We start from the raw sequence: 57,671 nt of genomic DNA on the forward strand, positions 1-57,671 counted from the left end.
TACTAAATCAATCCAATTCGAAATCGGTCGTACCTTCTAAGGTCGACCTTATTTAGCGCTGTAATATATATAAAGGATGTCATAATGAAAACATTAACAATGCTCATGTTAGGTTTGGGATTCACGGTTTCTGCGTCTGTAAATGCTGCAGGACTTGGTGTGGTTGATTTAGCGAAAGTTGTTGAAAGCAGTACTTATCTAAAACAACAAAATGCGAGCCTCACCCAGTCAGTTAAACCAACTTCGACTCGATTGGAGCAATTGGGTAAAGAATTAGAATCTTTGCAGCAAAAAGCACAGACTGATGGTCAAAAAATGAATCAGGCTGATATTCAGAAACTTACTGCTCAATATCAGGCAAAGTTAAGTGAATTTAATTCGACTCAACAGGGCTTACAGACTAAAGTTCAGTCAAGCTTACAGGCGATGAATACAACTTTTGAGTCACGTGTGAAGCAAGCTGCTGAACAATTGCGTAAAGAAAGTAATTTAGACTTTATTTTAAATAAAAATTCTACGATTGCCTCTGACGCACAGTATGATTTAACTGATAAAATGATCCAAAAGGTCAATGCTATTAAATAATCAATGAATAGACGTACTTATCGTTTAGAAGAAGTTGCTCACCTTGTCAAAGGTGAGCATTTTGGTGAGAAGAATTTCCAAATTTCTAATTTGGCAAGTTTAGAACACGCAGAAAAACAGCATATTTGCTTTGTAAATGGTGAAAAATATTTGGCGGCAGCTGAAGCAAGTCACGCTGGTGTATATATTGTTACCGCAGCACTTAAACAGCAGCTTGTAAACAAACAAAATTTTATTGTTGTTGATAATCCTTATTTGGCATTTGCCACACTTACACATTTATTTGAAAAAAAGATAACTCAATGCGGTATCGAGAGTACTGCTCGAATTCATCCATCTGCAATTATCGCTGATGATGCCTATATAGGGCACTATGTTGTGATCGGTGAAAACTGTGTCGTGGGTAATAATACCATTATTCAAGCTCACGCTTTTCTTGATGATGAAGTCGAAGTTGGTAAAGATTGCTTTATTGATGCGCATGTTACCATAACAGGTGCTGCAAAATTAAAAGACCGTGTTCGTATTCATGCCAATACGGTCATCGGCACTGAAGGTTTTGGTTTTGCTCCTTATCAAGGGAAGTGGCATCGCATCGCTCAACTTGGTTCAGTGCGTATTGGAAATGATGTTCGTATTGGTTCAAATTGTAGTATTGATCGTGGTGCACTCGATGACACAATTTTAGAAGATGGTGTCATTATTGATAACCTTGTGCAAATTGCTCACAATGTTCAAATTGGAGAGAATACTGCGATTGCCGCGAATTGCGGAATTGCAGGAAGCGCGAAAATTGGCAAAAACTGTATCATGGGCGGTGCTTCAGGTGTGGTTGGACACCTTGAAATTACAGATAACGTGACACTTACAGCAATGTCAATGGTCACAAAAAATATTTCTGAAGCTGGAACATATTCTTCTGGCATGGGACTTTTTGAAAATAGTCACTGGAAAAAGACGATTGTGCGCTTAAGACAATTAGCAGATGTGCCATTGACCCAAATCACTAAAAGACTTGATCATATGCAAGCTCAATTAGAGTCCCTTGAATCAACCTTTAAGTTGCGTAAATAATTTATTATGACTGAGTCTACTTCTCCAGCATTTACAATGCCTGAATTACCGATGGATATTCTTACGATTCGTGAATATTTACCCCATCGATATCCATTTTTATTAGTCGATCGTGTTACCGAAGTCACTGAAAATAGTATTGTCGGTTATAAAAACGTTTCGATTAATGAAGAGTTTTTACAAGGGCATTTTCCAACCTATCCAATTATGCCAGGTGTGCTGATCATTGAAGCTCTCGCACAAGTTTCTGGTATATTAGGTTTTGTACTTACAAATCAAAAGCCAAAAGCAGGTTCTTTGTTCCTGTTTGCGGGTGCTGAGAAAATCAGATTTAAAAAACAAGTTGTTGCGGGTGACCAGCTCATCTTAAAATCTGAACTTGTGATGCAAAAACGTGGCATTTACAAGTACAATTGTACCGCTAGTGTTGATGGCAAGGTTGCCGCGACAGCAGAGATTATTATTTCCCACCAGAAAATAGAGCAGACATGAGTAGTCAAAATTTAATACATCCTACAGCAATTATTGACCCGTCTGCAGAAATCGCTTCTGATGTACAAATTGGTCCATATTGTATTGTAGGTCCAAATGTAAGTATTGACTCTGGTACCAAATTACATTCACATGTTGTTATTGGTGGTTTTACGAGAATTGGTAAAAATAATGATATTTTCCAATTCTCGAGTATTGGGGAAATTTGCCAGGATTTGAAATATCAAGGCGAAGAAACTTGGCTAGAAATTGGTGATCATAATTCGATTCGTGAGCACTGTACGTTGCACCGCGGTACAGTTCAGGATCATAGTTTGACCAAGATTGGTAGCCATAACTTATTAATGGTGAATACGCATATTGCACATGACTGTGTCATTGGGGACCATAATATTTTTGCCAATAATGTGGGTGTCGCTGGGCATGTGCATGTTGGTGATCATGTAATTGTCGGCGGTAATGCGGGCATTCATCAATTCTGTAGAATTGACTCTTACAGCATGATCGGTGGAGCTGCTTTAATTCTTAAAGATGTTCCTGCCTATATCATGGCCTCTGGTAATCCTGCACGTGCCTTTGGTATGAATATCGAAGGAATGCGTCGTAAGGGCTGGTCTAGAGATACCATTCAAGGTTTAAGAGAAGCCTATAAATTAATCTATAAATCTGGTTTAACCACTGAACAAGCGATTGAACAGATTCGTAATGAAATTCTAGTGAAGACGCCTGAAGCGCAATTGTTTATTGACTCTTTAGAACAGTCAACTCGCGGTATTGTTCGCTAATTGCTAGATTAAAAAAAAGACACTGCGGTGTCTTTTTTTATGCTTAATTTTCCTGTTCTACAAACTGCTGACGATATTGTTTCGGAGAGTGTTCAAAAGTACGTTTAAAAGCCTGACTAAATGCAGTTTCTGATGAGTAACCCACTTTATTGGCAATTTGTTGAACTGAATAATTACTTTTACGCAGATATTGGCTGGCTAAGCGCATACGATGTTGCTGTAGATAAGCAAGAGGTGATTCACCAATCACTTCGTGGAATAGACTAGCAAACTTTGAACGTGACATACAACATTGTTCGGCAAGTAATTCAACCGTCCAAGCATCTTCTGGATGGTTGTGAATGGCTGCCAAACTGTTACTGAGCTCAGGATGATTTAAAGCGCTGAGCCAACCATGTTGACTTGAGATTTGTTGAATATGATCTCGAATACATTTGATTAATAAAATGTTGACCAAATGATCGATGATGATATCGCGGCCTGCTTGAATATTTTGTGTTTCTAAGGCAAGGAAATGTAAGCCAATTTGTAGCCATTCTGGTGCATTGGTATCTCCGTGTTGGAGATGAATAATGGGTGGTAAGGCCTGAATAAAAGGACGCGCCATAATAGTGTCAATTTGGCAGCGTACCGTCAGAATGAGATTTTTTTCGGATGACTGTGTGCCGAATTCGATGGCTTCTTCTTTATGACCATCGAACAGCTTTGAAATATCAACAGCATCGACCAGTTTAGTAATCGTATTATCTGCGCCTGTATGTGCTTTTCCTGATGGAATAACCACAATTTCACCCGCATGTGCAGTTAAACTATTTTGTGCGTCAATTTGAATAAAAAAAGAACCAACTAAAACAATATGAACAATTAAGGCGGTTTGATCTTGGCAGATAAAACTCCATTCTCCTTGAGTTTTCAAGTAGATATATTCAGTGTGATTTAAATGAATATCAGCAAATATTTTACTTAAAGCATCCATATGATTTTTTAACGATGTATTCATTTAAATTATAGAGAGCTGCGCCAATAACTCAATATGTGTTTATAGGACAAAAACAGGGTGGATGATGCCAAAGACTTTGACATAGCTTTTTTGGACGCTTGCAACTGTCATGAATTTCATAATTCCTCAAAATATACTTATATATACAAAGACATGGATTCGATGATGAATGCGCCAGTAAATGTTGAGCAAGAACTTACGCCAGTAAGCATTCCAAAGTCAAAAACTCAGTTGGATCGTAAACGTTATTTATGGGCCATTAGCCCAGCTTTGCCTGTAATCGGAATTGGTATTTTGGCAGGTTATCAATTTGCACCACGTCCATTGAAAAAAATCTTTGCTTTAGGTGGTCCAATTGTTTTACACATTGTGATTCCAACAATTGATACGATTATTGGGAAAGATGCCAATAATCCAACCGATGAAGATATTAAGCTGTTAGAAAAAGACCCATATTATTCTCGATTGGTTAAAAGCTTTATTCCACTACAATATGCAGCCAATGTTTATGCATGTTATTTATCAAGCCGTAAAGAAACCTCTTTCATTGATAAGATTTTTCTAGGTATTTCAATGGGCGCAATTAATGGGATTGCCATTAATACTGCACATGAGCTAAGTCATAAATCTGATCGTATTGACCATATTCTTTCGCATTTGGCGTTGGTACCAACAGGGTATAACCATTTCCGTGTTGAACATCCTTATGGTCACCATAAACGTGCTGCGACACCTGAAGATCCAGCATCTTCACAAATGGGTGAAACGTTCTATGAGTTTTGGCCACGTACGGTCATTGGCTCTTTCAAATCAGCAATTGAAATTGAAACGACGCGTTTAAAACGTAAAGGCAAAGAGTTCTGGTCAAGGGACAATGAATTGCTACAAGGTTGGGGCATGAGTGCCGCGTTTCATGGTTCAATGGTTGGTCTGTTTGGTAAAGGGGTCATTCCTTATTTAGCGACTCAAGCGTTCTATGGCATTAGTTTGTTTGAGATTATTAACTATATCGAACACTATGGTTTAAAACGTCAAAAGGATAAGAATGGTAAGTATGAGCGTACCATGCCAGAACATAGCTGGAACAATAATAATATTGTGACCAATTTATTCTTGTATCAGTTACAACGTCATTCGGATCATCACGCTTACCCAACGCGTCCATTCCAAGCTTTACGTCATTTTGATGAAGCACCTGAGTTGCCAAGTGGTTATGCAAGTATGTTATTACCAGCTTTGATTCCACCACTATGGTCAAAAATGATGGATAAGCGCGTCTTTGATCACTATAAAGGTGACTTGAATAAAGCCAATATTTTCCCGAAACGTCGTGCAAAAATCTTTAAGAAATTTGGTGTGGTTGATCAGTCGCTGACTGAAGTTTCTAGCGAGACAGCAACTACAGCATAATACGAACTGCTTTCCCAAAGCAGGGCACTGATGAGCAATCGTCAGTGCCTTTTTTATTTTCTTGTATAAAAAGCTTAACCAAGTACAGATTTTGAATATTCTTACTGTATATCTATGTATAACTTAAAAATAATCTTGTAATTGGTTTATGAGGCAAAGATGACAAAACATTATGATTATATTGCGATTGGTGGTGGGAGTGGCGGCATTGCATCAGTGAATCGTGCTGCGATGTATGGAAAAAAATGTGCCTTAATTGAAAAATCTGAAATAGGCGGGACTTGCGTCAATGTTGGTTGTGTTCCTAAAAAAGTGATGTGGTATGCCGCCCATGTCACTGAATCGATTCAGAAATATGGTCCTGATTATGGTTTTAATACTAAAGTTGAGTCATTTGATTGGCAGGTTTTAATCAAAAATCGGCAGGCCTATATTGATAGAATACATCAATCTTATCAAAATAGCCTAAGCAAAAATCAAGTCGATCTTATTCAAGGTGCAGCTTATTTCATTGATAAAAATACTATTGAGGTTAATGGTGATCGCTTTACGGCAGATCATATCCTGATTGCAACAGGTACACAGCCCTCACTACCTAAGATAGATGGAGTGGAATATGGCATAGATTCGAATGGCTTCTTTGAGTTAAGTGCTTTACCAAAAACCACCGCTGTGATTGGTTCGGGCTATATTGCAGTGGAATTGGCAGGTGTGCTGAATGCTTTGGGTTCTCAGGTTGGATTGTTCATTCGTAAGGATTTACCTGTAAGACGCTTTGATTCTTTTTTAAGTGAAACCTTAGTCGAAGTGATGCAAACAGATGGTATTGCTGTACATACCCAAGCTGTTCCTCAAAAAGTTACCCAAAATGCCGATGGCACAGTTGTGCTGCATTTGGAAAATGGTGAAACCCATAAAGTGGATTGTCTGATTTGGGCAACGGGTCGAGAGCCAAATACTGCGAGTTTGAATTTGGAGAAAGCCAATGTCCAGTTGGATGAGAGAGGCTATATTCAAGTTGATAAATTCCAGAATACCTCACAGCAAGGAGTTTATGCGGTAGGTGACATTACGGGGAAAATGGAGCTCACACCTGTCGCTGTTGCAGCAGGGCGAAGATTGTCCGAACGACTCTTTAATCATAAGTCAGATGAACATTTAGATTACAACAATATTCCAACTGTGGTCTTTAGCCACCCTCCAATCGGAACAGTGGGGATTACTGAAAAGGAAGCCATTGAGCAATATGGTCAAGAGGCGGTTAAAGTGTATAACTCATCTTTTACTGCGATGTATAGTGCGATTACTCAACATCGTCAGCCAACCAAGATGAAACTGGTCTGTGTGGGTGAAAATGAAAAAATTGTCGGTATTCACGGGATTGGTTTTGGCATGGATGAGATTTTACAAGGTTTTGCTGTTGCCTTGAAGATGGGAGCAACCAAGAAAGACTTTGATAATACTGTTGCGATTCACCCAACCTCGGCGGAAGAGTTCGTGACCATGCGCTAAGTGATGGTCTGGATATAAAAAGGACGTTATTGCAACGTCCTTTTTTTTGACTCATCAAATTCTTACTTCAATTCACTTGATGATTTACCTAATTCGCGACGGGCAATGATCAGTTGCTGAATTTGTTGGGTACCTTCAAAAATATCCAAAATTTTTGAGTCACGTGCCCATTTTTCCAGTAATTCATCCTCAGAATAACCAACACTGGCAGCAAGTTCGACACATTTCAGTGTGATCTCATTGCATACGCGACCCGCTTTTGCCTTCGCAATCGAAGCTTCTTTAGAGTTTGGCTTTTTATTGTCTGCCATCCACGTTGCTTTGATCGTTAACAAGCGGGCAGCTTCCCATTCAGCTTCCATGCGATAAATCTGTGCAGCAAGGTTTGAGGTCTGTAAATATGGTGTTTTATAGTCTGCATCAAGCTGATCTTTAAAGATTTCTTTGATACGTTCCAAAGATGCTTTGGCGCAACCAATGGCCATTGCCGCAACCAGTGGACGGGTATTATCAAAAGTTTCCATCACGCCTGCAAAGCCTTTGGCAACATCGATTTCTGCATTACCCAACAAATTGGCAGCAGGAACACGGCAGTCAATAAAGCTAATTACGGCAGTATCCGAGGCTTTAATCCCCAGTTTGTGCTCAAGACGTTCGACTTTCATTCCTGCTGTACCTTTTGGTACAACAAAAGATTTGATTGCAGCACGACCTAGTTTTTTATCCAAAGTTGCCCAAACCACCACAGAGTCAGCACGCTCACCTGAAGTGACAAAGATTTTCTCACCGTTGAGGATGTATTCATCACCATCTTTAGTGGCAGTGGTACGAATTGCCGCAGAATCAGAGCCACAGCCGGGTTCTGTAATAGCCATAGCCGCCCAAGTACCCTTGAAGCTTTCTAACTGCTCATCGTTGGCGACAGCGGCAATAGCAGAATTTCCAAGGCCTTGGCGTGGCATACTCAATAATAGGCCAGTATCGCCATAGCACATTTCAATTACACCCAGTGCGGTTGACATATTATTGCCATTTTTATTGCCTGATTCAGTTTCGCCTCGTTTGCCCACTGCTGCACCAGCATTAATACCTTCGCCGCCTTCGTTCATACCATCAATTAACGAAGCAAGCATATCGAGTTCTTTTGGATAGGCATGTTCGGCTTTATCATATTTGCGTGAGATTGGGCGTAGTACATTCAATGCAACTTCATGTGCCTGATCGACCATCATTTTGAATTTTTTAGGACTTTGTAAGTTCATTGTATTCTCCTTAGGTCGTCAATTAAGCATGTAAGCCAGAATGTAAAACTGCAGTTGCACGTAGATCGCGGTACCAGCGCTCAACAGGATGTTCTTTGGTAAAGCCATGACCACCTAAGATCTGCACACCATCTGTACCGATTTTCATTGATTTTTCTGCACAGAGCAGGCGGGCTAAATAGGCTTCTCGATGAAACGGTTTACCAACTTCTGCCAAACTTGCTGCATTGAGCACCAACATGCGCATGGCATCGATTTCAATGGCCATATCCGCAATCATAAAGGCGACACTTTGGCGGTGCGAGATCGGTTCACCAAAGGCAGTACGTTCATTGGCATATTTGATACAGTATGCTTTGATGGCTTCACAGGTCCCAACAGCCATGGCACACCACATCAGATTGCCAAGATCAACAAATGCGGTGTAATCAAAATCGCTATCACCTAAACGTAAGGCAGGAGTCTGATTGAATTGGAGTGTTGCTGTTTCTGCTGCTTTTAATCCCATTGCAGGGTTGGCTTTAATGGAGATACTTTCATTGGATTGCACCACGAATATATCAGGCTGACCATTAAACTCTGCACTCACAAGGAATACATCCGCAGTATCACCTAGAACCACCAAGGTTTTTTCACCAGTGATATAGAATTGTCCATTGGCTTCGGTTGCTGTGGTTTTTAACTGGAATGGATTGAAGGCTGGCGTTGCTTCTTGAAAAGCAAAGCTTGCGGTGACATCAGTATCTTCTGCAAACACAGGTAAATACATCGATTGGACTTGGGTTGAACCCCAACGCGTAATCGCATTAATTACACTGAAACGGCTCAGTAGGCCAGCGGTTAGACTAAAATCTCCCTTGGCAAGACTTTCAGCAATCAGGATATTACTGACAATATTTTGTTCAGCTGCCACACCACCTAAAGCTTCTGGTAAAGCATAGTAATTCAAGCCTAAATCGACTAGGTGCTGCCATAGTTGTTCTGGAAATTGGGCATTATGGTCCGCATCATGCGCCAAAGCATATAAAACTTCTTCAGCAAATTGTGACATCGCGTCAACGGTCATTTGCTGTTCTTCAGTCAGACTGAGATCAAACAAATTTTTATTGACCTGATTTGGGAGACGTTGTTTATCGATCGCTTGTGGCTTAAATGCTTTTTGTGTTTTTGTAAGCACTTTAAAGCCCGTTTTTGAACCTTGATATAATGATTTCTCTACAAATTTTCTTAATTTGAGTTGATCAAGTACTTCGCTTCCTGCGATTTTTGTGATCAAAGATAGCCCAAATCCCTGAGCTTTATTCATCATATTCGACATGGTTTTATCCTAGAGGATGGTTGTAAAATTATGCTGACATGCTCCAATGAAAAAGACTATGTCTTGTTTGACATGCCGATTGGAGAAAGATAAAGGGTAATCTGACCAACTATGATATTTTATCTATTTGTTTTTTAATGTTTTGTATAAAATAATAAAAAATGAAATTAAAAAAAATTGACCAAACTGACAGAGTGCTGATGGTATTGAATCGTTGTATGATCACTGGGTCATATCGGAATGGCTGCCAGTGATCATAATTTCTTCTTAGAAGCGTTTACTATAGTTCACGAATAAACGGTCCTCGCCAAAGTCATTACCGTGTTTCACATCATAGTCAATGCGGATGTATTGCAGTGCAAAGCCTTTGAGATAGGGTTGTTGAAAGGCGTAGTTCAGAATGAGATTGGATTCAGTCTCATGATTTTTCTCACCATTGGTTGCTTTAAAATCATGACCATAGACATATTTCACCATCGCATTTAGCCCAGGCACGTAGTCCTTAAAATCATAGCCATACATCAGATGATAAGACTTTTCATTCTTTTTAAAGAAGCCTGTGGCATTCCAGTTAATAAAATAGGTTTCAGGCAGAAAACCGTCAGGCAGTGGATAGGCGGACTCACCCATAATCTGCTGATAACCCAATCCAAAGGACTGATTTTTAACTTTGAGCATCTCAAGAATCCCAATATTTTGGGCATCAATATCAAAGTTATTGCCATCATTTTTGGCATTGAAATATTTAAACTTGGAATTTAGTGAGAGGTTGGATTGCTTCCATGTATGATCTAAGCCTAGATAGTGCTTGTTGTATAAGTCTTCTAAATTAGCAAAGTAATATTCTGCTTTAAGGGATGGGGTGAACTGATAGCGTAAATCCAGATAATTTAAATCATCGGAATATTCGGTTTTGCCATTGGCAGTAAAGGAGAACTTGCGAAAATCTTCTTCATTGCGAGGAGATACTTTGGTTACTCGGCCTATTTCGGCATAGAGTGGATCAGAGAGTTGTGATTTTAAGTTGGCTCCCCAATAGGAAGCGAGTAATTGGCGGCTGTTATCAACAGCAGTTACAGGCTGATCAAGCCACAGTTCACCAATACTTAATAAGGTTTTGTTATAACCGAGTTTAAACGTTGCTCCATATTTTAAAAAGTCAGATGCTTGTGACTGAGTTTGTGTATCAAATGGCAAGATGGTATCGGCTACATGCTTGTCTTTACTTAAACGTACCGCATATTGAACAGAAGCATCTGCACCAATTGTGACGGGCTTATCTGCGATTTGTAGCGGCGTGTCATGTAGTTGAGATGTATAAAATAGCGAGGCTGCCTGTGACCAACTGCCTGTATCTTTGAGGTTCTGATTGTCATAGTCGCGGTTGATATAGGCATTTTTCAGGGTGAATTTCCACTCTTCCTGAGTAGATTGGGCATTTTCAGCTGCAACAACTATCGGGCTGGAGAATCCAAGCATGACGAATAAAATTGCTGCTCTTAAGTATAGCGGGTTAAATTTATGTACGTGATTCATAATCCATATCCAATCTTGGTATGCCATCCCTAGGCGTTATTATTTTAAAATTCAGATTAATATCCTTCCTTCATTTATGAATATTGAAGGAAGGAAAATAGCAATGACTTAGTTGAGCTGTTCGTGTTGGATACTTTCACGATAATATTTACAGCCTTTGTAGAGCAGAAATACACCGAGTAAGCCTGCAACTGCATTTACAATCGAGATAGAGTTACCCACCATCAATGTATTTTGGAAATATTTATCTGTTAATAGCGCAACAGCGGTTGTACCTACACCTAAAGCAATCAAATTTGAAACCAGTAGAAATTTCGCTGAGACCTGAGCACGTAACTGGTTTGGGGTAAGCATTTGAGTTGCAGCAGCCGATGCAGGAATTGGAAAGGTCGAGAAAAACATAGCCACAAAAATTAAGGCAAAGGATAAGTACATATTATCGACTTGGGTAAACAGCACACTTGGAACAATAAGTGCAGCACAGCCGATCATTCCTGCTCGAATCGCTGCATCGCTATAACCCTTTTTAGAGAAATAATCGATGAGCCATCCACAAAATAGTGCTCCAGCCGTGTTTGCAACCAAAATAATACTGCCGAGAATATAGCTTGTTTGGCTGGCATCTAGGCCAAAGTGTCGCATGTAAAATGCAGGTGCCCATCCAAGTAGCGAGTACAGCATCATGGTATAGAAAGAGAAACCAATAAAGTGACAAAAGAAGGTCTTTTTATGAGTTTTGATAAAGGCAATAGAGTTTTTAAATGATGCTTGGATTACCTGCCCATTTTGATCAACTTTTAAGCCTTTTCGTGTCGGTTCCTTTACCGTTAAAATCATAACTAAAGCGAGTAAAACACCTGGAAGCCCGACGATAAAGAAGGTGAGTTGCCATGTTCTTAATTGACCAATGACTGGCAGGACGACTGAATCAACATTTTTTAAAAGACTAATCACATAACCGCCAATTAAAAAAGCCAAACCAGAGCCAATAAAAGCACCAATGGCATATAGCCCTAACGCACGGCCTAGTTTCTCTTTGGGGAATAAATCGGTCACGATGGAGTAAAAAGCGGGGGATAATGCAGCTTCACCAGCACCCACACCTAATCGTGCGAGAAACATCTGAGCAAAATTTTTACTTAAGCCACATGCAGCCGTTGCTAAGCTCCAGAATGCAATGCCAATCGAAATAATCTTAATCCGTGATTTCTTATCAGCGAGTGCGGCAATTGGGATGCCCATAAAGGCATAGAATAAAGAAAAAGCCAGACCTTGCAATAGACTAAATTGAGTGTCAGACAGCATCAGATCATGTTTAATGGGTTCGATCATCAAGGATAAAATTTGACGATCTACAAATGAAAGAATATAAGCCAACATGCAAATCACGACGACATACCATTGGTAGCCATAACGTTCGCGCTCTAAATGCGGCTCTGGATGTATATGAATCACTTGTTCAGGCGATAGTTCTGCCTTTTGCTCATTCCTGAGCATACTTTCTGGGTGGTTATCATTCATTCTGCATCTTCCTATGATGACTGAGTATTAAGTGATACTAAATAAATTTTATTTTTATAATTTAGTGTCATTTTTGGTCTATTTTATTTTATGGATCTGATTCAATAGCTATTCTTAAATAAAGCTTAATTTTTAATTTGACTGAAAAAATAGAATGATTTTTACAGGAAATAAGAAATCTATATTTAAGGTTAATTTTATTTTTATTGTTGTTATTATTGTATTTATTTTAATTATTTTATTTAATTTTCATGTTTTTATAAAATGTAAATAAACATTGCATTGGCTGTGGGAGATTTTTAGTTTAAAAAAGTATAGGCGTGACTATTTATATTATTGTTAAAATAATTTTAAAGCGATTCTTAAATTAGATAATTAAAAAAAATATGTAATTTAATTTCGTTTGAATTGTCTAGTCTAATCCTTCAGTCAGAATCACCATATATTCGCCTGCAAGATCTCGGTGTTTTTTAGCTTCTTGATAGGCATCACTGTGATACCAATTTTGAGCTTCCTGCATACTGCTAAATTTAATGATGGCAACGCCGTCGCTTTCGATATTTTCCAATGCAATAGACTGACCATAAAACACAATCGGTTCAGCATCAAAGCCTTGGCTAGCTTTGCGTGCTAAAGATGTATAGGTTTTCATCTCATCTTTATTTTTCAGTTCTTTACGAATCAAAATGATATATGCGCTCATTGGCTTTCCTGATGGATAGAGACTAAGTGTTGATTTGTTGACGGATACGATGTCATATCCATCAACACTCATGTATTAAGCTGCGCGAGCGACCAGCGTTAGGATATCGTAAGTGGCAACCAGTTCGTCGCGTTGGTTTTTTACTTTTATATCCCATACCACCACACCATGTGCAGGTTGTGATAAGTCTTTTTGTGGTTTTGGTGTTTTTTGTTTGCAGGTCAGTTCAACACGGATTGAATCACCAATTTTCACTGGCTCAACAAAGCGTAAGTTGTCCATACCGTAGTTGGCAATCACGGGGCCTTGTGCGGCATCGACGAACAATCCTGCTGCTGCAGATACGATAAAATAGCCATGTGCGACACGTTCACCAAAGAATGAATCTGCTGCTGCAATTTTGTCAGTATGTGCATAGAAATAATCACCACTTAAGCAGGCGAAATTGACAATGTCTGCTTCGGTCACTGTACGACGCGCTGTCAGTAAACGCTCACCAATGACCAGTTCATCAAAATCCTTTTTAAAAGGATGTACGCGGTCTTGCTTGATGTTTGAGCCTGCTGTCCATGAATGGGTAACTTGAGTCAAACTATTTGGCGAACCTTGAATGGCAGTTCGTTGCATATAGTGTTTTACTGCTCTAATTCCACCAAGTTCTTCACCGCCACCAGCACGACCAGGACCGCCATGAATTAAATGAGGCAGTGGCGAGCCATGACCTGTACTTTCTTTGGCAGATTCTTCATCCAGAATATGAACTCGACCATGCCAAGGTGCTATTTTCTGAATAATCTGTTCAATGTTTTCATGACTGTTTTTGACAACGGATGCAACCAAACTACCTTCACCACGTGCCACTAGATCGGCAAGTTCATCAATGGATTGATATGGTATAAGCGTACACACGGGACCAAAGGCTTCGGTGGTGTGTACATGCGTGGCTTGCAATGGTTGTTCACAGAGAAGAAGTGTTGGTGGGAAGAATGCGCCATTTTCAGGAGTAGCTGCATTAAATTTAAAATTTGTTGTACCACCAAAAACAATTTTTGCATCTTTAGCCAGTTCTGCAACTTTGTTTGCAACATCCAACTTTTGTTTAGGGCTTGCTAATGCTCCCATTGTGGTGTCTTGTTTCTGTGGATCGCCCACAATCACTTTTTCCAGTTTAGCAATCAGCTTTTGTTGTACTTGCTCAAGTTGTGCTTGGGGTACGAAAGCACGGCGGATGGCCGTACATTTTTGTCCAGCTTTGGTAGTCATTTCTCGGAAAACTTCACGTACAAACAGATCAACTGTGGCTTCATCTGCTTCAGGGCTTAGGATGGCACTGTTGACAGAATCAGCTTCCATACTAAATGGAATTGAATATTTATTGAGATGTGGGTGGTTACGGAGTTTTTGGCCAGTATAGGCTGAGCCTGTAAAGGTTACACAATCTTGTGGACCTAGATAATCAAAAAGATCATCAATTTGTCCACAAATGAGTTGTAGTGATCCTTTCGGTAGAAGTTGTGTATCTTCAATCGCTTTAACAACTGCTTGGGTAAGTTGAGCACCGTCAGTTGCAGGTTTAACAATACATGGCACGCCAGCCAATAGCGTCGGGGCAATTTTTTCTAACATTCCCCAAATTGGGAAGTTAAATGCATTGATATGAACTGCCACACCCGCTTTCGGGCTTAAAATATGCTTGGCGCCAAAAGTGCCATTTTTTGAGAGTTGAATCCAACTGTCTTCGGTAATAATTTTTTCATCATTCAGTTCTCGTCGTACCAAACTTGAGTAAGCAAATAAGGTCTGAATTCCACCTTCAATATCAATCCAGGCATCTTTGCGTGTTGCACCTGTTGCATAGGCAAGCTGATAAAAATCTTCTTTGTGCTCAAGTAGGTGCTGTGCAATTTGTTTTAAAGCATTGGCACGTTGATGGAAGGTCCAATTTGCCAGTGTTGCACCATTCTGCTTGGCATATTCAACAACCTGTTGCATATCTATGCCATGACTGCTGACAGTATAAATTGGCTCATTGCTAATGGCATGAACCACAGTACGTGCATCTTCATGGCTTGAATGCCACGTTCCATATACAAAAGATCCAAGCTGAATCACTTTTGATGCAGGTTGTTGCTCTGCTGCTGATTTAGATGTTCCTTCTAATAGTGCTTGATCAAGCATGAGAAAACTCCATTTTTATGTGATACATCAATTTTTGAAATACTAAGAATATGATTCATAATTTCACGCCTATTGAATAAAAAGTCAACTTAATTTTATAGAAAAGAAATCATGTTGATTTTTATTATTTAAATATAATTAATTAAAACAAAGCTATATCTCTATTTCTTAGAGATGTTAAAATATGATACATAAAATGTTGTTGACTTTATTTTTAATGTATCGAAAAATGGATTTAAGGGTGAGACCTAAAGGGAAGACACAAATGGAAAATAAGTATCAGAAATTTGAGCAAAATATTGCCAATGACATCACGATAGAAGCGAAAGATGAAATGCCAGATGCCTATCGTAAAACTTTGATTCGCCAAATTGGGCAACACGGTCATTCTGAAATTGTTGGCATGTTACCTGAAGGAAACTGGATTACGCGTGCACCGACTTTAAAGCGTAAAGCGGTTTTACTGGCAAAAGTTCAAGATGAAGCAGGGCATGGACTTTACCTCTACAGTGCAGCAGAAACATTAGGTGCTGACCGTGATGACATGATGGAAAAACTGATTGATGGAAAAATGAAATATTCATCAATTTTCAATTATCCGACGGTGACTTGGGCCGATGTAGCTGCGATTGGCTGGTTGGTGGATGGTGCTGCGATTGTGAATCAGGTAGCGTTGTGCCGTACCTCTTATGGCCCATATGCACGTGCCATGGTACGTATCTGTAAAGAAGAAAGCTTTCATCAACGTCAAGGTTTTGAAGCCATGATGGTGCTGGCTGCTGGAACACCTGAACAAAAACAAATGGCACAAGACGCTGTAAATCGCTTTTGGTGGCCAGCACTAATGATGTTTGGGCCAAGCGATGAGCATTCTCCAAACAGTGCGCAAAGTCTGGCTTGGAAAGTTAAACGATTCAGTAACGATGATTTACGTCAAAAGTTTGTCGATAACACGGTTCCTCAAATTTTGCAGCTTGGTTTAGACGTTCCAGATCCTGATTTGAAGTGGGATGAAGAAGCGGGACGTTATATCCACGGTGAAATCAATTGGCACGAATTCAATGAAGTTATTGCTGGTCGAGGTCCATGTAACCACGAGCGTATAGAAGCACGACGCAAAGCTTGGGAAAACGGTAAATGGGTTCGAGATGCAGCTGTTATCTACGCGAAAAAGCAGCAAGCCGTAACGCAAGTCGCTTAAGCAAAATTTATGGACAAAATTGAGGACATCAAAATGGAAGATAAAAATAACTGGTCGCTTTACGAAGTATTTATCCGTAGCAAACAAGGTCTAAGTCATCGTCATGTCGGTAGCTTAAGAGCATCTGATGATGAAATTGCATTGCAACATGCACGCGATGTGTACACCCGTCGTAATGAGGGAATCAGTATTTGGGTGGTTCGTTCTGAATTGATTAAGTCATCACAGCCAGATGAAAAAGCTGAATTTTTCGAACCAGCGCTAGACAAAGTTTATCGTCACCCTACGTTCTATCATATTCCTGATGGCATCGAGCATATGTAAGGGAGTATGGAAATGAATAATCCTATTTTATCTAAGTTCTTATTACATATTGGCGATAGCCAGTTGGTATTGGCGCAACGTTTAGCGGAATGGTGTGGTCATGCACCAGAGCTAGAGATTGATATTGCCTTGGCGAATATTGGTTTGGATCTGCTTGGGCAATCCAGAAACTTTTTAACCTTAGCTGGGCAATATGAAGAGGCACAGCGTGATGAAGATCAATTGGCTTACTTCCGTTCAGAACGTGAATTTCTCAATTTATTGATTTGTGAACAGCCAAATGGTGATTTTGCTCAAACTATCGTGCGCCAATGGTTAATGGATCATTATCACTTGTTATTAATGACCTCTTTAAGCAAAAGTACAGTGGCTGAGATTGCCGCGTTGGCAATGAAATCATTGAAAGAAGTGAAATACCACATTCGCTTTTCAACTAGCTGGATGGAGCGTCTGAGCTTAAGTACAGCAGAAGCACATCAGCGTGTACAGGTCGCATTAGATAGCTTGTGGCGTTTTAGCGCAGAGTTGTTTGAATTGACCGCTGAAGAATATGTACTGGTTGAGCAGGGTTTAATTAGCGACTTGTCTAATGAAAAAGCACAATGGGACAAGACAATTGCTGAAGAATTAAAACGATTTGAGCTGACGGTTCCTGTAAATGGCGCTTATCGCCGTGGTGCCAAACAGGGTCTACATACGGAACATTTAGGATATTTGTTGGCTGAAATGCAGGCCATTCAACGCACTTATCCTGAAATGACTTGGTAAGACAAGGAGTTGAGCCATGCAAATGATTCGTCATTGTATCGATCAGTGTTGGGATGTTCTGCAAACGGTCAGTGATCCTGAGATTCCTGCTTTATCTGTAGTGGATTTGGGCATGATTCGTGGGGTGGAACTGAATGATCAGCAAGAAATTATTGTTCGATTAACACCTACCTATAGTGGCTGTCCTGCAACTGATTTATTAAAAGCGCAGATTGTCGAGGCGTTGGCAGCAGAAGACCTCACTCCCGCAAAGGTGATTGTTGATTTATCTGAAGCATGGACAACCGACTGGATGTCTGAAATAGGCAAGAAGAAGTTACAAGACTATGGTATCGCGCCGCCAGAGGGTTTAGCACATCAGTGTGGAACACATGTTCATTTAAAAGATGGTGTGGTGTGTCCGCGGTGTAAAAGTCGAAATACCAAGCTGCTCACGGAGTTTAGTTCGACCGCGTGTAAGGCCTTGTACAAATGTCAGGACTGTCTTGAGCCCTTTGATTATTTTAAATGTATTTAAAGTTTTAGATAAGGAAATCAGCCATGAGCCAATTTATTCCCTTAAAAGTAAAAAGTATTACCCCTCAGACAGATCAGGCCATTTGTATTGCGTTTGATCTTGTGCCTGAGCAACAAGAACAATTTAAATTTCAGCCAGGTCAACATTTAACGATTCGCCATTTAACTGAGGCAGGTGAGATTCGTCGTTGCTACTCGATCTGTAGTTATGCACCGAAAGAAGATATCAGTATCGCAGTGAAAAAGATGGATCAAGGCCAATTCTCAAATTGGGCCAATGATTATTTAAAAGTTGGCGATGTTCTTGATGTGATGCCACCACAGGGTGTTTTTTTTCAAAAAGCAGCCAGATCTGGCGGTCAAGCATTTTTAGGTGTTGCTGCTGGCAGTGGTATTACCCCAATTTTGTCGATTATTAAACAGGTTTTGTTTGAACAATCGACATCGAATTTTACCTTGCTCTATGGTAATCGTTCATGGAAACAAACCATGTTTGCTGAGCAAATTATGGATTTGAAAGATCAATTTAAAGAACGCTTCCAGTTGATCAATATTTTTTCCCGTGAATTCAACGAAAGTGAGTTGATGAATGGTCGAATAGATGAAACAAAATTAAAGCAATTGTTTGATCATGACGTGCTAGAAAGCAATTTTGATCATGTTTTTGCCTGTGGCCCAGATGAAATGATGGACACAGTCGAAAGCCTGTTACCGACCTATGGTTTAAGTAAAGACAAGATTCATACTGAACGTTTTAATACCGGTCATGTCCGTAAACGAGCAGTCGATGCTGATGCGAATCGTAAGGAAGAACAAGTCAATATTGTACTGGATGGTCGTGAACTGATCGTGTCAGTGTCTCAAGACGATGAAAGCATTTTAGATGCAGCATTACGTGCAGGTGCAGATTTACCTTATGCATGTAAAGGCGGCGTGTGTGCGACCTGTCGTTGTAAGGTGCTCTCTGGTGATGTTGATATGTTCTTGAACTACAGTCTTGAAGATGATGAAGTCGAAAAGGGCTATGTGCTGAGCTGTCAAACCTTACCTAAAGGCTCAAATGTCCGTTTGAGCTTTGATGAGTAGAGGTGGCTATGCAAGAGCTGATCAAAGCCGAAATAACAATTGATGGTGTAATGCTATTAACCCTCAATCGTGCTGAAAAACGGAATGCTTTAAATAATGCGACTTTGCAATATTTATGCGAATTGCTCGAAGAGGCAGAACACAATGCCAGAGTCAAAGCCATTATTCTAACAGGCAATCAATATTGTTTTGCAGCAGGTGCTGATCTTGCTGAGTTAGCAGAAATGGATTCAGTGGCTTTACAACTCGATATCCGTCCAAAACTATGGCAGAAGATTGATGCGTTTAGTAAACCAATTATTGCAGCTGTGAATGGTTATGCCTTGGGTGCGGGATTTGAACTGGTTTTACACACAGATATCGTACTATGTGGTGAAAATGCCAAATTCGCCTTGCCAGAAATTGGTTTAGGCATGTTACCAGGTGCAGGCGGCACACAACGCTTAGCACGCTTAGTCGGGCAACAATTGACCATGCGCTGGGCGATGACAGGGGAGATGCTTTCGTCACAACAGGCAGAGCAACACGGTATTTGCAGCGAAGTGGTCCCTACAGCATTAACTGTGGAATATGCCATTCAATTAGCCAAGAAAATTGCTCAACAAGCACCCTTGGCGATTCGGGTAATTAAACAATCGATCAAAAGTATTCATGAAACAACACTGAGTCAGGGGTTAAAGCTTGAACGCCAGAATTTTGTTTGGTTGGCGGCAACAAATGATCGAAAAGAAGGAATTAACGCATTCTTTGAAAAAAGAAAGCCTGTATTTAGAGGTGAATGATGGACTATCAAAATATTATCGTAGAAGAAAAAAATGCGGTGGGTTATTTAACTTTTAATCGACCAAAGGCACTGAATAGTTTTAACGTGGATATGCACCGTGAAGTCGCTGAGGTCTTGGGCTTTTGGAGTAAAAACCAAGATATTCGTTGTGTCGTGATTAGTGGTGAAGGCCGCGGTTTCTGCGCAGGGCAAGATCTTGGCGATCGTGTGGTTGATCCAAATGCTGCTGCGCCTGATTTAGGTTACTCGATTGAAACCTACTATAACCCGCTGATCAAAATGATTGTCAATATGCCCAAGCCCGTGATCTGTGCGGTAAATGGTGTGGCAGCGGGTGCAGGTGCAAATATCGCTTTGGCTTGTGATTTGGTTGTCGCCGCGAAATCTGCCAATTTTGTACAAGCATTTTGTCGTTTAGGTCTGGTTCCAGACTCAGGTGGAACCTGGTTTCTGCCACGTGCAGTAGGTCAAGCCCGTGCAATGGGGCTAGCTTTGCTGGGAGATAAACTTCCTGCGGAAACCGCAAAAGAATGGGGCATGATTTGGGATGTTGCCGAAGATGCTGAGCTGAAATCAAAAGTCACTGAACTGGCAGAACGTTTAGCCAAACAGCCCACCTTTGGCCTGTCACTGATTAAAAAAGCCATCCACCAATCCAGTAATAACAGCTTTGATGAGCAGATGTTCTTGGAGCGAGATTTACAACGTATCGCAGGACGCTCAGAAGATTATCGTGAAGGGGTGCAAGCTTTCATGAATAAGCGTGAGCCTGACTTTCAGGGGCGCTAAGCATGATGAATCTAGATTTGTCTCATGCCAAAATTGCCGTGATTGGTTCTGGAACAATGGGGATCGGTATTGCTCAATTGGCGATGGTCAATGGTCATTCGACGGTTCTCTACGATCTCGATCGTGAAAAGACCAAACAGGCGGTTGATGGATTGCATCAGACCTTCGCGAAGTTGACAGAAAAAGGCAAGCTAACCTCTGAGCAGGCACAGCAAGCACTTTCACGTTTGACCATTGCTGATCAAATCGAAGCATTGGCAAGTGTCGATTTGGTGATAGAAGCGGTGGTTGAAAAGCTGGAAGTGAAACAATCTTTGTTTAAGCAGTTGGTGACGATTTGTAGCGAACATACTATTTTAGCCACCAATACCTCATCTATTTCAGTGACAGCAATCGCATCTGCTGTTCCACATCCTGAGCGAGTGGTTGGACTGCATTTCTTTAATCCTGCACCTGTGATGAAGTTGGTCGAAATTGTACAGGGTTTAAAAACAACGGAAGTTTTATGTCAGTCATTAAGAACGCTCATGCTGGCTTGGAACAAAATTCCTGTGTTAACCAAGTCAACGCCTGGATTTATTGTCAATCGTATTGCCCGTCCGTTTTATGCAGAAGCATTTCGCGCTTTGCAAGAACAGGTCACAACCTATGACCAGCTCGACTATGCCTTAAAGCAGTGCGGTGGTTTTGCGATGGGGCCGTGTGAGTTAACCGATTTAATTGGGCAAGATGTTAATTTCTCAGTCACTCAAAGTGTTTATGAAGCCTTCTTTTATGAACCGCGTTATCGCCCAAGCCTGATTCAGAAAGAATTGGTTGATGCTGGTACATGGGGACGTAAATCAAAGCAAGGCTTTTATCGCTATGATGAAAAAAATCAGTATGCGACTTTTCAGCCTCAGCTTATTACTGCGCCGTCTTTTCATGCTGATGTTCAAGTCAAAGGTACATGGGCGCAATGCCCGAATTTATTAGAACGTCTGGGCTTAAGTCGTGCTTTAGCAAGCAATGAAAATATCATCCAAATTGATGATGTTGATTTGCGTCTAAGTCATGGAGAATCTGTCAATATCGATTATCCAAATCGTAAAACGGTATTGATGGATTGGCATCATCATTTTGAACAGGCACAGGCGGTGGTTCTTAGCCATAACCATCTTTGCCAAGCGGATGATCTTGCAACTGTTGAGGATTTCTTTGCCCAATCCCAGATCAAGGTACTTTGGATCAGTGATCATCCAGCACTATTAACCTTGCGTACTATTGTTTTACTGATTAATGAAGCCTGTGAAGCAAGTCTGCATGGTGTTGCGAGTATGGAAGATATTGATAATGCCATGAAATATGGAGTGAACTATCCTAAAGGGCCGTATCAATGGATGATGCAATTGGGTGCTGAATACGTCTTGGCAACGCTAAACAATTTATATGCCATCTATGGCGAAGAAAAATATCGTGCAAGTCTTTATCTCAAACAATACGTGGCGAAGCAGCAGTGTATTCGCGGTGATTATTCAAAAGATTTAAAAGCCTTTGCATAGACAGGAGTCAACATGGAAGACGTTTTAATTTGCGATTTTATTCGTACCCCAATTGGTCGCTATGCAGGTGCATTAAGTTCAGTGCGTACTGATGATCTTGCTGCATTGCCGATTAAATATTTAAAAGAAAAGCATGCTGATTTACCTTGGCAAGAATTGGATGAAGTGTTTTTAGGCTGTGCCAATCAAGCGGGTGAAGATAACCGTAATGTGGCGCGTATGGCAACCTTATTGGCTGGTTTACCTGAAGCTGTTCCTGCAATGACAGTGAATCGTTTATGTGCATCTGGTTTAGATGCAGTCGGCTTGGCTGCACGTTCAATTAAATCGGGCGAGTCTCAATTTGTACTGGCAGGTGGCGTGGAGTCAATGAGCCGAGCGCCCTTTGTTCAAGCCAAGCCGACAGAAGCATTTGGACGCAGTCCGGAAATATTTGATACCACGATTGGCTGGCGTTTTATTAATAAAAAGATGAAAGCCGAATATGGTACCGACAGCATGCCGGAAACGGCTGAGAATGTGGCTGAGAAATACCAGATTAGCCGACAAGATCAGGATGAGTTTGCGATTCGTAGTCAACAAAAAGTGGCAGTGGCGCAACAAAATGGTTTTTTTACAGATGAAATCTTGCCCGTTGAACTGGTCGATCGTAAAAAGAACATCACCATTTTTAGCCAAGATGAGCATCCAAGAGCAGAGACTAGCCTAGAAGGCTTGGCAAAACTCAAAGCCCCATTCCGTAAAGAGGGTGGTTCAGTCACTGCGGGCAATGCTTCTGGTGTCAATGATGGTTCGGCCTGTGTGTTATTAACCAATCGTCAGTTTGCCGATAGCCACGGATTAAAACCTTTGGCACGTGTGGTCGCGATTGCAAGTGCAGGTGTTGAGCCAAAATATATGGGCATTGGGCCTGTGCCAGCAGTTCAGAAACTTTTAAAACAAACAGGTCTTCGCTTAGATCAAATGGATGTGATTGAGCTGAACGAGGCATTTGCAGCTCAGTCTTTGGCCTGTATGCGTGAGTTGGGTTTAAAAGATGATGATGCACGTGTTAATCCGAACGGTGGTGCGATTGCCCTTGGACATCCACTGGGTATGAGCGGAACTCGTTTGGTGATTACTGCCACCAGAGAATTAAAAAGACGTGGTGGTCAATATGCACTGTGCACCATGTGTGTTGGTGTCGGCCAAGGTGTGGCCCTTATTTTAGAAAATTTAAATTAATGTAGATGGTTCTCGTGTAATAACGACATAGGAGATACGGCAGTGGATAGCCTGATAACACAAGATGTAGAAAAAATGACGCTTGCGGAGTTACGAGCGCTACAAACCAAACGCTTAAAAGACACCTTGACATATGTTTATGCCAATAGCCCTGTCTATAAGAAAAAGTTTGACGATGCAGGTGTACATCCCGATGATTTCGTCAACTTGGATGATCTGGCCAAGTTCCCATTTACCACCAAACAGGATTTAAGAGATAACTATCCCTTTGGAATGTTTGCGGTGCCACAGGAGCAGATTGTTCGTTTACACGCCTCTTCAGGTACCACAGGGAAACCCACTGTCGTTGGCTATACCCAAAAAGATATCCATACTTGGTCGGATATCGTAGCACGTTGCCTGCGTATGGCAGGTCTAAGTGCCAAAGATATGATTCAGGTCGCCTATGGTTATGGTCTGTTCACAGGTGGTTTAGGCGCACATTATGGCGCTGAACGCTTAGGTGCAACCGTGATTCCAATGTCAGGTGGGCAGACGGAGAAACAGGTGCAACTGATTCAGGATTTTAAACCGACGGCAATTATGGTGACGCCATCATATTGTGTCAGCATTATTGAAAAACTGGAGCAGCAATTAGGCAGTGCCCGTAATACCTCGTTAAAAGTTGGGATTTTTGGTGCTGAGCCTTGGACCAACGAGTTACGCCGTGAAATCGAAGAACGTTTAAATATCAAAGCGCTGGATATTTATGGTTTATCGGAGATTATGGGGCCAGGGGTTGCGATGCAGTGTCTGGGCGAAGGTGAAGGCTTAACCATTTGGGAAGATCATTTTTATCCTGAGATCATCAATCCTGAAACAGGTGAAGTATGTAAAGATGGTGAATTGGGCGAACTGGTATTCACCACCATCACCAAAGAAGGTTTGCCGATTATCCGCTATCGTACCCGCGATTTAACCCGTTTATTGGCAGGTCAGAATCTTGCCATGCGCCGTATGGATAAAATTGTAGGGCGTAGTGACGACATGTTGATTATTCGCGGTGTCAATGTATTCCCGACACAGATCGAAGAACAGATTTTACAAGTGCCGAGTCTGGTACCGAATTATGAAATTCTGGTGGCAAAGAAAGGGCATATGGATACTTTGCATATCCGTACCGAAATGTGCCATAACTGTGACAAGCAGGCGCAGCAATTGGCTCAGCAGTTAATGCAGCGGATTAAAACCATGTTTGGGATTTCTGTTACGGTGGAAGTGGTGAATGAATTGACCTTGCCACGTTCTGAGGGTAAAGCAAAACGCGTCATTGATATGCGTCAGATTGCTTAACATTATAATCATTCAGGGTATAGTATTCCCTATATCCTGAATCTAAATGCCAAGATAAAAGTATGAGTGTAAAGTTACAGCAAATTATTGATTCAATTATTCAGAATGAACCCTTAAGTGGTACCTCATTGATTTCGACTATTTTTGGCGATTCAGTGCTGCATCGAGGTGGAAATATCAGTCTTGCCAGCTTGATTCAGTTAATGGAGTTGTTTGATTTTAATGATCGTGCTGTACGAACTTCTGTTTTTCGTTTGGTTAAAAGTGATTGGCTTGGTTCAGATAAAATTGGCAGGACCAGTTTCTACCGCATTACCGATGCCAGTCGTTCCAAATATTTGCAGGCTGAGCAACGGATTTATAATGATCAGATGAAAGAGTGGGATCATTCTTGGGACCTGATTTTGATGTCGAGTTTGGATACAGACAATAAGGCATTTTTAAAGAAAGAACTGGAATGGTTGGGTTTTGCTAATATTTCTACCAATCTGATGGCTTATCCAGGTTCAAACCGCTTGCAGCTACAAAAGCTGTTGGTTGACTTAAATATGAGTGAACAGGTGGTGGTGTTTAAGGCTGAGACCTTACAGCTGTTTAATAACTCAACCGAAACGATTGGCCGTATGTTAGAAACCAATTGGCCGATTGATGAGTTACGTCAACGTTATCTGCAATTTCTGGATATGTTTCGAGAGATTGGCGTGATTTTGATGCAGGATGACGAAAATATTGAACCGATTCAAGCCTTCCAGATTCGGACCTTATTGATTCATTACTATCGTCGTATTTTACTGAAAGATCCTGCATTGCCCTTAGAACTATTATCGGCGGACTGGCCTGCAGTCAATGCCCGTACATTATCCATGAACATTTACAAAAAAGTCTTTGAAGCGGCTGATGACTATTTCTTATCGGTTGCGGCAACATCGGAAGGGCCAATGCCAAATGCAACTGCACATTTCTGGCGTCGTTTTGGTGGCTTAACCCAAAGTAATGAGAGATTGAGTCATGCCTTGCTATAGCATTGATGGGGTGATTCCTGTGGTTCACCCCCGTGCATTTGTTCATCCCACTGCGGTTTTAATTGGTGATGTGATTATTGAAGCTGGAGCTTATATTGGGCCATTTGCCTCATTGCGTGCGGACTTTGGCCGTATTCATATCAAAGCAAATGCCAATGTACAGGACAGTTGCATCATTCATGGCTTTCCGCAAAGCGTCACCCTTGTTGAAGAAATGGGACATATTGGTCATGCTGCGACTTTACATGGTTGCCGTATCGGTAAAAATGTGTTGATTGGTATGAATAGCGTCATTTTGGATTATGCCGAGATTGATGAAAATAGCATAATTGGCGCAAATAGTTTGGTCAAAACCAAAGATCAAATTCCTGCCAATGTACTGGCAATGGGGAGCCCAGCAAAAGTTGTGCGAGATTTAACAGAACAAGAACGCGCATGGAAAATAAAGGGCACTCAAGAATATATTGAGCTTGCACAGCGTTGTTTAAACAGTATGACAGAAGTCCTGCCTTTGATTGAAAATTCACATGATCGTAAGACCTATCAAGATTTTCAGTCTGATCACCAAATCAAGCCAACAACGGCCTAAATAGACCATTTGAGCTGATCAATTTCTTTTGAACATTTGCGATAACAAGACATCAAAAAGCAACAGTTTGTTTTTAAATATTAGTTGATGATGGAGTGTAAGTTTTTCTACTTCTTCGTCAGAAAAATACAGGCAAGTATTTGCCAGTACATTTTTGGATGTAAACCCGCCTAAAAGTGAATACTTTATTTAAGGAAATACAACGAGGTTAATGATGTCTATTTTAACAAAAGAAATTTGGGATCAAAAATTATTTCGTGGTACATGGCAATCTGCCAAAAACGGTTATCAAGTGGTTGAAGTTGCGACTGGTGAGTCCTTAGGGCAGATTGGATATGCAGATACATCCGATGTGGTCGATGCAGCTCAGCAAGCCAAGATTGCACAAAAGCAATGGTGGGCGCTTAGTTATCAAGAGCGTCAGGTGGTTTTTGAGCGCGCAGTTCAGATCCTAACGGAGCATCAGGCTGAAATTATCGAGTGGCTGGTGAAAGAAAGTGGTTCGCTACAATTAAAAGCAGGTTTTGAGATTAATATCTCAATACAGGTATTAAAGCATTGTATTGGATTACCAGCCGTTGATCAGGGCACATTATTGCCAACTACGGCAGGTAAATTGAGTTTAGCCAAGCGAGTGCCTTTAGGTGTAGTTGGTGTCATTTCGCCGTTTAATTTTCCATTATATCTTGCGTTGCGTGCGGTTGCACCAGCCTTAGCGCTTGGAAATGCGGTGGTACTAAAACCTGATGAACGCACTGCAGTCTGTAGCGGTTATGCAATTGCCCGTATTTTTGAATTGGCTGGTTTACCACAAGGATTATTACATGTACTGCCTGGTGGTGCTGAAGTGGGTGAGGCCCTGACCTTGGATAAAAATATTGCCAGTATCCAGTTTACTGGTTCAACCCATGTAGGTCGTATTGTGGGTGCCAATGCAGCTAAAACACTGAAAAAAGTATCACTTGAGTTAGGTGGCAAAAACTCACTGATTATTCTGGACGATGCCGATATTGAGCTTGCAGCAGAGAATATCGCGTGGGGTGCTTTTTTGCATTCGGGTCAAATTTGTATGACTTCTGGAAAAATCCTGATTCAGGAGAAGATTTATCCTCAAGTCAAACAATGTGTGCTTGAGAAAGTCAAAAATTTTGTGGTGGGTAATCCTTTGCAAAGTGATGTCACGATTGGCCCACTGATTAATGCCAAGCAATCGCAACGGGTTGAGCAGTTGGTTAAGGATGCGATTGCGCATGGAGCAAAACTAGAAGTGGGTGGACAAGCCAATGGTGTTTTCTTTGAGCCAACGGTTTTAGCTGATGTAACACAGGACAATCCGATTTTTACAGAAGAGATTTTCGGTCCTGTTGCCGTTCTGATTCCTTTTAGCACGGATGAACAGGCAGTTGAACTTGCAAATGATGGTGACTATGGGCTTTCAGCGGGGATTATTACTGCAAATGTTGGGCGCGGCATGCAGCTTGGCCAACAATTGAATGTAGGTTTATTGCATATCAATGATCAAACCGTAAATGATGAAACTGTGAATCCTTTTGGCGGCTTTGGTGCATCAGGCAATGCTACACGGATTGGTGGGCCTGCAAATGAGGATGAGTTTACCCAATGGCAATGGATGACCATTCAGGCGCAAGCACCACATTATCCATTTTAAGTAGGGTTAACAAATTCCTTGTGATTTGTCCCTAAAACTTTAGGGACAAATGCTGCTAAATCACATTACGCAGTTCATTGGCGGTGTTGCGTAGTAGCGGTAAAATCTGTTGCACTAAATAATCCTCTTGTACACGATTGGTCTGTGACATGCAGTTTACAGCGGCAATCGCTTTTCCTTGAGCATTGATCACAGGTACTGCAATTGCGATGACACCGAGTTCATGTTCTTCTTTAGAAAGGCAATAATCTGCTTGTGAAATACCTTTCAGCACCTCAAAGAACTTATTTTCATCCGTTATTGTAAAAGGGGTTAAACGTTTTAAACCAAACCTTTTAATCCAGTCGTGTTGAGCTGTCTCTGGTTGGGCAGCCAATAAGACTTTCCCTGTTGACGTTGCGTGTGCAGGTAGACGATTGCCTAAATGCATGCCATAAGGACTCACCCTTAGATTATCTTGTTGAGGCAGATAGCTACGGGCGATCGGTACCACTTCATTATCATCTAAGACCACCAATGAAAAGGTCAATGACGTTTGGGCAGATAAAAGATTAAGGAAGGATTGGGCAATTTTAGGTAGATGTGCTGAACTTAAATAAGAACTAGAAAAACGTAATACACGATGCGTGAGCCAGTAATAATGTTCATCTGTGTCTAAATAGCCTAAATATTTTAAAGTTTTAAGATAACGCCGTGCTGCTGTTCGGCTAATTCCAGTCCGTTCAGCCACTTGAGTGACATTTAAACGTTGTCGATCAACCCCAAAAGCTTCCAGTAAAGCTAAACCTTTTGCCAAACCTGCAATGTAGTCTTCCTGACGAATCTGTTCATGCGAATTGGGGTGCTCTATCACAGCATCAACCTTAACCATGCTTCCATTCCTGTTATTGTGATGTTTTGTCCGCTATCCGGACAAATAAAATGATAAACGGTTCTTTTCGACTTGGCTATATCGTGCACAAAACTTAAAAGCAGTAAGTTAAATGACAGGAGATCACAAGGAAGATGTCATGGAAATTTTAACAACGCAGGTTGCGATTATTGGTGCGGGTCCAGCTGGATTGCTACTTGGGCAGCTTTTATATCAAGCAGGTATTGAGCATATTATTATTGAACAACGTAGTGCAGATTATGTCGCTTCGCGAATACGTGCTGGCATCTTGGAACAAGTATCTGTTGATTTACTTAAGCAGGCAGGTGTTGACCAGCATCTAAACGAGAAAGGATTGCCGCATTCAGGCATTGAGATACTCACCAATGGACAGAAGCACCGCGTTGATTTATCTGCATTGACAGGTGGAAAGCAAGTCACGGTTTATGGTCAAACAGAAGTGACCAAAGATTTGATGATGGCACGTGAGGCCGCACAACTTAAATCATTTTATGAAGCACACAATGTACAGGTTAGCGATTTTTATCAGACACCTAAAGTGCAATTTGAACATCAAGGGCAGGTATTTAAAATTCACTGTGACTTTATTGCAGGCTGTGATGGCTATCATGGAATATGCCGAGCCAGTGTGCCTCAGGATAAAATCAAGACTTATGAAAAAGTGTATCCATTTGGCTGGTTAGGCGTGTTAGCCGATGTACCACCTGTAGCCGATGAATTGATTTACGTCCAATCAGAACGTGGTTTTGCTTTATGCAGTATGCGTTCAGAAACACGTAGCCGTTATTACTTGCAAGTGCCGCTTAATGATCGAGTTGAAGATTGGTCAGATGAGAGATTTTGGGAAGAGCTGAAATTGCGTTTAGATGCTGAAAGCCGAGAAAAGTTGGTAACAGGTTCATCGATCGAAAAAAGTATTGCACCGCTACGCAGTTTTGTGACTGAACCGATGCGCTTCGGCAAGCTGTTTTTAGCAGGTGATGCGGCACATATTGTCCCGCCAACGGGCGCAAAAGGATTGAATCTGGCAGCCTCAGATATTGCTTATCTCTCCAGGGCATTGATTGAATATTATGTCGAAGGTTCAGATCAGGGCATTCAGGAATATTCAGAAAAATGTTTACAACGGGTCTGGAAGGCCGAGCGTTTTTCTTGGTGGATGACGCATTTGTTGCATCGCTTTGAAACAGAAAGTGAGTTTGAACATAAGATTAAACAAGCCGAACTTAGCTATATTCTTGGCTCTACGGCGGGCAAGACGACTTTGGCAGAAAATTATGTCGGCTTGCCTTATGAAATAAAAAATAGTACTGAAGAAGTTCGTGCCTAAGTCGGTTCTGTAAAGCAAATAAAAAAGGCCTGTCTAATCAGTTAGACAGGCCTTTTAAATACAGCATAGGTAAGTTATTCAGCAAACTGCGGAATCATTTTCCGTACATTGGTTTTCGCATCAATCACGGTCATAAAAGTATAAGCACCAATAAATTTACGGCTAATGAACATAAACTCTTTTGGTGGAACCGAGAAATAGCGTGAAGCCATCGATTGCCCAGCCTGTTGCATCACTCGATTATGCAATTGGCTCTTTTTCCAGTCATAACGGTCCTGATCATCCATAATACCAATTGGCATATCAGGATTGTTACTCGGGCAGCTAAATGCTTCTGTTGCAATCAGGAAAACATCTGCCATACCTGGTTTAACATTTTCAGGCATGGCATCAAAGAATTCATAACCTGTCATGGCTTTGACCATGGCATTCTTATCATGGTCATAACCCGCATGGATCAGATTGCGTGCAACCGTGAGCAAGTTATTGTCGAATTGTCGAATCGCACCAAAATCGAGTAGCACAATTTTATCTTTAACGTCATCACCATTGCCTAAACGAACCAAGTAATTACCAAAGTTCGGGTCGGTCTGCATTTCACCCCATTCAAATAGCTCACGTACCGCAATTTCTAAAGAAGCTTCGCCGAGTTGGTTGCGACGCTCTTGGGGCAGGGAAAGCATCACTGGACTATTGACTGGTACGCCACGCTCAAAGGTCATGCACAACACTTTTTCAGCGCAAAATTCCTCAATAATTTCAGGTACTACATAACGCGGATCATCTTTCAATCGCTCAGCAAAACGACGTGTGGTTGCCGCTTCAATGCCATAATCGACTTCACGATGCATCATTTCACGAACTTCATCGAACCACTGATCAAATTCACGGGTTTGAGGCACCATACGTGTTAGTTTCAGCATGTTTTTGAACAGATTCATGTCGGAATCAATGGCTTCAGCAACACCAGGATACTGGATTTTTAGGACCAGCTCTAAACCATCTGACTTACGTGTAGCACGATGTACTTGAGCAAGTGATGCTGTTCCAATTGGCTCATGATCAATAGTGAGATCATTTAATTTTGAGCCCAGTTGTTCTTGCAAATGTGTTTTGATTGCAGGCCAAGCCAGTGCAACTGTTTGGTTATTCAATGTGTTTAAGGCTTGTGTGATTTCTTCAGGTAAAAAATGTTCACCGTATAAAGCCATCATTTGTCCAATCTTAACAATTGAACCTTTTAATTTACCAATTTCAGAAACTAAATAGTGTGCCTGCTCAGCCATGGCCTTTTTTCGTTTCTTCTCTTTTTCTTCTTCGCTCGAGAATATAGAAGTGGCACTTGCTGTCGCCCAGCGTGTTCCAGCAAGTAGAGAAGCTTTTGCAATAGATAAGCGACGATCCACCGATGAGGTTTTTAGATTCTTAAGCTTATCGTTCTGATCTGACATGAAAGAAAAGTCCTATGCTGAAATCGGAGGGTTGAAAGCCGAGACTTGAATTGTAGCGGATATTACCGCTTTTGAACGTATTAAAATAGTTCAATCTCTTGAATTATCAGTCTAAATTTGTGCAATAGGGTATCTTCATAAAAATAGCCTAAGTAGAAATTTGCTATTTACTATACAAATGTTCTAAATTTTAAACTGAATCTTAAGTGAAGATTTCCTCATCAACGCAGCACGATTGCTGTGAATATGTTTCACTAGCATCTGTTTTACTTGACTGTGGTGAAACCCAACTGCATACGCTTTAACGATAATAATACTTGGCAGCGTAAAGAAAAAATACTTGGTGTCGTCTAAAGTCGCATCTTTGAAAACGCCTTCTTTAACAAGTATCTCTCTGAGAAATTGTTTTTCAGCTTGTACTGTGCTGGATGATTCATCATCCCAATAATTCTGACGCATCGCCATCAAATTATTATGCTTATAACTCATATAACCATTGAGCCTGTTTATTCCACCGTTAGCCAATATATGAGGTTGTTAGAGTATTTATCAAGAATAGATTTATATCAAAAATAGCCTAAGCAAATTTAAACCTTTATTTAAAAATGCTACACTTATCACACGACCAACATTAGACAAAAATACAGAATTGTTATGACACCTGCTTGTAAACTATTGGAAAAAAATAAAATACAATTTTCTATTCATGAATATGAACATGATGTGAATGCAAAAAGTTTCGGGTTAGAAGCTGCAGAAAAACTCAACTTAAAGGTGGAAGAAGTTTTTAAAACATTAATGGTGACCGATGAAAAGAATTATTTCATTGCAATCTTACCTGTGCACCATCAACTTAATCTAAAAAAAGTGGCGACAGCAGTAGGCTGTAAGAAACTACAAATGGCGAATCCTAAAGATGCGGAGCGCTTAACAGGTTATCTTGTGGGGGGGATTAGTCCATTGGGGCAGAAGAAGCGACTAAAGACGGTTATTGATGCAACGGCGCAAACATTCAATAAAATTTATGTCAGTGGTGGGAAACGGGGACTGGATATTGGTCTTAATCCACAGGACCTCGCAAAATTACTGAGTGCTGAATTTTTTGATGTTTTAGACTAGAAAAATAATTTTTACAGACAATGTTTTTTATAAATTATTGTTATATCTATTTTTTTTAAGAATCTACAAAAGCAATTAGCAATTAAAAAGTTATCATTTTATTTAATGAGAATTATTATTATCTTTTTGTATCTTTATTAAGCTAAATTAATATTTAAAACAAATTAATTCAATAAATTAGATCGCATTTTTCAGGTTCTTTTATGGAATTGAAATAGTAAATGATAATAATTATCATTAGTTCTATCTTAATCGCAAACTCCCTTGTGCTTAAGATGTGTTTCAGGCCTAAAACATTTCGAAAAACAAATTAACTCTCTTGAAAGAGGATACCGTCAGATGCAATCACTTGCCAATCGGTTGGCGATGCAACATTTCGTCAATGCATATACGCAAGAAACTGGCAAAGGTCACTTGCTAGATAACAGTCAGCAAAGTCCACAACAACAAGCGTTTAGCCAAGGTTTGACGCTGTTATCAATCCCTATCCATTCTATTCAAGCGCAATGTAATTTCCCTTTATCTTATGTCAGTCGAGTCGGGCGACATCGTTTAGCAGATCTTCCACAAATTATTATCCATGGACAAGTCAAACCATTTAGTACTGTTGCAATTGTCGGGCTATTGCTTGAGGAATTGGTTTTTGAGTCCTCTATTCCATTAGATGCAGCTTCTTTGCTGGAGAAGTGGATTCAGAGTCGTGATGCATTACAACAGTTTTTAGCGCAGCGCGAAGCTGATTTCGACGACTTGGTAAAAGCAGGCCAGAATTTTATTGAAACCGAACAGGCACTGATTCTAGGGCATAGCATGCATCCAGCGCCGAAAAGTAGAACAGGTTTTGTACATGAAGACTGGTTAAAGTTTTCACCTGAACATAAAGGCAAGACGCAACTACATTATTGGCTGGTTCATCAGGACTATATCTCAGAAGGCAGCGCTACGGATGAAAGTATTTCAGCTCAATTAAAAACAGCGTTACAGTGGTATTTGTCTGAAAATGATCTCAATCTGCTCAAGACCCACACAGCATATAAATTACTCCCATTACATCCTTGGCAAGCCCGCTATTTGCAAAGTAAGCCTTGGTTTGAACGTTTAAAACAAACGGGACAGTTAATTGATGTTGGCTTACGAGGCTGGCAATTTTCTCCAACCACTTCGATCCGAACACTTGCGAGTTTTAATGCGCCGTGGATGGTAAAACCATCGCTTTCGGTGATGATTACCAACTCTATTCGAGTCAATTTAGCGAAAGAATGCCACCGTGGTGAACTCACTCATCGTCTATGGCACAGTGAATTTGGTCAGAATATTTTAAAGCATTGCCCAAGCTTAAAAGCAGTGAATGATCCAGCATGGATTGCTTTGAAAATTGATGATGAGGTGGTGAACGAAAGTATCTGTATTTTCCGCGATCAGCCATTCCATCCTCAACAGCAAGTCACTTGTATTGCATCCTTATGTCAGGATCATCCAAATAAACCTCTAAATCGTTTTAATGCTTTATTCGCAAAAATTGCAAAAGCACATCATGAAACCGATTTCTCAGAAATTGCTTTGGATTGGTTTAATCGTTTTCTCGAAGTCAGTTTGCAACCGTTGATGTATGTCTATCATCGCCATGGTATGGCATTTGAATCGCATCAGCAAAATGTGCTGTTGGAACTAGAGAATCATTTCCCAAAAAGCTTATGGCTACGTGATAACCAAGGTTTTTATTATATCGAAGAGTTCGCCACTGAAATTCTGCAAGCGCTGCCTGAGCTGAAAGAAAAAGCGTTTGCCGTCGGGCCTAAAGATTTCGTGGATGACCGTTTTAGTTATTATTTCTTTGGCAATACCTTGTTCGGCATTATCAATGCGATTGGTGCAACAGGCTATATTACTGAGGATGAATTACTTGGGCATCTAACAAGTTTCTTGCAGGAACAATTGCAGCAATATCCAGACAGTACTTTATTACAGGGATTATTGTTCAATGCAACCTTGCCTTATAAAGGTAATTTGCTCACACGTTTACATGAATTAGATGAGTTGATTGCGCCTGTCGAGAACCAATCTGTCTATGTCGAACTGCCAAATCCGCTGCGTATTTCACAGAAGGATGTCAGTTATGCTTGATTTTATTGGAATTGGTCTAGGGCCATTTAATCTGAGTCTGGCCAGCCTACTGCATAATAAAAGCACACTGAACTATGCAATTTTTGAGCAGAAAGCCCAGTTTGACTGGCATGCAGGAATGCAGTTACCCAATACGGTATTGCAAGTGCCGTTCATGGCGGATCTGGTCTCAATGGTTGATCCAACCAGCCCATTTAGCTTTTTGAATTATCTGCGCCATCAGCAACGTTTATATAAATTTTACTTTTTAGAACAACCGCATATTCCACGTTGTGAGTATAACCATTACTGTCAATGGGTTGCAGAACAACTTGATTGTATCGAATATCAATCTCGTGTTTTGAAGATCGAACCTCAAACCATTGGCTTTAAAGTTGTGGTGGAATCGGAGGGTGTTCAGCACAGTTATTTATGCCGTCATCTGGTTATCGGAAGCGGTAATGTGCCTTACTTGCCTGAATGCTTGGCCAAAGTGCAGCAACAGCAACCACAAAAATGTCTGCATTCTGCACAATATATGACGCATGCCGATACAGATTTACACGGCGATGTTGTGGTACTTGGTTCAGGACAATCCGCAGCCGAAGTCTTTATTGATCTGTTTGATGAGCAGCAAGATACAGCCAATCATCAGTTCGACCTACACTGGTTTACTCGTTCTCAGGGCTTCTTTCCAATGGAATATGCACCATTGGGGCTGGAACATTTTAGCCCAGACTATGCACAGCATTTTTATGCTTTGCCAGCTGAAAAGAAAGAGCAACAATTGCAGCAGCAGTCTTTGTTATACAAGGGCATTAGTGCAAAGACCATCCGTGAAATCTATCAAAAACTTTATCACCGTAGCATTGCGGGTCAAAGTTTGCAGACACATTTACATAGCCAATGTGATTTGAAAGATGCAGAAGTCTTAGATACGCAAAAAATTCGACTGCATTTCCAACATCGTGCCACGACACAGGCTTTCCATTTAGATTGTGATTTCCTGGTTGCTGCAACAGGTTACTTTACCCCTGATTTTGGTTTTATGCAGTTGCTGAAACCTTATATTGAATTTGATCATAAACAGCGTTGGCAAATCACTGAAGACTATCGTGTTGTACATCATCTAAATGGTCATATTTTTGTCCAGAATCAGGAAATGCATAGCCATGGGGTCGGTACACCAGACTTAGGGCTTGGCGCTTACCGTGCAGCGACGATTATTAACCAGTTGCTTGGTGAGTCGCTTTATGAACTCGATCAGCAGGCGCAGACCTTCCAGCATTTTGAGCTCAATCAGAATCCTAAAATCCAAATGGCAGATGACCAAGCACTTTCAGTCGAGGGTGTTTCTGAAAAAGCTGTGAGCCAAAACCAGTCTATTTTAAAGAAAACAGAACAGAGCACGATTACAACGCATGCAGGTAGTCGTTGTGCAAATACACGTACACAAACTGTGTCTGTACATTCAACTTATGAGAAATTGATATGAACTTTGCAACTTTAAAAATTAATCAGCAGCAATGGCGTGCCGCTGGACAGCGTCTCATTGAAATGGCGATTGCAGAGTTTCTATATGAAGAAATTATTGAAGTTAAAGCCTTATCAACAGGACGTTATCAGTTGGATTTAGGCAATCGTCATTATGAATTCCAAGGCCACCCATATTTGCTTGGACACTGGAATATTCAGGAAGGCTCAGTACGTGATGTAAGCAACGGTCAGCACAGTGATCAGCCTGCTTGGAATTTACATGAGTTTATTGTCGCAATGTCTGACAAGGCAAACGTAAAGCCTTTCACCAAAGCGTATTTGATTAAGGAAATGAATAATACTTGGTTGGCAGAAGCGCATTTATTTAATGAAGCGCGTTTACCAAGCACAGCCGTGCTGACTGAACCGCACTATAAAGTTGAAGGCATGCTACGTGGTCACCCTTGGTTGATTATGAGCAAAGGCCGCATGGGCTTTGGTTATGACGATTATTTAAGTGCTGCACCAGAGCTATCACCAGAAGTCAAAGTATTATGGTTGGCCGTACATCGTGATTTGGCTGAGTTCCGTAGTACAAAGCAGTGGGATGCTTGTGGTTTATATCAACATGAATTTGATGCTAATGAGCTGCAACAGTTCATCCAAATTTTGAAAGAAAAGAATTTAGATCCGCAAAATTACTTTTTGATTCCTGTACATGCTTGGCAATGGCATCAATGGCTGGTTCCAACTTATGCCAATGAAATTGTTGACCAAAAAATTATTGAGCTGAACATTAGCCAAGACAGCTATGTGCCAATGCAGTCTATTCGGACATTATGCAACACATCAAACCTACAACGTCATTACATTAAACTGCCTGTTAGTATTTTCAATACCGCTGTTTATCGTGGACTCCCATCAAAACGTAATCTTGCAGCCCCAGCTGTAACCGCGTGGTTAAAGCAAATCCATCAGCAAGATCAAGACTTACAAAAAACTGGCGTGATTTTCTTGGGTGAAGTGGCGAGCTTAACCATTCACCAACCTTGTTTTGACCGAATTGAAGGTGCACCTTATCAATTTAAAGAATTGTTTGGTTGCTTGTGGCGTGAAAGTGTCGATCGCTATGTTGATCCATCACAACAAGTGCTTTCTCAAGCAGCACTATTACACCGAGATATTTCAGGTCAATCGATCCTAAGTGTACTGATTCAAGCGTCTGGTTTGAGTCCTCTGGCTTGGTTAGCACAATTTGCTCAAGTCTGCCTCAGTCCGTTACTGCTTTGCCTGTATCGCTACGGCTTGGCTTTTTCACCGCATGGCGAAAATACCATGTTGGTACATGAAAATGGTGTGCCAAAAGCCTTGGTATTAAAAGACTTCATTGATGACATCAATTTAGTGGATGAAGATTTCCCTGAATTGGCTCAATTGCCATCTGAAGGCGGTTTGTTATTACGTCATGAAGCAACAGATTTAAGTCATTTCATTTTCACTGGGCTGTTCATGGTGCATTACCGTTATATCTGTAATGTGTTCTTACAAGATTATCCAGAATATTCAGAACTCGATTTCTGGCAGACCATTTCCAACACCATTGTTGCGTTTAACCAACAACATCCAGAACTGGCTGAACGAGCTGAAAAATTTGCCATGCTGCGCCCAACGTACACCAAAATTTGTTTAAACCGTGTTCGTTTATTTACCACCAGTTATAACGATGAAGCAGAGCGTCCTGTGCCTGTTTTCCTTGATCCAATTGCAAATCCCGTGAGCCCTGAAACATTGGCTGAATGGTCAGCTCAACAAGCTGAATCTAAAGCGGGTTAAGTCTTTTTCTAAATTTATAAAGGTTCGATATGAAAACTATTTCTCAGCAATTACCAGATTATTTTGAATACCACGAAGATGGCACACAATACTACTTACGCCAAGTGCAATACCCACAAGATATTCCTTTGCTACATCAATGGATGCATGAGCCACATGTCATTCCACAGTGGCAATTGAATAAGTCAGAACTGGATTTACAGGTTTACTTCGACAAGATGCTGGCGGATGACCATCAACGTTTATTGATTGTGGGTGTGGATGGCAAAGATGTGGGCTATACCGAGATCTATGAAGGTAAGCGTGATCGTTTAGGTCGTTATTACGAAGGTGATGACAATGATCTCGGTTGGCATTTGCTATTTGGTGATAAATCTGTGTTTGGTAAGGGCTTTTTACGTCCAACCATTCGTTTGCTCAGCTTCTATATTTTTGAACATTCACAAGCCAAGAAAATTGTGGGTGAGCCTGATCATACGGTTAAACCTTATGCCGCTGTGGTTGCAGAACTCTGCTACGAAACTCAACGTTTAATTCCTATGCCAGAAAAAACGGCAATGTTGTATTACTGCTTTAGAGAAACTTTTTATAACAAGTTTGGTGAATATTACCAAACGTCACAACAACAGCTAGCCAATCAGCCAGCCAAAATCCTGAGTGTTACATGAGCCTATCTATCAATGAGATGCACATCTTGGACATGCGCTTTGCCGAGCATGTCTCAGTGGCAGAATTTGAGCAATGGTTAATGCATATTCAACAATATTTCGAACAAAAAAGAAGTTTTGTGCTGATTATGCAAACCGAGCCAAACACTGAATTTCCAGAAGAATATCGGGTGATTCAGGGGAAATGGTACAAACAATATAAACAAGATTTTTACCAGTATTGTTTAGGCCTTGCCCGAATTGCCCAAGATGAGGCAGATCGTATTCGATTAGACACGCCAGCTTTGCAAAAAGCTTGGCATGTTCCTTATTTTGTCAGTTTAGAAAAGACCGCTGCCGTGCAATGGGCGATGCAGAGGTACTTATGAATCAACAAATAAAACCTGACCAAGATTTTCCAATCAAAACAGTCTCTGCACTGAGCTTATCTGTGGTGGTGGTGTTGTACCTTGCACATGCATTGCCGCTGTACTTTTACAATGTTGCCTTACCTGCAATTCTACGTCATCAAGGGGTCGATCTACGCTGGATTGGCATGTTGTCGCTGCTATATATCCCATGGGCATTTAAGTTTTTTTGGGCACCCTTAATTGATCGTTTCTATTTTAAGGCACTTGGAAAACGCAAAACTTGGCTTTTATTCACCCAAATAGCCTTGGTATTAGGTGTCGTTGCCTTGGCTTTGACACAATTCGATTATGGTCTAAGTGTATTTGTTATTGTCGGTTTATGGATTTCAACCTTTGCCGCAACCCAAGATATTGCGATTGATGGTTATACCGTCGAAACCTTTTCTGAATCCGAATACCGATTAGGCAGTATGGCACAAAGTATTGGCGTGGCGCTGGGCAGTATGATTGGTGGTGCTGCAACTTTGTGGCTTTATCAATTGTATGGTTGGCAAACAGCGCTGATTTGTTTAGCTGCAATGACAGCATTCACCATGCTTGCAGTGTTTCAAATTAAAGAAAAAACCAATACTGAAAAAATTGCCAAACAAGCGCCGAGTCTGATTCGAGCCTTTAAGCGCCCTGAGATGCTTTGGGCCTTGGCTTTGATTGTCTGTTATCGCGTAGTCGAAGCGCCAGCAATGGCCATGCTCAATCCGATGTTGATTGATCAAAAATGGTCATTGGCAGAGATTGGCGTACTGATGTCTGTGATTGGCGCGGGCATTGGGTTATTGGCAGCAGTGACAGCCGCATTCCTGTTAAAAAAAATTGCAGCAACACAATTACTGATTTGGGCTGGTTGGGCACGCAGTTTGGTCTATGCCTTACTGGGCATCGCGGTCTTACTCAGCTGGTTTAATCAGTGGCAAATGTTATTGGGGCTATTTGTTGTAGTTATTTTGGCGATTCGTTATATCGCGATGACTGCTTTATATGCGCACTTCATGCATACCAGCTCTAAGGAACAAGCTGGAACAGACTTCACCATTTTGGTCTGTTTTGAACTCCTGGTTTATTTCATTGGCGGTGCAATGTCTGGTTTCTTGGCCAAAGCATTTGGTTATGGAAATTTCTATCTCATTCTCGCAGCAGCATCTGTGTTGAGCGTCTTGCTCAGCCAAGTGTTAATCCACAAAGCAAAACAAACGAAACAACTCACCTAGGGGTAATTTATGAAAGTACGTTCACTTTCGACATCATTAACGCTGTTAAGCTTAGCAATCAGTACTCAGCTATATGCTCAAACAGTTGAAACAGATGCATCTGTTCAAACGACTGCTGCTGTTACAAGTCAGAAACCAACACAACTTGCACCTATTGTGGTGACAGCCTCGCGTTCAGCACAAAGTATTGCTGAAATTGCAGGTACGGTGTACCGCATTGAACAAGAAGATATTGCAAAACAAGCCGCTGCGGGTAAAAGCACAGCAGATATTTTAGGCTTATTAGTTCCATCGCTTACACCAAGCTCTGGTACAACCAGTAACTATGGAATGACCATGCGTGGTCGTACAGTCCAGTATATGATTGATGGTGTACCACAAACGGGTTCGCGTGATAGTTCACGTCAATTAAATAGTATTAGCCCTGATATGATTGAGCGTGTTGAAGTGGTCTCTGGTGCAAGTAGCATTTATGGCTCTGGTGCAACAGGCGGGATCATCAATATCATTACTAAAAAAGGGTCGACCGAGGGTGTTCATTTTGAATCAAAACTCGGTGTAACTTCAGGCGATAACTTTAAAAATGATGCCTTGGCTTATGAAGCATATCAATCTGCTGCATTTAAACAAGGGGACTGGAATGGTTTCTTAGGGGCAAGCTATACCAAGCGCGGTGAGATTCAAGACAGTCATGGCGATCGAATTGGACCTGAAGTTGCTCAGACTGACCGTCAAGATACGGAAACCATCGATGTCAATGGTCGCTTGGGATGGCAGTTTGCTGATAAGCAAAGTATTAGTATTGGTGCACAATATTATAATGATGAACAAGACAGTGACTATGGTGCAGACTATGGACCAGGCTTAGCTGTTTTACTTAGAGGTGCAAAACCAAGCCAGAAAGCAGTGAAAGGTTTGGAACTAGACAGTCAGCCAAGAACAAAACGTGCAGCTGTAAATGCGCAATATGAAAACCAAGATTTCTTTGGTCAGACTTTAAATGCAGAAGCTTACTATCGTACTGAAAAAGGTCGGTTTTATCCAAGTGCAAACTATTTAGCACATGCAGCCCATCCTCAAAAAGGGATGTATATTGTTACTCAATCGGAAACTGATATTGATGTATTTGGTGCGCGTTTAGCTTTACAAAGCAAATTAAACCTTGCGGAACGCGCTTTACATCTCACTTATGGTGTCGATTATGACAAAGAAAAAGGCAAGCAAACCGCACAGCTTTATGATCTAAATACTTTTATGAGTAGTAATGGTCTGAAGTTCAAACCATTAAATAATTATGGTTTTGGTCCAGATGTAGATACTGAGAAGTTAGGTTTCTTTTTACAGAGTCAATTTGAAGTCACTGATCGCTTAAATTTACAGGCAGGCGTGCGCCATGAGCGAATTGATAGCCAAGTGCAGGATTCTGTTCCTTATTCTGAAGCGATGATTGCAGATTTTATTCCAACATATAATCCAGTAACTTTAAAAGGTGGGTCGGTCAAGCATGATGCGACTTTATTTAACTTAGGGGCTGTTTATCATTTAACAGATGCTCAACAAGTCTTTGCCAATTTCTCTCAAGGTGCAAACTTGCCAGATGTACAACGTATGCTCAGAGACGTTCCAGCAAACTTTGTCGTAAGCAATCAAACCATTGATCCAATTAAAGTGAATAGTTTTGAGCTAGGTTGGCGTCTACAAGACAATGCTCTAACCACAGGGCTTACTGCGTTCTATAACAAGTCGGATAAATCTTTGAAATTTGGTCCACCAAACTTTGCAATCGAAGTGATTGATACCGATGAGCGTGTTTATGGGCTAGAAGGTAATGTGAAGTATGCGGTGACTGATGCATGGAATGTCGGTGGTACTTTGGCTTATACACGTGGTCAATTTAAAAATACCAGTGGCAAATGGCAAGAGTTAGATGCCATCCGTGTTGCACCCTTAAAAGGAACTGTCTATTCAGATTGGCAATTTAACGATGGTCTAGGTTTGCGTGTTCAAACCTTGGCAATTGGCGGTACAGACAAAGCGCGTAAAGAAGCCATTGAAAATGGTAGTCGCCCACCTGCTGAAATTAAAGGTTTTGCAGTTATGGATGTGATTGCCAATGCGAAAGCCGGTCCGGGTACTTTAGGATTTGGTGTTTATAACGTTTGGAATACTGATTATAAGTCTGTATATAGCCAAGCAGTTTCGACAGTGTATGGCGATATTTCTAGTCTAGCTGCACAAGGTCGTACTTATGGTTTGAGTTATACCCTCAAATACTAATCTAATCAAAAAGGCATCTGTTTTAGATGCCTTTTCTTTTGATGATTTTCATGATGAACAATAATTTAAAGTTTTTAGCGCTAGCTGCTTTGATCAATGGAACTTGTTTTTCCATGATTCTCCCTTTACTTGCCCCATTGACACGACAATTACATTTATCTGAATTCCAAGGTGGTGTGATTGTTTCAGCAGGGGCAATCTGTATGGCAATTGCCTCGATCTGGATTGCGAAAAAGAAAAATCAGCTATCTCCCAACCAACTCGTCAATTATGGCTTTTGGGGAATGACCTTTACTTGGGCTATTTTCACCTTGATTCTGTATTTTGGATCACAAGCGATTTTACCCACGTTATTGATTTTTATCTTACTGGTATTGAGTCGTGCTTCTACAGGTATTTTTATGGCTTTGCCACAAATTGGTCTGCAAAGCTATGTAATGACACATGCGAGTGAAGCCGCTGAACGTAGCAAGCAAATGGCGATGTTTGGTGCGATGAATAGTTTTGGGATGATTATCGGCCCGTTTGCAACCTCAGTTTTATTGTTTGGTGGTTTACTTTTCCCAATGTGGATTGCTGTGGCTTTACTTGGCTTAGTCAGTATTGCACTCGGCATCCTGTTTAGTAAAAGTCCGCAAGTTCAGGCTGAGTCATTCAATCCGCAACAAGATAAAGATAATGCACGAGCGAATGAGCCAATTCTGAAGCAAAGTCTGATCTGGTTAACTCTAGGTTTTGTCACTTATGTTGCAATTGTGACTTTAAATATGACGGCAGGTTTTTATATTCAGGATAAGTTTTATCTCAGTAGCCAACAGAGTGCAGTTTATTTTTCTCAATGCATGTTGGTCGTTGGCATTTGTCTAGTACTGACCCAACTTTTAATCGTGAAAGTGTTTAAACTCAAATTAAATAGTTTGGTGATTATTGGTTTAGTCACAATGTGTTTTGGTCTATTATTTTCACTCTACGCACCTACAATTTTTGTATTTCAGGCAAGTTATATTTTTTATGGTATTTCTGTGGCGTGTTTATTACCTGCATTTACCACAGGTGCTGCTCAAGCCGTATCCCAGCAATCACAGGTTAAGATGGCAAGTTTTTGTACGGCAACACAGGCATTGGGTTTAATTGTTGGCCCCTTACTCAGTACATTCCTGTACCGCTTTAATACCCATTTCCCATTCTATCTATTACTGTTTTTAACCATGTCGATTGGCCTTTATTTTAGTTGGATGTTGATTCGAAAAGAGGATGAAACCGCATTGCTATTTGATGAATAAAAGGGATTTTGGCTAAAAATGACTCATCTTTTTCCTCATAATGCAAGTATTCCGACTGTTTCAGTCATATATTGCTATGATGAGTCGCCTTTGTGTTTATTTTTTGATCAAATTTATTTCATTTATTGACGTTTTGGATTTTAACGGGATTTTTTATGTACCCTATAAAACGTCATAACAAGATAGATAAAGGAGTAAAGATGCTTATTTTTCATGATTATCCTGTTCAAGGAGCACTTTTTGACATGGATGGAACAATGTTTGATACCGAGCGCTTACGCTTTCAGACATTGAAACAGGCATCAAAAGAGCTGATTGGACAGGAATTTTCTGATGAATATTTGATGCAGTGTCTCGGCTTAAGTGCCAAAGCATCGGAGCAACTGGCACAAAAGTTTTATGGTACAGATGTTCCTTATACTGCCATTCGCAAACGTGCAGATGAGGTGGAATTGGAGTCTGTACGTAAAAATGGTGTGCCGATTAAAAAAGGTTTGGTTCAAGTTTTAGAACGTTTAAGAAAGTCTGGTCTAAAAATGGCAGTTGCGACCTCAAGTCGTCGAGCAATTGCAGAAGAATATCTAATTAATGCCAATGTTTATAAATTTTTTGATTTGTTGGTCTGTGGGGATGAAGTTGAAAAAGGAAAACCACATCCAGAAATCTTTTTAAAAGCGGCGCAGAAGCTAAATTTACAACCGCAACAATGTTTAATGTTTGAAGATTCGGAAAACGGGATTTGTTCAGCCTATGATGCTGGCGGTATCACGATTTTATTCAAAGATATTAAAGAACCCAATGATCATATGCTCTCTAAAGCAAATTTTTACTATCAGGACATGTATGAGTGCCTGAATGCTTTGGATCAATATGTCCCTGAAATGGGTATGCCACAATTACAAGAATTATTTCCGCAAAGTGTCAATCAATTGACTGTTGGGATTCATGGCTTTGGTGCCATTGGTGGGGGATATGTAGCACAGATCTTGTCCTATTGGGATGGTTACACACGCCCAAAACGGATTCTGGCATCAACCCGAAATCGTCTTTATTTGGAATCCGTGAACAGTTTTGGCAGCTATAGTATTCGATATGGTCAGTCTTCCTATGATGAGCGTATTGATAATCTCACTGTGATTGATGCTGACAATGAACAGCAGATGTTAGAGATGTATATGCAATCTAGCCTGATCGCACTGTGTTTGCCAGAACAGGCAATTGAGTCCGAGGCGAAAACGATTGCGAAGGGACTATTGGCCCGTTTTATGTCAGCTGATGCAGACAACAATGAGCCGATTACCTTTTTGATTATTCTGAATAAAGTGTGCGCAAAGTATTTGGTCTTAAAACATATCCGTGAAGCCTTACTTTCTATGACGGATGAAGATATTGCAGAACATATTTTAAGTGAACATTATTTTTGCGATACCGTGGTCAATCGAATGGTGTCAAAACTGACGGATCAAGCCTTATATCGTCAGCTCAATATCAAGCACAATTTATTTAAACAATATCAAAATGATCTCAATCCAGAAACGATTGAACTTACAGAGGAAACCGCCCTCACTGAAAAGCAAGAACAGCAGATTACTCATTGTTTAGAAGACATGCGTGGGCAGTTTCAAACAGGGCAATTCTTACAAAATATGGACTTGATCCTATTCCATAGTGAAATGGATATGCCGATTTACGTGGAAAATCGCAGTCCATTGTTGAGCAAAATGCGCCAAATGATTTTGGTGGATCAGATTTCTGAGATTCAAATCATTAAAAATCGACTATGGAATGGATGTCATGCCATGTTAGCGTGGTATGCCAGTGCACTTGGACATGAAACCATTGGTATCGCCATGGCCGATTCCAAAATCATGAAATATGTAGAGCAGGTGGTCAACGAAGTTAAATTGGGTTTGGCTAATATGATTCCCAACCAAGCCAAAGAACTGGATCGGATGGCGGAAAGTTTTCTGCATTCTTGCCGAGCCGCCTATAAAGATCCATGTGAGCGTGTAGCTCGTGATCCGCTTAGAAAACTCAATCTGAATGAGCGTGTTTTAGGCAGTTTAGAATCTCATGTGCAGCAACAACTTCCTTACCAGAAGTTAATGCAAGGTGCAATTTATGGCTATGCTTATGCGCTGAAAATGCTTGAGCTGGACGAGATTAAGATTGTAAAACATGTCCAGACCAATATTGAGCATATGGACATTACTGAAAATCAGAAGAAAGCCTTATTAAACCAGCTCTATCACGGAATTCAGGCGCAACTCAATGATAATGCATTCATGTCACAGTTGGAGGAATTGAAACCTCTAACTGTATAAGCGGCAATGATCACGGTGAAAGTACCTTAACTTCTATCTGGGTTTATGTTTGAATAACACAACTTTATCTATGATGCTGAAGTTGTGTTATTACAAGCAGACACCCAGTTGATTGCGACCGCAATACGCGATTATCCTGAATGGCACAAGGGTCGCTCAGATTATGGGCTTTGGTATATAGAGATTGATCAACCTGAATTGATTCAATATTTAGATGAAATCCAGGCACAATTTTCAGATCTATTACTTCCTGCACAGCAACGCCAATATCACATTACTTTATTTGTGTGTGGTTTCTTGCAGCCTGCTGTCAAGCAATACGACGATGATTTTCAGATTCAACAATTACAGCAGCAGATTAAGCAGATTGAAGCATTACAGCTCACAGCTTTTGAGCTGGAAATCACACAGATCGATAGCTTTAGTAGTGCTTTGTTCCTACAGATTAAAGATCAGCAGGGTGTACTAACCCAAATTCGGCAGCAATTTGCCCATGTATCTGAAGAGATCGCAGCACTTGAATATTGTCCGCATATTACTTTAGGTTTGTATGATGAAGCTTGGCCGAGTGATAGGGTATTGCAGCGGATACAACAGCTTCCGTTAAAAACCATGAAGATTCAGGTCAAAAAACTGACTTTCGGCTATTATAAGGCACAGATTTTACAAGGATTACTGTATCCTTATCAGCAAATTGAACTAGGTTAGATATGTTGCAACTAATTTTAGGTGGGGCCCGCTCAGGTAAAAGTCGTTTGGCAGAACAAACCGCCAAAGAGACAGGTTTATCGGTCATTTATATTGCAACGGCGCAGGCCTTAGATGCAGAAATGCAGCAGCGTATTACGCATCATCAACAGCAACGTCCAGCCCATTGGCAAGTGTTTGAAGAACCGATTTATCTTGCCGACCGGCTTTTACAATTGGATCAGCCTGATCAGCTGATTTTGGTCGATTGCTTAACCTTGTGGCTGAGTAATCTTTTATTGGCTGAAGACCCAGCCTTGCAACAACAACAGATGCAAAAACTATTTGAAGTCTTACCGCAACTACACTCTCAAATTATTTTGGTCAGTAATGAAACTGGACTTGGAGTGGTACCGATGGGAGAAATCAGCCGTTGTTTTGTCGATGAAGCAGGGCGTTTGCATCAGACCTTGGGGCAACTTGCCAATAAAGTCATGTTTTGTGTCGCAGGCTTTCCAATGATTTTAAAAGATGAGAAATAACATGACTGAACAAGCACAATGGTTTTTAGCTGCAGTACAACAACCAGATTTAGATGCCAAACAACAAGCTGAACAACGTCAACTGCAATTGACCAAACCTACAGGGGCTTTAGGGCAACTTGAGCAGCTAGCCATTCAATTGGCGAGCTTACAGGGCACAGTACATCCTCAAATTCAACAACCTTGGATTACGATTTTTGCAGGCGATCATGGGGTGGTTGCAGAAAATATTTCGGCTTATCCGCAAGCCGTGACCCGTCAAATGCTGCAAAATTTTGCCTCAGGTGGTGCAGCTATTAGTGTGATTGCCAAACATCATCATGCACATTTACAGGTTGTGGATTGTGGAACTGTAGGTGAGGCCTATGATTATGTAGGGGTTGAGCGCCATTGCATTCGTGCAGGTACAGCCAATTTCGCTCAACAAGCTGCAATGACGGAGCAAGAATGCTTAGCAGCTTTGCAATTGGGTAAAGACAGCGTTGATCGCGCCAAAGCACAAGCTGCTGATATTTTTATTGCAGGTGAAATGGGGATTGGTAATACCTGTTCAGCTTCAGCACTGGCGTGTTTATTGTTGAATGAAGATGCCGCACAACTGACCGGTGTGGGAACAGGGATTAATAATCAACAGCTGCAACATAAAATCTCTGTCATTGATCAGGCAGTGAAACAACATCAAGCAGCTGTTGCTGACGATGCTTTAAAAATCTTGGCTGCTGTTGGTGGTTTGGAAATTGCTGCAATGACGGGTGCCTATATTCGCTGTGCACAACTTGGTTTGCCAATCGTGGTGGATGGTTTTATTAGCTCGGTTGCCGCTTTATGTGCGGTACGCATTCAGCCCCACAGTCGTGCATGGATGCTGTTTGGGCATCAATCGGCTGAATATGGCCATCATCGTGTGCTAAAAGCCCTAGAGGCTCAGCCTATTTTAAATATGAATTTGCGTCTTGGTGAAGGTAGTGGTGCAGGAGCTGCATTGTCGATGCTGCAACTGGCTTGTGTGTTGCATAACCAAATGGCCACCTTTGCTGAAGCTGCTGTGACAGGTGATAAAGTTGCACCTTGATTTGCTGCGGCACGGTGAAACCACACTGAGCCATACTTTGCGTGGGCATCTCGATGATGCCTTGACTGAACACGGTTGGTTGCAAATGCAATCCACCGTTCAACAGCAGCTTGATGCTCAGGTACACTGGGATGTGATCATCAGCTCGCCCTTGCAACGCTGCCAAAACTTTGCGGCCGCATTAGCCAAACAACTCGAATTGCCCTTACTACTCAATGTTGAAATCAAGGAAATGTATTTTGGTGATTGGGAAGGTGTTGCGACTCAAACTATTTATGAAACAGCACCTGAATTATTGGCAAATTTCTGGCAATTCCCAACTCGATATCATGCGCCGAATGGAGAGTCGTTGAATCAATTTCAACAGCGTGTCATGCACGGTTTTACTGAAATTTATGTTCAAATGCAGCAACATAACTGGAATAGAGCATTGATTGTGACGCATGGTGGGGTGATTAAGTTGCTGACCTGTTTGGCACGTCAGCACAAACTAGATGAACTATTAACCATGCCCGCAGAGTTAGGAACGTTATATGCTTTAAAGCTAACTCAAGTTGACAATCAAATTCACTTTTCTGAAATGACAGCAACTTAGTAGTCATAAAATCTTATTCTGTTTCCAGTATTTGCTTGGGTCATGTAATCGAATTGTCATTGCGACTGCCTATGATACATGGCATTTCTTGACCTATAAGCAAATCATTCATGAATATATTATTGAAAAGCAGTGTGTTATGCGCGAGCATTGTATTAGCGGCATGTAATAACGACGATCACTCAGAATCGCAAACAACCCCTGAAAATAACGCTGAATCAAAATATTATCAGACTAAAACTCCATACCAACCACAACAAGATTTCAAAAAATATGAAGCCATTCCGCAAGGCTTTCAGCCTGTATTTACAGAACTGGTTGCACGTCATGGCTCACGCGGTTTATCCAGTATTAAATATGATTTAGCGCTGTATAACCTTTGGAAACAAGCCAAAGCTGAACATGCACTCACACCTTTAGGCGAAAAGCTGGGAGCAGATTTAGAAAGCATGATGAAAGCCAATATTCTTTTGGGTTATGGTGTGGATGGCATTCGTCAGTTTGGCTATGGCAATGAAACGATGCAAGGTATTCAGGAGCATCGTGGTATTGCTGATCGCTTATTACAACGCTTACCAAATCTGTTTAAAACCGCAGCACAACAACCGACATCAATTTTAGTGCAAAGTTCGGGTGTAGACCGTGCGGTAGATAGCGCCAAGTTTTTTACTGCTGAATTGATTCAACAGCAACCGCAATTAAAGGCACACATCACCCCAATTTCATACACCAGTTTAGCTAGTAGTAGTGTGCCAACGATTGAAGATGGTGGGGTGGATCGTTTTAAGCTTTATTTTCATAGTTTGAATAAAGATCAAGATTTAGCACAGCCTTTATCAGGACAACAACAGGCAATTTACGATGCCAGCCAAGCCTATCAGCATTTTGAAGAAGAGGATGCAGGTCTGGTCAATAAGTTAAATGAACTTGCGAAAAATAGTCGTGCTGAACAAGTGGCAAAGAGCGTATTGAATCCACTGTTCAAAACAGAATTTATTCAAAAGTTGGGAACCACGGGCTATGTATTTAGCAATACTGGTTCATATAGCGTCACTTCGCCTAAAGGTGAAACCATCACTGAAAAAGGTAAGGGTAAAAACAGTATTGCCAGTGCTGTGGATGCTGCGGCCTATGTCTATGAGTTATATTCAATATCAGGCGGTATGAAAACTGAATTGAAGGGTGTGAATTTTGATCAGTATATGCCTGTAGATGCTGCAAAATTTTATGCTGAATTTAACGATGCCAATGATTTTTATAGCAAAGGGCCAAGTTTTACCGAATCGAAGAACGTCACCAGTGCAATTGCTCAAGGCCTAAAGCAGGACTTATTTAAACAAGTCGATGCGATTGTAGATCAGCAGCAAGCACATCGTGCGGTATTACGTTTTGCCCATGCCGAAATTATCATTCCATTGGCGACCAGTTTAGAGTTGCACAATATGATGCAACCTTTGCCTTTACGTCAAACCTATAGCTACAACAGCAGCACTTGGCGAGGTGAGGTGGTGTCACCCATGGCAGCGAATCTACAGTGGGATATCTATCAAGACAAGCAAGGCACAACCTTGGTAAAAATGTTCTATAACGAGAAAGAAACGTTGTTTAAGTCGAGTTGTAACTACGCACGTTATAGTACGAACAGTTTTTATTATGATTATTTGAAGCTTAAACAATGTTATCAAATTCAATAAACTAAGATATTCAGTCTTTTCATTTGGGAATAGCTTGCTATTCCCAATTTTATTTCTTCATAATCCATGCATGATAAACCCGTTGTCATTGAGAGGTTGCATGACACCTTTTTGGATTGCCTTGCAGTTTTTGACTGTTTTACCAATTGAACTCAAAACGATGCCAAGCGCAAAACAGAATGGTCAGGCCATGCTGTTTTATCCTTTGGTGGGTTTATTGCTTGGGTTGATTTTGTTTGCATCTGCCATGTTATTGGCAAAGCTTCCGATCATCTTGAGTGCGGCAGTGATTCTCGTACTCTGGATTTGGCTGACAGGTGGATTACATCTGGATGGTTTAGCGGATACAGCCGACGCATGGGTCGGTGGATTTGGTGATCCTGAACGAACCTTGAAAATCATGAAGGACCCTGCATGTGGTCCAATCGGGGTGCTGAGTTTAGTTGTCGTCTGCTTGCTGAAATTTGTGGCCTTATACGTTTTGCTTGAACAACAAATGGCTGTTTTTTTAATCGTCTTGCCTATGCTTGGGCGCAGTGTGCCACTGTTTTTATTCCTTACTACGCCTTATGTACGTGCTCAAGGCTTAGGCCGTTCTATGACAGATTTTATGCCTAAAAAACAACTTTGGATGGTTTTTGTCATTACAATAGCATTGCTTTGTATGTTTAAATGGCTTGGATTAATTGCCTTACTGGTTTTTTTAGTGCTGCTTTTTTATATGCGATCATTATTTATTAAAAGAATTGGCGGGATTACTGGGGATACTATAGGTGCTGCAATTGAGCTGGCTGAAACTGGCGTGCTTCTCAGTGCTGTGATTGCTTCGTTCTATATCATTTAAAAAAATTGATCACTTGGATTGGCGTGATCCTCCTGTAAACAGAAGAATCACTTTGAGTGATGTTAGCGTTTATGCAGTTGAACCCAGAAACCCAACACAGCGAGTAAGGCAACCAGTGCTGCAATCGTAGCTAGAATGATATCTCGAAGCGTTTTATCTATCGGCAACCATGTCCATTTGTGTAAATAAGCAAAACTAAATCCTTCTAAGGCATCTTGTTGTGTGACCTGAGCTGCAATCACACCGCTGCTCGGTTCTATATACAGTCTGAGTTGATTCTCTAACTGGGTCTCAACCTTGATCACAGGTAAGCGTTTGTTGATAAATCCATATTCTCCTCCAAAACTTGTCACCCATGAGGATTGTTTAATCTGCTCTGGCTTTAAATCTAAGTAGCTAGCAGCTAATTGTTTGCTTTGTTCGAGAATATCAAGCGCTTTACCATTACCCGCATCTATAAACTGAATCGCGGGAGCTGCTGTTTTGGTCACGTGATGATCATGCGCTTTGTTTGCCGCCGTCATGCTGCCTTGTAAAGGAGCTTGTCCGATAGCTTGAATCATCCATGCAGCACGAGTATGTGTCTGGCTAAAGGTGGTGGGCACAAGATCCAGACGCTGAATGGGCTGCTGAGTAACCTGCTGCCATACTTTGGTACTTAGATCAGCCGTATGGAACACAGGTTGAATATTTTTTATATCGGGCTTTTTTTGCCAGATATGATAGAAACCACTGAACACCCAGAGCAGAATAAAGACACTTAAACTGATACCTAAATAGCGATGTAGAAATTGGATCGGTTTTTGCCCTAGACGGTGATTGCGCCGATTATGAATCTTAAAGAATAAGCCAATCCCCATAAAAAGCATGCACAATATGCCAATCAAAGCGATTTGCATGAGAATAGTTTGACCTGTCCAAGTTTGATCACCCCACGTCCAGGTATGACCTAAGCGGAATATTTTTGCCATCCACATCATTTGATCATTAGACAGCGTGGCCAGTCGTGCTTGTGAAGGATCCACATAGGCACGTAAACCATTTTGAAAATCAACACGCCAAACTGGCAGTAAACGATTGACACTCGGATAATCATCGCTGAATTCGGTGATGATTTGACTGGATACAATTTCTTGTTGAGAGAGACCCGTGTACCAGCGCGCTAAACGTTCGGCATCTTGTTGTTCTGCATTAACCAGCAATTGACTGGTCTGACTATCATAGTATTCAGCAATCTTTTGATTAGGCTGTAATATGCGATAGGCAATCTGCTGATTTTCTAATTCAATTACCTGCAAGGCTGAAAATTGCACGATTTTATGTTGCTTGAGAACATCTGTTGCCGCTAAGGCATGTGTTAAATCCAATTGTTGAGATGGAGGCATTCGTTTTACAGGCTGAGGTTGTGTTGCACTCATCATCGGATGCAACACACCTGTTAAAGACCAAAGTAAAACGAGAACGCCCAACACCATCCCAAAACTACGGTGCAATGCCAGTAGTTTTTTCAGTTGTTTGGCATTCATTGCTTATTTCCCAAAATGATAACGTAAACCTAATAAATAGGTACGTGGTGCAGCGGGGGTATAACTGACTTGGTTATTACTAAATGAGGTACTTTCCGCATAATGCTGATCTGTGGCATTCAGGATTTGCCCGTAGATTTCATAAGCATTTTTACGGTAATTGGCGCGCAGATTCAGCAAAGTATGGCCATCATACTTTTCCGTATTGGCATCATTAATCCAGTAAGAACCGACATAAACCGCTTCTGCAGAGAGTAATAGCTCAGGTATTGGTTTGATCTGGTATTCAAGCGTACCAAATGTTTTAGGCGCACTTGGCATGGTGTTGCCGCTATAATCTAAAACACTCGACGGTTGAAATTGCTGATATTCATGTTTGGCCACACTACCTGAGAGTTTTAAGCGCTGATTATATAAATCACTGAGTTTCCATGTTCCCCCAATTTCAATTCCCTGATGTAAGGTTTTGCCTGCATTGCGTGGCTCGCGTGTGTTATCTGGCTTGGTATAGCTCATCACTTCATCTTCGCCTTCTAAGCGATATAGGGTGATTTCACCATCTAAGCGATCATCGAATAATTTAAAGCGCAGACCTGCATCAATATTATTAAATGTGGCTTCTTTCAAGTCAGGTGTCACCAGATTCGCCCCGTATAAACTGCTCACCTCTGGCGGTACAAAACCTTGCGACCAATTACTATAAAGATCAAGCGCTGGGGTGATGTTCCAGACAAAACCGACTTGCGGGCTAGCTTTCTGAAAATCACGTTTCTCATTCGGTGCGCCTGTGGTTTTTGATGGAATTAATTTATTTTCATAGTCATAACTAATCCAGTCATAGCGTGCACCACCAACTAAATTTAAAGTCGGTAACACTTGCCAATTGGCTTGTGCATAGAGGGCTTGGTTATTGACGTCTACATTAAAGTCGCGTAAGCGCTGGCGTTGTTGATAACCGGTATATACCAAGGTATTCGGGTCACGGAATACCTGAATATCATTGGTTCTGGCTTGGTTAGGAGAATGGTCAGCCATCGCCCCAACAATCAGTTTGACCTGATCAAATGTCGCTGAATGCTGCGCATTTAAGCCATAGGACTGAAAGGCGTTATAGGTAGTTTGACCGCTATAAGTACCCGTCGGTGTGCCATTTTTAACATCGGTACGGATGTTATAACTTGGATTTTGTTCGGTAGTATTGTCACGATAATATAAGGTAACTTGACTCTGTTGCTGATCATTCCATTGATGGCTAATTTGAGAAGAAAGCCGTGTGGCATCGACTTCACGATAGGTGAATGTTTGGTAGCTGTATCCAGGACGTTTGCGATAATCATCCGGATTTAAGCTACCGGTCATATCCGCTTTTAAATGGTTATAGCTGAGGATATTTTTGATTTGGGTGGCATCAGAGATATGCCAGTCGTGTCTGAGTGTCACACTCTGTTTATTGCTTTCAGCATGGTCTTGCCAGCTATCACCACGATCACTGGCATAGGCAGAAAGTCTTAACCCATGCTCACCCCATTCGCTATCAAAGCTATTCGATGCACCGACATCGACACGGCGATACCCTTTAGAACTGGCACTGATGCCCAGATTGGCTGTGGGTGTAGTACTCGGTGCTTTGGTGAGGAAATTAATGGTTCCACCAATCGCATTGCTGCCATATAAGCTGCTAGCAGGGCCACGTAAAATTTCGATACTATCAATGCCCGCCAAATTCACCTCATATAAGGCATTGTGGTTAAACACACCCACAGGACGAATCGAAATACCATCTTCTAAATATTGATAAACGGCTGCTGTGGTAATCGGTTGGCGAATGGACATCATATGCTGTTCATTGCCCAAGTCATTCATTAACACGCCTGGGGTTTGATTCAGCACTTGTCCAATAAAGGTTGCATGTTTATCTTCAATCTCCTTGCTATTCATTTTACTGATCGCAGCAGGGGTATTATTAATCGATTCACCTTCACGACTTGCGGTGACAACAATGGTGGCTAAGGTTTTGGTGGTATCAGATGGCACAGTTTCAGCAAAAGTAGCAGAACTATAGCCAACAGACAGGCACGCAGCCGCTAATACAGACAAACGGAATTGAGTATTCATTATGAACTCTATAAAAAGCAATAACTAAGGGCGCACCAACGTTATTAACGGGGCACGAAGTAAAATTTGCGATTTATAAAGTCAGTGGTGGGGCTTGTTTGATCGGAAAAATATAAAAGATGCGGGCGATGTGCAGATCTTCTGTCCACGTATGGCACAGGCAGCGAACACGACTGAACCAAGCCAGTAGAAATATAATAATGAATGCAATCAGCGGGACGATCACAGCGGCATCTAAACCATGGGAGCATAATGGACAATGCTTCATGATTTGGCTGGCCAGTGCATACACGTGTTGTGCATATTCACTCAGCTGGGCATGTTTGACATGCTCTAGCTGCGGTCCGTGATGCATGTCGTGCATACTCTGTTGATGATGACCTGAATGTGTCTGTGACATCAACGAGACATTTTGAATTTCTGTGACTTGGCAATGGCTTGGCATTGCATAAAGTGCAGGAACGACGCCTGTATGGACCATCGTTGGTAGGAAGATATGCCAGAGTAAACATAGCAAAGTAATCGCGCCAAAATAGGCACGCCACTTAAGCAAATGTTGACGAAAACTGGACTTCATATCAGCGATACGTCGTAGGAGAAATGTGGCAGCAGTATAATCAAAAAATGACTTATAGATCAAAGCAAAATTAAGGTATTCTGAGACTGCTGAATTCAATTTTTTATAGGCAGATCAGCGTGTCAAAAATAGCAAATCATTCTGATTGGATTGTCAGAGCTTCAGATAGTGATCGCTTGGAAAGGATTGAAGCTTTCTTTTCTGATCATGCATATGAGTCACATCAACATGATACCTTTGCGATTGGTCGAACCTTGTCTGGTGTGCAAAGCTTTCATTATCGTGGTGAGGTTAGACATAGCCAGCATGGCATGACCATGGTATTGCATCCAGATGAAAAACATGACGGTAGTGCAGGGACTCAAGACGGCTTTCACTACCGAATGATGTACGTTGAACCTGCGTTGATTCAAAAGATCATGAAAGGCAAACCACTGCCTTTTTTCAAAGATGGGCTGAGTGATGATCCACGGCTTTATCGAGTCACCCACACACTTTTGCAAAATATGCAGGATCCATTGGATCTTTTAGAAGAAGAAGATGCTTTATATGACTTGGCGACAACCTTGTATGAAGTTGCAGGTCAGCCAGTACGTGCGCGGCAACGCTATGATTATATTGCGGCGGAGCGTGCTAGAGAGTTTATACACGCTTCACTGGGTCAGAACATCAGTTTGGATGATTTAGAACAGAATATCCAACGTGATCGTTGGAGCCTTTCTCGTGATTTTAGACTGCTATTTGGCACCAGTCCGCATCGTTATATGACCATGCGTCGGCTAGATATCGTGAAAAGGTGTTTGATGTATGGAGAGTCACTGACTCAGGCCGCCATCATTGCTGGTTTTTTTGACCAAAGCCATATGACTCGGCACTTTAGCAAAGCCTTTGGAATTACCCCAGCAAGATGGAAAGAGATTTATACACATCAGAAATAAGCTGTGCTTGCGACTAAAAAAGCTTTAAATAAGATGCATACCTTTTAAGAAATCACTCAACATAAATAGACCTGAAATAATTAAAAAGATACCCAGTATTTTATTTAGATGATTGAGCCAAATTGGATTACTCAATTTTTTGCCAATTACTGTTCCAGCAAATGAATAAAGCAACGGAGCACCCGCTGCACCGAGAGAAATGAGTAATGAAACAATCAGAATCAAGCTACCAGTGATATGTGCTGCAGGGTACATAATGGTGGTCACAGGTAAAATCACCAAAATCGCTTTCGGATTCAAGCTTTGAATCCAGAAACCATTCCAAAAGCTGAGGCTTTTGTATAGGGTTTGATCTGTTTTTAATTCGGTATGCGCTGTCATCATTTTATAGGCGATATAAAAGGTATAAAGCGCCCCGATCAAGGCAATAAAATGCAAATACGCATGGGGAATCAGTGCCGCACCTGCATAACCAAATACAACAAATAG

52 protein-coding genes (2 of these 52 cut by a window edge) are annotated in these 57,671 nt (G+C 41.1%); 38 read left to right on the plus strand and 14 right to left on the minus strand.

Annotated features, from left to right (window positions below; all coding sequences use genetic code 11):
* The 5 genes in view from bamA to lpxA are tightly spaced (at most 44 nt apart) and all read left to right on the plus strand, a layout consistent with a single transcriptional unit that may run on beyond the window.
* Positions 1–40, plus strand: the end of a protein-coding gene (bamA, locus tag MN869_RS00535) for an outer membrane protein assembly factor BamA (protein ID WP_216077037.1). The gene continues 2,471 nt to the left of window position 1, outside the view; only the last 40 of its 2,511 coding nucleotides appear in the window; its start codon lies off the left edge, out of view; its stop codon occupies positions 38–40.
* A 44-nt stretch (positions 41–84) separates the two neighbouring features.
* Positions 85–585, plus strand: a complete 501-nt coding sequence (locus MN869_RS00540; protein ID WP_004807405.1) for an OmpH family outer membrane protein — start codon at positions 85–87, stop codon at positions 583–585.
* 3 nt (positions 586–588) lie between these two features.
* On the plus strand, positions 589–1,659 hold the full coding sequence (gene lpxD, locus MN869_RS00545; protein WP_033133063.1) for a UDP-3-O-(3-hydroxymyristoyl)glucosamine N-acyltransferase: 1,071 nt from the start codon (positions 589–591) through the stop codon (positions 1,657–1,659).
* 6 nt (positions 1,660–1,665) lie between these two features.
* Complete coding sequence (gene fabZ, locus MN869_RS00550; protein WP_004653316.1) at positions 1,666–2,151, plus strand: 3-hydroxyacyl-ACP dehydratase FabZ; 486 nt, start codon at positions 1,666–1,668, stop codon at positions 2,149–2,151.
* A complete protein-coding gene (lpxA, locus tag MN869_RS00555; RefSeq protein ID WP_033133064.1) occupies positions 2,148–2,936 on the plus strand; it encodes an acyl-ACP--UDP-N-acetylglucosamine O-acyltransferase in 789 nt (262 codons plus the stop codon). The genes fabZ and lpxA overlap by 4 nt, the downstream gene beginning before the upstream one ends.
* A 43-nt stretch (positions 2,937–2,979) precedes the next feature.
* Here lpxA and MN869_RS00560 read toward each other — a convergent pair whose 3' ends face one another.
* Complete coding sequence (locus MN869_RS00560) at positions 2,980–3,912, minus strand: AraC family transcriptional regulator (protein ID WP_033133110.1); 933 nt, start codon at positions 3,910–3,912, stop codon at positions 2,980–2,982.
* A 189-nt stretch (positions 3,913–4,101) separates the two neighbouring features.
* Between MN869_RS00560 and MN869_RS00565 the strand changes: the two genes are divergently transcribed.
* Together MN869_RS00565 and gorA are read left to right on the plus strand one after the other, a co-directional pair.
* A complete protein-coding gene (locus tag MN869_RS00565; protein ID WP_033133065.1) occupies positions 4,102–5,346 on the plus strand; it encodes an alkane 1-monooxygenase in 1,245 nt (414 codons plus the stop codon).
* A gap of 159 nt (positions 5,347–5,505) precedes the next feature.
* Positions 5,506–6,858: a glutathione-disulfide reductase gene (gorA, locus tag MN869_RS00570; RefSeq protein WP_033133066.1), complete on the plus strand. Its 1,353-nt coding sequence runs from the start codon at positions 5,506–5,508 to the stop codon at positions 6,856–6,858.
* A 62-nt stretch (positions 6,859–6,920) separates the two neighbouring features.
* Here gorA and MN869_RS00575 read toward each other — a convergent pair whose 3' ends face one another.
* The 6 genes from MN869_RS00575 to paaZ form a co-directional block, all read right to left on the minus strand.
* The gene (locus MN869_RS00575; RefSeq protein WP_033133067.1) at positions 6,921–8,120 is read right to left on the minus strand and encodes an acyl-CoA dehydrogenase family protein; all 1,200 of its coding nucleotides are present in this window, start codon (positions 8,118–8,120) and stop codon (positions 6,921–6,923) included.
* Between the two features lie 22 nt (positions 8,121–8,142).
* A complete protein-coding gene (locus tag MN869_RS00580) occupies positions 8,143–9,429 on the minus strand; it encodes an acyl-CoA dehydrogenase family protein (RefSeq protein ID WP_241345106.1) in 1,287 nt (428 codons plus the stop codon).
* A 276-nt stretch (positions 9,430–9,705) separates the two neighbouring features.
* Entirely contained in the window at positions 9,706–10,917 is a 1,212-nt protein-coding gene (locus tag MN869_RS00585) for an OprD family outer membrane porin (protein WP_227505275.1), read from the minus strand.
* 165 nt (positions 10,918–11,082) lie between these two features.
* The gene (locus MN869_RS00590) at positions 11,083–12,495 is read right to left on the minus strand and encodes an MFS transporter (RefSeq protein ID WP_033133070.1); all 1,413 of its coding nucleotides are present in this window, start codon (positions 12,493–12,495) and stop codon (positions 11,083–11,085) included.
* A 412-nt stretch (positions 12,496–12,907) separates the two neighbouring features.
* On the minus strand, positions 12,908–13,198 hold the full coding sequence (locus MN869_RS00595) for a DUF1330 domain-containing protein (protein ID WP_033133071.1): 291 nt from the start codon (positions 13,196–13,198) through the stop codon (positions 12,908–12,910).
* Positions 13,199–13,273: 75 nt separating this feature from the next.
* Positions 13,274–15,376 carry a phenylacetic acid degradation bifunctional protein PaaZ gene (gene paaZ / locus MN869_RS00600; protein ID WP_033133072.1) on the minus strand — a complete coding sequence of 701 codons (2,103 nt, stop codon included), beginning with the start codon at positions 15,374–15,376 and terminating at the stop codon, positions 13,274–13,276.
* Between the two features lie 265 nt (positions 15,377–15,641).
* On the opposite strand from paaZ, the gene paaA reads away from it, so the two are divergent.
* The 13 genes from paaA (at position 15,642) to MN869_RS00665 (ending at position 28,221) form a co-directional block, all read left to right on the plus strand.
* Complete coding sequence (paaA, locus tag MN869_RS00605; protein ID WP_005188895.1) at positions 15,642–16,577, plus strand: 1,2-phenylacetyl-CoA epoxidase subunit PaaA; 936 nt, start codon at positions 15,642–15,644, stop codon at positions 16,575–16,577.
* A 33-nt stretch (positions 16,578–16,610) separates the two neighbouring features.
* Entirely contained in the window at positions 16,611–16,901 is a 291-nt protein-coding gene (gene paaB, locus MN869_RS00610) for a 1,2-phenylacetyl-CoA epoxidase subunit PaaB (protein WP_005188892.1), read from the plus strand.
* A 12-nt stretch (positions 16,902–16,913) separates the two neighbouring features.
* Positions 16,914–17,669, plus strand: coding sequence for a 1,2-phenylacetyl-CoA epoxidase subunit PaaC (gene paaC, locus MN869_RS00615; RefSeq protein WP_033133073.1), 756 nt, complete (start codon positions 16,914–16,916; stop codon positions 17,667–17,669).
* Positions 17,670–17,685: 16 nt separating this feature from the next.
* Positions 17,686–18,186, plus strand: a complete 501-nt coding sequence (paaD, locus tag MN869_RS00620; protein WP_005188886.1) for a 1,2-phenylacetyl-CoA epoxidase subunit PaaD — start codon at positions 17,686–17,688, stop codon at positions 18,184–18,186.
* Positions 18,187–18,209: 23 nt separating this feature from the next.
* Positions 18,210–19,271 (plus strand): 2Fe-2S iron-sulfur cluster-binding protein, encoded by a 1,062-nt coding sequence (locus MN869_RS00625; RefSeq protein ID WP_005188882.1) that lies wholly within the window; start codon positions 18,210–18,212, stop codon positions 19,269–19,271.
* Positions 19,272–19,279: 8 nt separating this feature from the next.
* Positions 19,280–20,053, plus strand: coding sequence for an enoyl-CoA hydratase-related protein (locus tag MN869_RS00630; protein ID WP_033133074.1), 774 nt, complete (start codon positions 19,280–19,282; stop codon positions 20,051–20,053).
* On the plus strand, positions 20,053–20,844 hold the full coding sequence (paaG, locus tag MN869_RS00635; protein WP_005212165.1) for a 2-(1,2-epoxy-1,2-dihydrophenyl)acetyl-CoA isomerase PaaG: 792 nt from the start codon (positions 20,053–20,055) through the stop codon (positions 20,842–20,844). Before MN869_RS00630 ends, paaG begins: the two co-directional genes overlap by 1 nt.
* A 2-nt stretch (positions 20,845–20,846) precedes the next feature.
* Positions 20,847–22,385, plus strand: a complete 1,539-nt coding sequence (locus tag MN869_RS00640; RefSeq protein WP_033133075.1) for a 3-hydroxyacyl-CoA dehydrogenase — start codon at positions 20,847–20,849, stop codon at positions 22,383–22,385.
* A gap of 12 nt (positions 22,386–22,397) precedes the next feature.
* Positions 22,398–23,609, plus strand: a complete 1,212-nt coding sequence (gene pcaF / locus MN869_RS00645; RefSeq protein WP_016163594.1) for a 3-oxoadipyl-CoA thiolase — start codon at positions 22,398–22,400, stop codon at positions 23,607–23,609.
* A gap of 42 nt (positions 23,610–23,651) precedes the next feature.
* On the plus strand, positions 23,652–24,941 hold the full coding sequence (gene paaK / locus MN869_RS00650) for a phenylacetate--CoA ligase PaaK (protein ID WP_243306762.1): 1,290 nt from the start codon (positions 23,652–23,654) through the stop codon (positions 24,939–24,941).
* Positions 24,942–25,003: 62 nt separating this feature from the next.
* Positions 25,004–25,963 (plus strand): PaaX family transcriptional regulator C-terminal domain-containing protein, encoded by a 960-nt coding sequence (locus MN869_RS00655; RefSeq protein ID WP_033133077.1) that lies wholly within the window; start codon positions 25,004–25,006, stop codon positions 25,961–25,963.
* The gene (locus tag MN869_RS00660) at positions 25,950–26,552 is read left to right on the plus strand and encodes a carbonic anhydrase (RefSeq protein ID WP_033133078.1); all 603 of its coding nucleotides are present in this window, start codon (positions 25,950–25,952) and stop codon (positions 26,550–26,552) included. The genes MN869_RS00655 and MN869_RS00660 overlap by 14 nt, the downstream gene beginning before the upstream one ends.
* A 214-nt stretch (positions 26,553–26,766) precedes the next feature.
* Positions 26,767–28,221, plus strand: a complete 1,455-nt coding sequence (locus MN869_RS00665) for a benzaldehyde dehydrogenase (RefSeq protein ID WP_033133111.1) — start codon at positions 26,767–26,769, stop codon at positions 28,219–28,221.
* Positions 28,222–28,276: 55 nt separating this feature from the next.
* Here MN869_RS00665 and pobR read toward each other — a convergent pair whose 3' ends face one another.
* Positions 28,277–29,092 (minus strand): IclR family transcriptional regulator PobR, encoded by an 816-nt coding sequence (pobR, locus tag MN869_RS00670; RefSeq protein ID WP_033133079.1) that lies wholly within the window; start codon positions 29,090–29,092, stop codon positions 28,277–28,279.
* 139 nt (positions 29,093–29,231) lie between these two features.
* Between pobR and pobA the strand changes: the two genes are divergently transcribed.
* Positions 29,232–30,443: a 4-hydroxybenzoate 3-monooxygenase gene (pobA, locus tag MN869_RS00675; protein ID WP_033133080.1), complete on the plus strand. Its 1,212-nt coding sequence runs from the start codon at positions 29,232–29,234 to the stop codon at positions 30,441–30,443.
* 74 nt (positions 30,444–30,517) lie between these two features.
* On the opposite strand, the gene MN869_RS00680 is transcribed toward pobA, so the two are convergent.
* Positions 30,518–31,894, minus strand: a complete 1,377-nt coding sequence (locus tag MN869_RS00680) for an AarF/ABC1/UbiB kinase family protein (RefSeq protein WP_243306764.1) — start codon at positions 31,892–31,894, stop codon at positions 30,518–30,520.
* A 183-nt stretch (positions 31,895–32,077) separates the two neighbouring features.
* Positions 32,078–32,383, minus strand: coding sequence for a hypothetical protein (locus MN869_RS00685; RefSeq protein ID WP_004807329.1), 306 nt, complete (start codon positions 32,381–32,383; stop codon positions 32,078–32,080).
* 165 nt (positions 32,384–32,548) lie between these two features.
* Between MN869_RS00685 and ybaK the strand changes: the two genes are divergently transcribed.
* The 16 genes from ybaK to MN869_RS00765 all read left to right on the plus strand — a co-directional run bounded on the left by ybaK (position 32,549) and on the right by MN869_RS00765 (position 52,026).
* Entirely contained in the window at positions 32,549–33,013 is a 465-nt protein-coding gene (ybaK, locus tag MN869_RS00690) for a Cys-tRNA(Pro) deacylase (protein ID WP_005315694.1), read from the plus strand.
* A gap of 339 nt (positions 33,014–33,352) precedes the next feature.
* Entirely contained in the window at positions 33,353–35,137 is a 1,785-nt protein-coding gene (locus MN869_RS00695; RefSeq protein ID WP_033133082.1) for an IucA/IucC family protein, read from the plus strand.
* Complete coding sequence (locus MN869_RS00700; RefSeq protein ID WP_033133083.1) at positions 35,130–36,611, plus strand: SidA/IucD/PvdA family monooxygenase; 1,482 nt, start codon at positions 35,130–35,132, stop codon at positions 36,609–36,611. The genes MN869_RS00695 and MN869_RS00700 overlap by 8 nt, the downstream gene beginning before the upstream one ends.
* Positions 36,608–38,425 carry an IucA/IucC family protein gene (locus MN869_RS00705; protein ID WP_005315685.1) on the plus strand — a complete coding sequence of 606 codons (1,818 nt, stop codon included), beginning with the start codon at positions 36,608–36,610 and terminating at the stop codon, positions 38,423–38,425. Before MN869_RS00700 ends, MN869_RS00705 begins: the two co-directional genes overlap by 4 nt.
* A 29-nt stretch (positions 38,426–38,454) precedes the next feature.
* On the plus strand, positions 38,455–39,093 hold the full coding sequence (acbD, locus tag MN869_RS00710) for an acinetoferrin biosynthesis acetyltransferase AcbD (RefSeq protein ID WP_004807319.1): 639 nt from the start codon (positions 38,455–38,457) through the stop codon (positions 39,091–39,093).
* Positions 39,090–39,461 (plus strand): hypothetical protein, encoded by a 372-nt coding sequence (locus tag MN869_RS00715; protein ID WP_033133084.1) that lies wholly within the window; start codon positions 39,090–39,092, stop codon positions 39,459–39,461. Before acbD ends, MN869_RS00715 begins: the two co-directional genes overlap by 4 nt.
* The gene (locus MN869_RS00720; protein WP_033133085.1) at positions 39,458–40,708 is read left to right on the plus strand and encodes an MFS transporter; all 1,251 of its coding nucleotides are present in this window, start codon (positions 39,458–39,460) and stop codon (positions 40,706–40,708) included. Before MN869_RS00715 ends, MN869_RS00720 begins: the two co-directional genes overlap by 4 nt.
* Positions 40,709–40,717: 9 nt before the next feature.
* The gene (locus tag MN869_RS00725; RefSeq protein WP_004807313.1) at positions 40,718–42,985 is read left to right on the plus strand and encodes a TonB-dependent receptor; all 2,268 of its coding nucleotides are present in this window, start codon (positions 40,718–40,720) and stop codon (positions 42,983–42,985) included.
* A 26-nt stretch (positions 42,986–43,011) separates the two neighbouring features.
* On the plus strand, positions 43,012–44,268 hold the full coding sequence (locus MN869_RS00730; protein WP_279324126.1) for an MFS transporter: 1,257 nt from the start codon (positions 43,012–43,014) through the stop codon (positions 44,266–44,268).
* A gap of 200 nt (positions 44,269–44,468) precedes the next feature.
* Positions 44,469–46,592 carry an HAD family hydrolase gene (locus tag MN869_RS00735; protein ID WP_033133087.1) on the plus strand — a complete coding sequence of 708 codons (2,124 nt, stop codon included), beginning with the start codon at positions 44,469–44,471 and terminating at the stop codon, positions 46,590–46,592.
* 84 nt (positions 46,593–46,676) lie between these two features.
* Positions 46,677–47,300, plus strand: a complete 624-nt coding sequence (locus MN869_RS00740) for a 2'-5' RNA ligase family protein (protein WP_033133088.1) — start codon at positions 46,677–46,679, stop codon at positions 47,298–47,300.
* A gap of 2 nt (positions 47,301–47,302) precedes the next feature.
* On the plus strand, positions 47,303–47,821 hold the full coding sequence (cobU, locus tag MN869_RS00745) for a bifunctional adenosylcobinamide kinase/adenosylcobinamide-phosphate guanylyltransferase (RefSeq protein ID WP_033133089.1): 519 nt from the start codon (positions 47,303–47,305) through the stop codon (positions 47,819–47,821).
* 1 nt (position 47,822) lies between these two features.
* The gene (gene cobT, locus MN869_RS00750; protein WP_033133090.1) at positions 47,823–48,893 is read left to right on the plus strand and encodes a nicotinate-nucleotide--dimethylbenzimidazole phosphoribosyltransferase; all 1,071 of its coding nucleotides are present in this window, start codon (positions 47,823–47,825) and stop codon (positions 48,891–48,893) included.
* Complete coding sequence (locus MN869_RS00755; RefSeq protein WP_033133091.1) at positions 48,883–49,488, plus strand: histidine phosphatase family protein; 606 nt, start codon at positions 48,883–48,885, stop codon at positions 49,486–49,488. Before cobT ends, MN869_RS00755 begins: the two co-directional genes overlap by 11 nt.
* 110 nt (positions 49,489–49,598) lie before the next feature.
* Positions 49,599–51,182, plus strand: coding sequence for a histidine-type phosphatase (locus tag MN869_RS00760; protein ID WP_033133092.1), 1,584 nt, complete (start codon positions 49,599–49,601; stop codon positions 51,180–51,182).
* Between the two features lie 100 nt (positions 51,183–51,282).
* The gene (locus MN869_RS00765; RefSeq protein ID WP_033133093.1) at positions 51,283–52,026 is read left to right on the plus strand and encodes an adenosylcobinamide-GDP ribazoletransferase; all 744 of its coding nucleotides are present in this window, start codon (positions 51,283–51,285) and stop codon (positions 52,024–52,026) included.
* Positions 52,027–52,088: 62 nt separating this feature from the next.
* Here MN869_RS00765 and MN869_RS00770 read toward each other — a convergent pair whose 3' ends face one another.
* The 3 genes from MN869_RS00770 to MN869_RS00780 form a co-directional block, all read right to left on the minus strand.
* Positions 52,089–53,552: a PepSY domain-containing protein gene (locus tag MN869_RS00770; protein ID WP_033133094.1), complete on the minus strand. Its 1,464-nt coding sequence runs from the start codon at positions 53,550–53,552 to the stop codon at positions 52,089–52,091.
* A gap of 3 nt (positions 53,553–53,555) precedes the next feature.
* Positions 53,556–55,667 (minus strand): TonB-dependent receptor, encoded by a 2,112-nt coding sequence (locus MN869_RS00775; RefSeq protein WP_033133095.1) that lies wholly within the window; start codon positions 55,665–55,667, stop codon positions 53,556–53,558.
* A gap of 73 nt (positions 55,668–55,740) precedes the next feature.
* Entirely contained in the window at positions 55,741–56,244 is a 504-nt protein-coding gene (locus MN869_RS00780) for a hypothetical protein (RefSeq protein WP_033133112.1), read from the minus strand.
* 119 nt (positions 56,245–56,363) lie between these two features.
* On the opposite strand from MN869_RS00780, the gene MN869_RS00785 reads away from it, so the two are divergent.
* Complete coding sequence (locus tag MN869_RS00785) at positions 56,364–57,182, plus strand: AraC family transcriptional regulator (protein ID WP_033133096.1); 819 nt, start codon at positions 56,364–56,366, stop codon at positions 57,180–57,182.
* 24 nt (positions 57,183–57,206) lie between these two features.
* Here MN869_RS00785 and MN869_RS00790 read toward each other — a convergent pair whose 3' ends face one another.
* On the minus strand, positions 57,207–57,671 hold the 3' portion of the coding sequence (locus MN869_RS00790) for a LysE family transporter (protein WP_005315656.1). The gene runs 138 nt beyond the window's last position; only the last 465 of its 603 coding nucleotides appear in the window; its start codon lies off the right edge, out of view; it ends in the stop codon at positions 57,207–57,209.

The organism is Acinetobacter sp. NIPH1876 (assembly GCF_022808535.1).
Taxonomy (GTDB): domain Bacteria; phylum Pseudomonadota; class Gammaproteobacteria; order Pseudomonadales; family Moraxellaceae; genus Acinetobacter; species Acinetobacter higginsii.

Excerpts from the sequence above, each read along its gene's own strand:
- MN869_RS00735 (WP_033133087.1), top strand. The coding sequence starts at position 44,469 with ATGCTTATTTTTCATGATTATCCTGTTCAAGGAGCACTTTTTGACATG.
- pobR (WP_033133079.1), bottom strand. The coding sequence starts at position 29,092 with ATGGTTAAGGTTGATGCTGTGATAGAGCACCCCAATTCGCATGAACAG.
- MN869_RS00575 (WP_033133067.1), bottom strand. The coding sequence starts at position 8,120 with ATGAACTTACAAAGTCCTAAAAAATTCAAAATGATGGTCGATCAGGCA.
- lpxD (WP_033133063.1), top strand. The coding sequence starts at position 589 with ATGAATAGACGTACTTATCGTTTAGAAGAAGTTGCTCACCTTGTCAAA.
- ybaK (WP_005315694.1), top strand. The coding sequence starts at position 32,549 with ATGACACCTGCTTGTAAACTATTGGAAAAAAATAAAATACAATTTTCT.
- MN869_RS00770 (WP_033133094.1), bottom strand. The coding sequence starts at position 53,552 with ATGAATGCCAAACAACTGAAAAAACTACTGGCATTGCACCGTAGTTTT.
- MN869_RS00720 (WP_033133085.1), top strand. The coding sequence starts at position 39,458 with ATGAATCAACAAATAAAACCTGACCAAGATTTTCCAATCAAAACAGTC.
- acbD (WP_004807319.1), top strand. The coding sequence starts at position 38,455 with ATGAAAACTATTTCTCAGCAATTACCAGATTATTTTGAATACCACGAA.
- MN869_RS00685 (WP_004807329.1), bottom strand. The coding sequence starts at position 32,383 with ATGAGTTATAAGCATAATAATTTGATGGCGATGCGTCAGAATTATTGG.
- MN869_RS00655 (WP_033133077.1), top strand. The coding sequence starts at position 25,004 with ATGAGTGTAAAGTTACAGCAAATTATTGATTCAATTATTCAGAATGAA.
- cobU (WP_033133089.1), top strand. The coding sequence starts at position 47,303 with ATGTTGCAACTAATTTTAGGTGGGGCCCGCTCAGGTAAAAGTCGTTTG.
- paaD (WP_005188886.1), top strand. The coding sequence starts at position 17,686 with ATGCAAATGATTCGTCATTGTATCGATCAGTGTTGGGATGTTCTGCAA.
- MN869_RS00695 (WP_033133082.1), top strand. The coding sequence starts at position 33,353 with ATGCAATCACTTGCCAATCGGTTGGCGATGCAACATTTCGTCAATGCA.
- MN869_RS00700 (WP_033133083.1), top strand. The coding sequence starts at position 35,130 with ATGCTTGATTTTATTGGAATTGGTCTAGGGCCATTTAATCTGAGTCTG.
- MN869_RS00715 (WP_033133084.1), top strand. The coding sequence starts at position 39,090 with ATGAGCCTATCTATCAATGAGATGCACATCTTGGACATGCGCTTTGCC.
- MN869_RS00590 (WP_033133070.1), bottom strand. The coding sequence starts at position 12,495 with ATGAATGATAACCACCCAGAAAGTATGCTCAGGAATGAGCAAAAGGCA.
- MN869_RS00730 (WP_279324126.1), top strand. The coding sequence starts at position 43,012 with ATGCCTTTTCTTTTGATGATTTTCATGATGAACAATAATTTAAAGTTT.
- pobA (WP_033133080.1), top strand. The coding sequence starts at position 29,232 with ATGGAAATTTTAACAACGCAGGTTGCGATTATTGGTGCGGGTCCAGCT.
- paaG (WP_005212165.1), top strand. The coding sequence starts at position 20,053 with ATGGACTATCAAAATATTATCGTAGAAGAAAAAAATGCGGTGGGTTAT.
- MN869_RS00725 (WP_004807313.1), top strand. The coding sequence starts at position 40,718 with ATGAAAGTACGTTCACTTTCGACATCATTAACGCTGTTAAGCTTAGCA.
- paaB (WP_005188892.1), top strand. The coding sequence starts at position 16,611 with ATGGAAGATAAAAATAACTGGTCGCTTTACGAAGTATTTATCCGTAGC.
- MN869_RS00560 (WP_033133110.1), bottom strand. The coding sequence starts at position 3,912 with ATGGATGCTTTAAGTAAAATATTTGCTGATATTCATTTAAATCACACT.
- paaA (WP_005188895.1), top strand. The coding sequence starts at position 15,642 with ATGGAAAATAAGTATCAGAAATTTGAGCAAAATATTGCCAATGACATC.
- lpxA (WP_033133064.1), top strand. The coding sequence starts at position 2,148 with ATGAGTAGTCAAAATTTAATACATCCTACAGCAATTATTGACCCGTCT.
- MN869_RS00760 (WP_033133092.1), top strand. The coding sequence starts at position 49,599 with ATGAATATATTATTGAAAAGCAGTGTGTTATGCGCGAGCATTGTATTA.
- pcaF (WP_016163594.1), top strand. The coding sequence starts at position 22,398 with ATGGAAGACGTTTTAATTTGCGATTTTATTCGTACCCCAATTGGTCGC.
- fabZ (WP_004653316.1), top strand. The coding sequence starts at position 1,666 with ATGACTGAGTCTACTTCTCCAGCATTTACAATGCCTGAATTACCGATG.
- MN869_RS00595 (WP_033133071.1), bottom strand. The coding sequence starts at position 13,198 with ATGAGCGCATATATCATTTTGATTCGTAAAGAACTGAAAAATAAAGAT.
- MN869_RS00565 (WP_033133065.1), top strand. The coding sequence starts at position 4,102 with ATGAATGCGCCAGTAAATGTTGAGCAAGAACTTACGCCAGTAAGCATT.
- paaC (WP_033133073.1), top strand. The coding sequence starts at position 16,914 with ATGAATAATCCTATTTTATCTAAGTTCTTATTACATATTGGCGATAGC.
- MN869_RS00585 (WP_227505275.1), bottom strand. The coding sequence starts at position 10,917 with ATGCTTGGATTCTCCAGCCCGATAGTTGTTGCAGCTGAAAATGCCCAA.
- MN869_RS00625 (WP_005188882.1), top strand. The coding sequence starts at position 18,210 with ATGAGCCAATTTATTCCCTTAAAAGTAAAAAGTATTACCCCTCAGACA.
- MN869_RS00580 (WP_241345106.1), bottom strand. The coding sequence starts at position 9,429 with ATGATGAATAAAGCTCAGGGATTTGGGCTATCTTTGATCACAAAAATC.
- MN869_RS00780 (WP_033133112.1), bottom strand. The coding sequence starts at position 56,244 with ATGAAGTCCAGTTTTCGTCAACATTTGCTTAAGTGGCGTGCCTATTTT.
- MN869_RS00640 (WP_033133075.1), top strand. The coding sequence starts at position 20,847 with ATGATGAATCTAGATTTGTCTCATGCCAAAATTGCCGTGATTGGTTCT.
- MN869_RS00630 (WP_033133074.1), top strand. The coding sequence starts at position 19,280 with ATGCAAGAGCTGATCAAAGCCGAAATAACAATTGATGGTGTAATGCTA.
- MN869_RS00540 (WP_004807405.1), top strand. The coding sequence starts at position 85 with ATGAAAACATTAACAATGCTCATGTTAGGTTTGGGATTCACGGTTTCT.
- MN869_RS00660 (WP_033133078.1), top strand. The coding sequence starts at position 25,950 with ATGCCTTGCTATAGCATTGATGGGGTGATTCCTGTGGTTCACCCCCGT.
- MN869_RS00665 (WP_033133111.1), top strand. The coding sequence starts at position 26,767 with ATGTCTATTTTAACAAAAGAAATTTGGGATCAAAAATTATTTCGTGGT.
- MN869_RS00680 (WP_243306764.1), bottom strand. The coding sequence starts at position 31,894 with ATGTCAGATCAGAACGATAAGCTTAAGAATCTAAAAACCTCATCGGTG.
- MN869_RS00775 (WP_033133095.1), bottom strand. The coding sequence starts at position 55,667 with ATGAATACTCAATTCCGTTTGTCTGTATTAGCGGCTGCGTGCCTGTCT.
- cobT (WP_033133090.1), top strand. The coding sequence starts at position 47,823 with ATGACTGAACAAGCACAATGGTTTTTAGCTGCAGTACAACAACCAGAT.
- paaZ (WP_033133072.1), bottom strand. The coding sequence starts at position 15,376 with ATGCTTGATCAAGCACTATTAGAAGGAACATCTAAATCAGCAGCAGAG.
- gorA (WP_033133066.1), top strand. The coding sequence starts at position 5,506 with ATGACAAAACATTATGATTATATTGCGATTGGTGGTGGGAGTGGCGGC.
- MN869_RS00705 (WP_005315685.1), top strand. The coding sequence starts at position 36,608 with ATGAACTTTGCAACTTTAAAAATTAATCAGCAGCAATGGCGTGCCGCT.
- MN869_RS00765 (WP_033133093.1), top strand. The coding sequence starts at position 51,283 with ATGACACCTTTTTGGATTGCCTTGCAGTTTTTGACTGTTTTACCAATT.